The organism is Kaistella haifensis DSM 19056, from assembly GCF_000735695.2.
GTDB lineage: Bacteria > Bacteroidota > Bacteroidia > Flavobacteriales > Weeksellaceae > Kaistella > Kaistella haifensis.
This window is the reverse complement of record NZ_JASZ02000030.1, coordinates 1-55,296: the sequence shown is the minus strand read 5'-3', so window position 1 is coordinate 55,296 and position 55,296 is coordinate 1. Positions and strand designations below refer to the sequence as shown.

The 55,296-nt window shown below is 35.0% G+C and carries 54 protein-coding genes and 1 riboswitch; of the genes, 31 read left to right on the top strand and 23 right to left on the bottom strand.

The window, feature by feature from the left end:
• The 9 genes from AP75_RS11730 to AP75_RS11685 form a co-directional block, all read right to left on the bottom strand.
• A partial coding sequence (locus tag AP75_RS11730) for a transposase (RefSeq protein ID WP_143755876.1) occupies nt 1–375 on the bottom strand: 375 nt, incomplete at its 3' end.
• A 179-nt stretch (nt 376–554) separates the two neighbouring features.
• Nucleotides 555–695 (bottom strand): single-stranded DNA-binding protein, encoded by a 141-nt coding sequence (locus AP75_RS11725; RefSeq protein ID WP_242589808.1) that lies wholly within the window; start codon nt 693–695, stop codon nt 555–557.
• A 533-nt stretch (nt 696–1,228) separates the two neighbouring features.
• Nucleotides 1,229–2,068 carry a toprim domain-containing protein gene (locus AP75_RS11715; RefSeq protein WP_031504003.1) on the bottom strand — a complete coding sequence of 280 codons (840 nt, stop codon included), beginning with the start codon at nt 2,066–2,068 and terminating at the stop codon, nt 1,229–1,231.
• A gap of 59 nt (nt 2,069–2,127) precedes the next feature.
• Nucleotides 2,128–2,421 (bottom strand): hypothetical protein, encoded by a 294-nt coding sequence (locus AP75_RS11710; protein WP_143755874.1) that lies wholly within the window; start codon nt 2,419–2,421, stop codon nt 2,128–2,130.
• A 63-nt stretch (nt 2,422–2,484) separates the two neighbouring features.
• Nucleotides 2,485–3,609, bottom strand: a complete 1,125-nt coding sequence (locus tag AP75_RS11705) for a hypothetical protein (RefSeq protein ID WP_024564044.1) — start codon at nt 3,607–3,609, stop codon at nt 2,485–2,487.
• Between the two features lie 50 nt (nt 3,610–3,659).
• Nucleotides 3,660–3,887 (bottom strand): hypothetical protein, encoded by a 228-nt coding sequence (locus tag AP75_RS11700; RefSeq protein ID WP_024564043.1) that lies wholly within the window; start codon nt 3,885–3,887, stop codon nt 3,660–3,662.
• Between the two features lie 51 nt (nt 3,888–3,938).
• A complete protein-coding gene (locus AP75_RS11695; RefSeq protein ID WP_031504008.1) occupies nt 3,939–4,649 on the bottom strand; it encodes a ribonuclease H family protein in 711 nt (236 codons plus the stop codon).
• A 2-nt stretch (nt 4,650–4,651) separates the two neighbouring features.
• The gene (locus AP75_RS11690) at nt 4,652–4,903 is read right to left on the bottom strand and encodes a DUF3853 family protein (RefSeq protein WP_031504010.1); all 252 of its coding nucleotides are present in this window, start codon (nt 4,901–4,903) and stop codon (nt 4,652–4,654) included.
• Nucleotides 4,903–5,187: a DUF3853 family protein gene (locus tag AP75_RS11685; RefSeq protein ID WP_024564040.1), complete on the bottom strand. Its 285-nt coding sequence runs from the start codon at nt 5,185–5,187 to the stop codon at nt 4,903–4,905. The genes AP75_RS11690 and AP75_RS11685 overlap by 1 nt, the downstream gene beginning before the upstream one ends.
• A gap of 132 nt (nt 5,188–5,319) precedes the next feature.
• Between AP75_RS11685 and AP75_RS11680 the strand changes: the two genes are divergently transcribed.
• From AP75_RS11680 to AP75_RS14315, 13 genes are all read left to right on the top strand, one after another.
• Entirely contained in the window at nt 5,320–5,769 is a 450-nt protein-coding gene (locus AP75_RS11680; RefSeq protein ID WP_088264813.1) for a hypothetical protein, read from the top strand.
• A 2-nt stretch (nt 5,770–5,771) separates the two neighbouring features.
• Nucleotides 5,772–6,461 carry a hypothetical protein gene (locus AP75_RS11675; RefSeq protein WP_088264812.1) on the top strand — a complete coding sequence of 230 codons (690 nt, stop codon included), beginning with the start codon at nt 5,772–5,774 and terminating at the stop codon, nt 6,459–6,461.
• 15 nt (nt 6,462–6,476) lie between these two features.
• The gene (locus tag AP75_RS11670) at nt 6,477–7,742 is read left to right on the top strand and encodes a site-specific integrase (RefSeq protein WP_088264811.1); all 1,266 of its coding nucleotides are present in this window, start codon (nt 6,477–6,479) and stop codon (nt 7,740–7,742) included.
• 375 nt (nt 7,743–8,117) lie between these two features.
• On the top strand, nt 8,118–10,187 hold the full coding sequence (locus AP75_RS11665; protein ID WP_031504015.1) for an N-6 DNA methylase: 2,070 nt from the start codon (nt 8,118–8,120) through the stop codon (nt 10,185–10,187).
• 32 nt (nt 10,188–10,219) lie between these two features.
• Nucleotides 10,220–11,602, top strand: a complete 1,383-nt coding sequence (locus AP75_RS11660; RefSeq protein ID WP_143755872.1) for a restriction endonuclease subunit S domain-containing protein — start codon at nt 10,220–10,222, stop codon at nt 11,600–11,602.
• Entirely contained in the window at nt 11,553–12,434 is an 882-nt protein-coding gene (locus AP75_RS11655) for a hypothetical protein (protein WP_088264809.1), read from the top strand. Before AP75_RS11660 ends, AP75_RS11655 begins: the two co-directional genes overlap by 50 nt.
• 1 nt (nt 12,435) lies before the next feature.
• A complete protein-coding gene (locus AP75_RS11650; protein WP_088264808.1) occupies nt 12,436–13,599 on the top strand; it encodes a putative phage abortive infection protein in 1,164 nt (387 codons plus the stop codon).
• A gap of 26 nt (nt 13,600–13,625) precedes the next feature.
• Nucleotides 13,626–13,964, top strand: coding sequence for a hypothetical protein (locus AP75_RS11645; RefSeq protein WP_031504028.1), 339 nt, complete (start codon nt 13,626–13,628; stop codon nt 13,962–13,964).
• 4 nt (nt 13,965–13,968) lie between these two features.
• Nucleotides 13,969–15,498 (top strand): LA2681 family HEPN domain-containing protein, encoded by a 1,530-nt coding sequence (locus AP75_RS11640; RefSeq protein ID WP_088264807.1) that lies wholly within the window; start codon nt 13,969–13,971, stop codon nt 15,496–15,498.
• 90 nt (nt 15,499–15,588) lie between these two features.
• A complete protein-coding gene (locus AP75_RS11635) occupies nt 15,589–15,927 on the top strand; it encodes a type II toxin-antitoxin system MqsR family toxin (RefSeq protein WP_088264806.1) in 339 nt (112 codons plus the stop codon).
• Nucleotides 15,928–15,934: 7 nt separating this feature from the next.
• Nucleotides 15,935–16,933, top strand: a complete 999-nt coding sequence (locus AP75_RS11630) for a type II TA system antitoxin MqsA family protein (protein WP_076784392.1) — start codon at nt 15,935–15,937, stop codon at nt 16,931–16,933.
• Between the two features lie 26 nt (nt 16,934–16,959).
• Nucleotides 16,960–19,092 carry an NERD domain-containing protein gene (locus AP75_RS11625; RefSeq protein ID WP_088264805.1) on the top strand — a complete coding sequence of 711 codons (2,133 nt, stop codon included), beginning with the start codon at nt 16,960–16,962 and terminating at the stop codon, nt 19,090–19,092.
• Between the two features lie 79 nt (nt 19,093–19,171).
• Complete coding sequence (locus tag AP75_RS14315; protein WP_158212081.1) at nt 19,172–19,345, top strand: hypothetical protein; 174 nt, start codon at nt 19,172–19,174, stop codon at nt 19,343–19,345.
• Between the two features lie 622 nt (nt 19,346–19,967).
• Here the strand turns inward: AP75_RS14315 and AP75_RS11620 are convergent.
• From AP75_RS11620 to AP75_RS11605, 4 genes are read right to left on the bottom strand one after another with little or no spacing between them, the layout of a single operon-like run.
• Nucleotides 19,968–21,032: a DUF3810 domain-containing protein gene (locus AP75_RS11620; protein WP_088264818.1), complete on the bottom strand. Its 1,065-nt coding sequence runs from the start codon at nt 21,030–21,032 to the stop codon at nt 19,968–19,970.
• A complete protein-coding gene (locus AP75_RS11615) occupies nt 21,022–22,791 on the bottom strand; it encodes an MFS transporter (RefSeq protein WP_031502093.1) in 1,770 nt (589 codons plus the stop codon). The genes AP75_RS11620 and AP75_RS11615 overlap by 11 nt, the downstream gene beginning before the upstream one ends.
• Before the next feature lie 44 nt (nt 22,792–22,835).
• A complete protein-coding gene (locus tag AP75_RS11610) occupies nt 22,836–23,561 on the bottom strand; it encodes a lysophospholipid acyltransferase family protein (RefSeq protein WP_088264804.1) in 726 nt (241 codons plus the stop codon).
• A 25-nt stretch (nt 23,562–23,586) separates the two neighbouring features.
• Nucleotides 23,587–24,045 (bottom strand): GtrA family protein, encoded by a 459-nt coding sequence (locus tag AP75_RS11605; protein ID WP_031502094.1) that lies wholly within the window; start codon nt 24,043–24,045, stop codon nt 23,587–23,589.
• Nucleotides 24,046–24,259: 214 nt separating this feature from the next.
• Between AP75_RS11605 and AP75_RS11600 the strand changes: the two genes are divergently transcribed.
• Complete coding sequence (locus AP75_RS11600) at nt 24,260–24,511, top strand: hypothetical protein (RefSeq protein WP_031502095.1); 252 nt, start codon at nt 24,260–24,262, stop codon at nt 24,509–24,511.
• A gap of 73 nt (nt 24,512–24,584) precedes the next feature.
• The gene (locus AP75_RS11595; protein WP_088264817.1) at nt 24,585–26,006 is read left to right on the top strand and encodes a CCA tRNA nucleotidyltransferase; all 1,422 of its coding nucleotides are present in this window, start codon (nt 24,585–24,587) and stop codon (nt 26,004–26,006) included.
• A gap of 221 nt (nt 26,007–26,227) precedes the next feature.
• Here AP75_RS11595 and AP75_RS11590 read toward each other — a convergent pair whose 3' ends face one another.
• Both AP75_RS11590 and ppk1 read right to left on the bottom strand, forming a co-directional pair.
• On the bottom strand, nt 26,228–28,141 hold the full coding sequence (locus AP75_RS11590) for a TonB-dependent receptor (protein WP_088264802.1): 1,914 nt from the start codon (nt 28,139–28,141) through the stop codon (nt 26,228–26,230).
• Between the two features lie 102 nt (nt 28,142–28,243).
• Nucleotides 28,244–28,441, bottom strand: a riboswitch (cobalamin riboswitch).
• A gap of 32 nt (nt 28,442–28,473) precedes the next feature.
• Nucleotides 28,474–30,543 carry a polyphosphate kinase 1 gene (ppk1, locus tag AP75_RS11585; protein ID WP_088264800.1) on the bottom strand — a complete coding sequence of 690 codons (2,070 nt, stop codon included), beginning with the start codon at nt 30,541–30,543 and terminating at the stop codon, nt 28,474–28,476.
• 108 nt (nt 30,544–30,651) lie between these two features.
• On the opposite strand from ppk1, the gene AP75_RS11580 reads away from it, so the two are divergent.
• Nucleotides 30,652–31,248, top strand: coding sequence for a Crp/Fnr family transcriptional regulator (locus AP75_RS11580; RefSeq protein WP_088264798.1), 597 nt, complete (start codon nt 30,652–30,654; stop codon nt 31,246–31,248).
• Nucleotides 31,248–32,462, top strand: a complete 1,215-nt coding sequence (locus tag AP75_RS14510; RefSeq protein ID WP_185116483.1) for a hypothetical protein — start codon at nt 31,248–31,250, stop codon at nt 32,460–32,462. Before AP75_RS11580 ends, AP75_RS14510 begins: the two co-directional genes overlap by 1 nt.
• A gap of 85 nt (nt 32,463–32,547) precedes the next feature.
• Here AP75_RS14510 and AP75_RS11570 read toward each other — a convergent pair whose 3' ends face one another.
• From AP75_RS11570 to AP75_RS11535, 8 genes are all read right to left on the bottom strand, one after another.
• Complete coding sequence (locus tag AP75_RS11570; RefSeq protein WP_031504693.1) at nt 32,548–33,102, bottom strand: fasciclin domain-containing protein; 555 nt, start codon at nt 33,100–33,102, stop codon at nt 32,548–32,550.
• Between the two features lie 121 nt (nt 33,103–33,223).
• On the bottom strand, nt 33,224–33,991 hold the full coding sequence (locus AP75_RS11565; protein ID WP_031504695.1) for an ABC transporter permease subunit: 768 nt from the start codon (nt 33,989–33,991) through the stop codon (nt 33,224–33,226).
• Complete coding sequence (locus AP75_RS11560) at nt 33,988–34,701, bottom strand: ABC transporter ATP-binding protein (protein ID WP_088264796.1); 714 nt, start codon at nt 34,699–34,701, stop codon at nt 33,988–33,990. Before AP75_RS11560 ends, AP75_RS11565 begins: the two co-directional genes overlap by 4 nt.
• A gap of 35 nt (nt 34,702–34,736) precedes the next feature.
• The gene (gene nosD, locus AP75_RS11555) at nt 34,737–35,963 is read right to left on the bottom strand and encodes a nitrous oxide reductase family maturation protein NosD (RefSeq protein ID WP_088264794.1); all 1,227 of its coding nucleotides are present in this window, start codon (nt 35,961–35,963) and stop codon (nt 34,737–34,739) included.
• Between the two features lie 6 nt (nt 35,964–35,969).
• On the bottom strand, nt 35,970–36,380 hold the full coding sequence (locus tag AP75_RS11550) for a nitrous oxide reductase accessory protein NosL (RefSeq protein WP_088264792.1): 411 nt from the start codon (nt 36,378–36,380) through the stop codon (nt 35,970–35,972).
• A 44-nt stretch (nt 36,381–36,424) separates the two neighbouring features.
• Entirely contained in the window at nt 36,425–37,009 is a 585-nt protein-coding gene (locus AP75_RS11545; RefSeq protein ID WP_031503869.1) for a hypothetical protein, read from the bottom strand.
• A 51-nt stretch (nt 37,010–37,060) separates the two neighbouring features.
• Complete coding sequence (nosZ, locus tag AP75_RS11540) at nt 37,061–39,061, bottom strand: Sec-dependent nitrous-oxide reductase (RefSeq protein WP_088264790.1); 2,001 nt, start codon at nt 39,059–39,061, stop codon at nt 37,061–37,063.
• A 32-nt stretch (nt 39,062–39,093) separates the two neighbouring features.
• A complete protein-coding gene (locus AP75_RS11535; protein WP_031503873.1) occupies nt 39,094–39,597 on the bottom strand; it encodes a c-type cytochrome in 504 nt (167 codons plus the stop codon).
• A gap of 148 nt (nt 39,598–39,745) precedes the next feature.
• Here AP75_RS11535 and AP75_RS11530 point away from each other — a divergent pair, with 148 nt between their 5' ends.
• From AP75_RS11530 to AP75_RS14540, 14 genes are all read left to right on the top strand, one after another.
• Nucleotides 39,746–40,132, top strand: coding sequence for a c-type cytochrome (locus AP75_RS11530; protein WP_088264788.1), 387 nt, complete (start codon nt 39,746–39,748; stop codon nt 40,130–40,132).
• Nucleotides 40,133–40,406: 274 nt separating this feature from the next.
• Complete coding sequence (gene dnaK, locus AP75_RS11525) at nt 40,407–42,305, top strand: molecular chaperone DnaK (RefSeq protein WP_088264786.1); 1,899 nt, start codon at nt 40,407–40,409, stop codon at nt 42,303–42,305.
• Nucleotides 42,306–42,543: 238 nt separating this feature from the next.
• A complete protein-coding gene (locus tag AP75_RS11520; RefSeq protein WP_031503877.1) occupies nt 42,544–43,113 on the top strand; it encodes a helix-turn-helix transcriptional regulator in 570 nt (189 codons plus the stop codon).
• The gene (locus tag AP75_RS11515) at nt 43,110–44,357 is read left to right on the top strand and encodes a site-specific integrase (protein ID WP_031503879.1); all 1,248 of its coding nucleotides are present in this window, start codon (nt 43,110–43,112) and stop codon (nt 44,355–44,357) included. Before AP75_RS11520 ends, AP75_RS11515 begins: the two co-directional genes overlap by 4 nt.
• A gap of 5 nt (nt 44,358–44,362) precedes the next feature.
• Nucleotides 44,363–45,190, top strand: coding sequence for a hypothetical protein (locus AP75_RS14545; protein ID WP_088264784.1), 828 nt, complete (start codon nt 44,363–44,365; stop codon nt 45,188–45,190).
• Between the two features lie 462 nt (nt 45,191–45,652).
• Nucleotides 45,653–45,994, top strand: coding sequence for a helix-turn-helix domain-containing protein (locus AP75_RS11505; protein WP_031503886.1), 342 nt, complete (start codon nt 45,653–45,655; stop codon nt 45,992–45,994).
• A 5-nt stretch (nt 45,995–45,999) separates the two neighbouring features.
• A complete protein-coding gene (locus AP75_RS11500) occupies nt 46,000–47,169 on the top strand; it encodes a VapE domain-containing protein (RefSeq protein ID WP_034767499.1) in 1,170 nt (389 codons plus the stop codon).
• Nucleotides 47,170–47,464: 295 nt separating this feature from the next.
• Nucleotides 47,465–48,436 carry a toprim domain-containing protein gene (locus AP75_RS11495; RefSeq protein ID WP_084186134.1) on the top strand — a complete coding sequence of 324 codons (972 nt, stop codon included), beginning with the start codon at nt 47,465–47,467 and terminating at the stop codon, nt 48,434–48,436.
• A 258-nt stretch (nt 48,437–48,694) separates the two neighbouring features.
• Nucleotides 48,695–49,168 (top strand): plasmid mobilization protein, encoded by a 474-nt coding sequence (locus AP75_RS11490; RefSeq protein WP_088264816.1) that lies wholly within the window; start codon nt 48,695–48,697, stop codon nt 49,166–49,168.
• Entirely contained in the window at nt 49,161–50,072 is a 912-nt protein-coding gene (locus AP75_RS11485; RefSeq protein ID WP_088264782.1) for a relaxase/mobilization nuclease domain-containing protein, read from the top strand. Before AP75_RS11490 ends, AP75_RS11485 begins: the two co-directional genes overlap by 8 nt.
• 1 nt (nt 50,073) lies before the next feature.
• Nucleotides 50,074–50,673: a hypothetical protein gene (locus AP75_RS11480; RefSeq protein WP_031503894.1), complete on the top strand. Its 600-nt coding sequence runs from the start codon at nt 50,074–50,076 to the stop codon at nt 50,671–50,673.
• Between the two features lie 160 nt (nt 50,674–50,833).
• Complete coding sequence (locus AP75_RS11475) at nt 50,834–51,040, top strand: helix-turn-helix transcriptional regulator (RefSeq protein ID WP_088264815.1); 207 nt, start codon at nt 50,834–50,836, stop codon at nt 51,038–51,040.
• A gap of 10 nt (nt 51,041–51,050) precedes the next feature.
• The gene (locus AP75_RS11470; protein WP_031503897.1) at nt 51,051–52,055 is read left to right on the top strand and encodes a hypothetical protein; all 1,005 of its coding nucleotides are present in this window, start codon (nt 51,051–51,053) and stop codon (nt 52,053–52,055) included.
• 379 nt (nt 52,056–52,434) lie between these two features.
• On the top strand, nt 52,435–55,191 hold the full coding sequence (locus tag AP75_RS14540) for an Eco57I restriction-modification methylase domain-containing protein (RefSeq protein WP_317043844.1): 2,757 nt from the start codon (nt 52,435–52,437) through the stop codon (nt 55,189–55,191).
• The last annotated feature ends 105 nt before the right edge of the window (nt 55,192–55,296 follow it).

Below are 55,296 nucleotides of genomic sequence, written 5' to 3'. Positions count from 1 at the left end.
GATTTTTTGGAACAGTTTCATAAAGAGTTCCTCCCCGAAAAGCGCCCGCGTCCTGGATATGGTGGAATGCCACGGAAGCTCCTCATCCAGGTCGTAGCCCAGGAAAAGGCGGCTGGAGAGGCCGTCTGAACAGAACCGCAGCAAGGCGCGGCCGCTGTTTAAATTGTTCAGGTAGCCCACTAACAGTATCTTGAAAAAGACCACAGGATCGATGCTGTCCTGCCCGCAACGGCCGTAATAATGAGAGGTTGACTTGTAGAGGAAGCTAAAGGGTACTTCCTGACTGATTTTACGGTAGAAATCATCCTGGGGAACGAGCCCCTCCAGGCTGAGTTCGTAGAAGATTTTCGGTTCAAATGTTTTTCTGCCTTGCATACGCTAATTTACGGAGAATAAACGATATATACAATTGATTTTCAATATTTTAAACCCGTTTATAACCACATTTTCTATTTCTGAAATCTTTTTACCGTATCTTTGAAAAGAGGTTGTGCAACAGGCACATAGTATTTGCAAAATGCGGGATGAAGTCTTGAATTGAAAAGCCTAAATATTTAGCCGCACATGCTTTTCAATTCCACTTTTTTTAGTAATTCACTGTCATTGGTTGCTACCGAAAAGTTTACGACCTGTTTATCGTTTTTCAAGGTGTTGATTTCTGCATTTTTGGTAATTCTACCTACGATTGTGTTCATAATCTTAAATTTTAAAATGTTAATATTTTGTTAATTTTTGTTTTGTCAAAGGTCAAATGTTGAGAGTGAATTGATTTGGTATCGAGGACACTCGGCATTTTTCTTTTTTTATATTAAGTTAGAAAACAGTATTTTTTGCTGGATTTTTATTGTTTTTCCGTTGATTTCAAAGAACGTCTATGGTTGATTTGATTCGTACAACTGAGGTTCCGGCTTTTTCTTTGCCCATGAACATAGGACGGCACCATCCATACAAAACCCGATTCGGTTCCGCTGGATAAAGGCAGAAAATTCCGAATCGGGCTTGAAATCTTTTTGTCCGAAGGATTTAGGAGTGTCTGGAAAAATTGTTGGAGCTTGTGGAAAGAATTTTTTTAGAAACCCAAAAAGATTTTTTTGTGCGGATGGTGCCGTCCTACATTTGCAAATGTAAAAGCCCAACCGCAGTTGGGAAATTACTCAGTGGACGTTGTTGTCAATGGAATACTAAAGGAAATTCATTGGAAAATGGTTTCTCCAATGATTTAAACTGATCAAATATTACAAAACCACTCGTTCAAATCCTTAAAATCATGATAAATTAAAGAGCAATCCTCTACATTTTTGTATTGACTTTTAATTTTTAATTTAACCGATTTCCCATTCTTATCATTGTCTAGAAAAAGTGAAATTTTCTCATATTGTTTCAGTTTTTCTTCCACCTTGAAAAACATTGCGGTTGAATTTAAAGTCAAGTAATCACAGTTTGAGTTATCTGATTTGTCTAAATTTCGGTAGGTCAGATAATCGAAAAAGCCCTCAAATATGAGAATCTCGTTCTTGAGATTATCATCATTAACAATCAACGTCACATCCTTCTTTCCCAAACATATTTTTGACTGTGGATTGCGAATCTCAAAACCTCCGGACTTATTCTGAAATCCAATTCCGAAATATTTTCTTCCTTTCAATTCGTAGTGAATTTCCTTAACCCTATGCTTTTGCTCAAAAACTCTTCGGGACTTCAGATACTGAATTAAGGCAGGATGCTGGATTTCTTTGATTTCTAAAATCTGATTGCATGTTTGACCAGTAGTTTCGTGATATTTTATTTCATTTTGAACTCTAAAATCCAATGTTGAAAGGCATTTCAATGCTTCTGAAACAGAACATTTCTTTATCTGTTGGACAATTGAAATCACATCGTAACTTTTTCCATTTCCAAAATCGAACGCCTTGTTTTTGACAAAATCGACCGCCAGACTTGGAATTTTTTCCTCCCGGTCCAACGCAAAATAAAACGCAGTTTTCGGATTTTCTTTGACCGGAAACAGCCCGAACGACTCCAAAACCGCCCGAATTCCGACGTTTTGCTTGACTTTTTCGCAATTCATTTTTTTTCTTTTAATGCAAATTACTTATCCACATTTCCCTTTTAAATAAAAAAAGACTTTTAATTTACTTTTATAATACTTTTAGCAAACGGCATTCTTCTTTTGCCACAAAGGATTTGATGGTGTTTTTCGGTGAGTTCAATTCCGAAAACTAGTGAGTTCAATTCCGAAATCTGGGTGAGTGCAATTCCGAAATAAAGCCTGTTTTGGGGTGAGTGCAATTCCGAATCGATTTTTCCATTTATTCTGATAACCGTAGTTATCCACAAAACAGCTAGGTTATCCAGAATTTTTGTGTTTTCTAAATCTTCGGGTGAGTGCAATTCCGAATTCGATGCTGTTATTTTGTTCATTTTTAACATTTCTTTAACTTTAGTGAGTGCAATTCCGAATTGGTGGTGAGTGCAATTCCGAAATCAGACAATCATCGGATAGCCATTAGGGAATATTTCTCCCATTTTTGTATTTCTATACAAATGCTTGATGTGTGCCTGAATTTCAATAAGAAATTTTTGACCTTTAAAGTCGGTCGATGCTATCTTTCTCATTCTGCAGTTCCTAATAAATTCCTTGAAGGCTCTTTCAATCAGTTCCCTTGTCTGCGGTATATTTTCGTATTGATGGAAAAACTGGACTGTTTCGGCTTCGTCTAATCTATATCGTTTTTTGAAATAGAGCAATCTTCGGTTAATTTTATGACTTTGGTTAAAATTCTCTTGGTTTGATTCTATAAGTTTTTTTGCTTCTTCAAATGGATGAGAAAATCCTTTGGTTAAGATAGGAACAATAAATATGGAATCCTTTTCATACCTGTATTGGAAAGAAAAACTATTGTATCTGTCGAGATTGATTTTGATGGGCTTTAGAAATTTGAAGCAGAAATCTTTGGTATTTTTATAATTTAACCCAAACTTTTTATTGAAATTACCCAGCTTCAGCATTGTTCCCGATTCGGGAATTTTTGAAAGCCAGATGGAGAAAATAATGTGTTTGTTGTTTCTGATATTATACACCAGATGATAGAGTACATAATTATATTCGGGAATAACCAATAATTTTTTCAGCCAGTAACTGCTAATTAGAAATGTGGTAAAACCTCTTTGGTCATAGGTTGGCGTAGAAATAAGTCCGCCAAATGTTTTGATTTCTTTCCCTTTTGAATTAAGCGATTTGTACCATCCCATCTTAAATTTGGCGAGAAACTCGTATGCATCCACAACCTGCTTTGTGGAACCACTCGGAGAAATTTTACTGTTCCGGATTTTGATGGAGGCGAAAATGTTATTTTCTGTTTCAAATTCTTCATCAAATAGGGAAAGTTGCTTCGGACGGTCTTCGGGACGAAACTGTTCATTGCCGATAATTGCAACGATATTGAAAATGACTCGAAGCGCATTGATTGGGATGTCCGCCGCTTGTTGGTCATCAAAAATAAAGTCGTCCACGAAATGGTTTCCCAGCCGAATCTTGTCGGGAACTTTTTCTCCCTTGTCCTCAAACTTCTTTCGGACATGGCGCAAATCTTTTTCAGATAAAGACATTTTCTATTCTTAATGTTCCTGGTTTCTTATTTCCTGATTTCAGATGGTAATTATTTGGTTCGAACAGTTTTCTTTACTAGTTTTATTTTCTCACTTTTCAGTGTTTTGTCTCCATCAATGAGATTGTAGTGTTTGTAGGAATCAACACCAGTTGCTTTGAACACCCTTTTTTCGGCTTCTCCTATATTGGGGATCCTCACTTTCTGGATACCCAGATATTCGTAAGATATTTTATTGATGGTTACTTTTTGACCAGGTTTTAAGTCAGATATTTTCATTGTTTTAAGTTTTTACGATTTGTTAGAAATGAAATCGACTTTTTATTGATTTCATGATGTTTTCGGTCGTTTGATATTTGGAATGGAATCGACGGAAACTGTATCATCATTTTGACTATTCTTCAAATAGGGCAGGATACTTTTTAATGAGGATTTCCAGTTGGAAATGGGTCTTCCAGAACTATTCCGCCAGTCGTTTTCTATCCACGAATGATATTTTTCTTCAATTACAGAGTCCAAAAGAGGCTGATAATCCTCTAAAGTTGTTGCAAACTGAATAAATTCTTCCAATTCGGGAATAATTTTTGACTTGCTGCTTTTGGAAGTATCAGTAATGGAAACTTTATCACTAGATTTACTGATTTTGGGAACAACTTCCTTGGACGAATCACTTCTCTTTAAAGTTTCATGTTTTTCACCAATCTCCAAACTTGGTACTTTTTCGATTTTTTCCTTCTCTATTTTCTCCAGTATGGGAATATCAGATAAGTAATTTAACAGAATTCTGTAATTACAAGGAAATCCACTTTTGGACTCAAATTCAACAAGACCCAACTCGCGAAGTTTATCTTTGGTCGGTTTTACGGTTTTTCTAGTTATTCCCAATGCATTACCGAGTGCAACATCGGAAATAACGACCTTATAACTATCGTTGTCCTTTCCTAATTTCAAAAGGTACAGATAGAGCGAAATTGCCGAAGAGCCAAGTCTTGCCTTCTGATTGAAGTCCCAAAATCGGTCGATAAGTTCCAAGTAATACATTTCTAACTGCTTGCAAAAAGTTCTATAGCCTTTTTCTTGTCGATAATGATGATGTTTCCTTTCTGAATGATGGCTTCATCCAAAATTCCTGAAGATTTAATCTTGGATGCTTTTGAAACGGAACAGCCCAGAATTTTTGCCAAACCTTTTAAACCGTATTCATACATATTTTCAGAATTTAAATTTTTAGATATCTCTAAAAATTCTTTTACGGTCAGATTGCAAAGAGGTGTTTGTGGGGTTATGTTTTCCATCAGCTGTTATCTTTAAAAAGTTCTAATGCTTTTTCGGAATCAATGATAATTTTTCTCCCATTTTGAATGATGGCTTCATCAAAAATTCCCTTACTTTTCAATTTTCCTGCATGATTTTTAGAGCATCCCAATATTCTTGCTAATCCAGAAAGACCGTAAACATACTTTTCATTAAATACCTTTTCTTGTGTGGGGTTTTCTGATGATTCTTGTTTTCTGGCATCTAAAATTTCCACAAATTCTCCTATGGTCAATTGCCAAATTGGTCTATTATAATCTTCCATTTTGAAATTTTTATTGTAATTTATTCTAAAAAAATACTTATTTGTATATATTTAACTATATTTGTATTGCAAATATAGAATAAATATTGAAATATATCTATATTTTAATCTCAAAAACAAAAAATTTTAAAGATGACTATAACTGAAAGATTGCAAAATTACATGACCTACAAAGGCTTAAACCCCAATAAAATCACTGTTGAAGCTGGTTTGTCTGTTGGTTTAATTGGCAGAGCTATAAAAAACAACTCGGGACTCAACTCAGATACTATTGAAAAAATACTATACACTTATCCCGATTTGAATCCGGAGTGGTTTATTTCGGAATCTGGTGAAATGCTAAAAACAAACAACCAAAACATTAATAATAATGGCTCAGGAAATAATGTAAACAGCAACATTAATGGAAATATTAGTGGAAATGTTACTATTTCGCATAGCGAGTTTTCTAATATGATAGAACTTCAAAAAGGCTATCAAGAAATACAAAAAGAACTAACAGAAAGATTGAAAACCAGTCAAGAGCAACTATCGGACAGCATGAGACAGGTTACTATACTTCTTGAAATTTTAAAAAAATAACTATGAAGAGGATTTTAATAATTAGTGCTATTTTATTTGGGGGAATCGTGATTGCTCAGCAGAAGAAAAATGCTTTTAATAATTGGAAAAGTAGAGATGGAGAAATCGCACAAAAGGTTTTTACAAAATATCAGGAAAAAGAAAATAAGAAAATAGAAGATGAAAAAGCAGATTTGATAAAAACTCAAAGAAAGTTGAAAATTGAGATAGTAAATGCGGGGGACTTTGAGAAATACAATCAAAACATGTGGCTTCGTATTGTAAAAGTGAATAGTGGAAATATAGAACAGATTGTTAGTAAAAGTAATACGGAAATTTCAGTTGTTACAAATACAATGGGAAAGAATACTTGGAAAGATGAAGCGGGAGGCTTTAATTATAAATCTTTCAATGAGTTAATGAAGATTTCCCAAGAGTTTACAAATTATAGAAATGAAGCAGGATTATCAGAAAATTCATTAAAGCCCATTGAATTTATTGAAACCAGCGAGCCTGTTTTATATTTCTCTTTAAAAATCTATACCCATAAAGGCGGTTCAGAACAAACAACTTCTTCAACATTGTCCAAAACAATAAATATTTATGCCGATAACCAACTTATAAAAACTTTAAAATACTCCTTAGATGACTTGATTAAAGCAGAAGGAGTGTCAATACGGGACTTTAAATTGGGTTCTATTGAAAATAGATAATCAATTTTTTCTAATATGAATATAAAATATCACGCTCAATTTCTTCTTGATAGGGAAAAAGACAACCCTACTGCAAAAATGCGATATCGTATTAAGTGGGATGGCAATATTGTGGCTTTCAATTTGGGATATAGAGTAGAAATACAAAAATGGAGCACAGAAACACAACGATGCAAAGCCAATACAACTCACGGGAACAAAAAAGTCTCGGCAAGTGTTATAAATAGAAAGATACAACTATTTGAATCCGCTTGTGAGAAAACATTTCAGAAATATGAAATTGATGATTTGATACCTAACCAAGACCAGTTTAGGGAATGGTTTAATGTTGAGATTGGAAGAACGCCTAAGGAAGAACTGAAATCTGAAAAGAATTTTTTTGAGATATATGATATGTTTGTTAATGAAGAATCAATTAACAGTCAATGGAATTTCAGGACTCTTCAAAAAATGAAAACGCAGAAAAAAGTATTGGAAGAGTTTGACCATGATATTTCATTTGAGAAATTTAATGAGCAATATCTTTCAAATTATCAGCGATATTTAGAAGGGAAGAATCACAAGAATTCAACAATTTCAAAAGAGCTTGCTGCATTGAAGTGGTTTTTGAAATGGGCTATGAAGAAAGGTTATACAAAAAGTGGAGAGTTTGAAAAGTTTAAACCAAAAATTAAAAATGTTCAAAAGAAAATCATTTTTTTGAACAAGTCTGAGTTAAAGAGATTTACTGAATATGAAATACCTACGGATAAAAGCTATCTTGAAAAAATAAGAGATGTTTTTTTATTTCAATGCTTTACGGGATTGAGATATTCGGATGTGTTTAATTTGAAAAGATCTGATGTAAAGGACGGTTACTTAGAGATAACAACACTCAAAACAGCAGATAATTTGATAATAGAATTGAATAGTTATAGCCGAAAACTTCTAAACAAATATATCGATGTAGAATTTGAGCATAATAAAGCTTTGCCTGTAATCAGTAATCAAAAAATGAACGATTATTTAAAAGAACTAGCTGAATTAGCTGAGATAGATGAACTAGTTACCCAAACTTATTTTAAAGGTAATGAAAGGATTGAAGAAGTTTTACCAAAATATTCACTTATGAGTACTCATGCTGGAAGGAGAACCTTTGTTTGCAATGCTTTGTCTTTGGGAATTCCACCTCAAGTGGTTATGAAATGGACAGGACATAGTGATGATAAGGCAATGAAGCCATATATTGATATTGCTGATGAAATAAAAGCAACAGCTATGGAGAAGTTTGATTCTTTTTAACGAAAATCTTTCTCGCCTAATAAGTGAATGAACAAAAATTCCTTGAAAGAAAAGTTTTTTTTAATAAGTTTAAAGTATCTTTGAAGATTGTGTACTAATTGTATGTAGTAATCTGCTCACACGTTACGATCTTTTTAAAGAAAAAGGAATCATAACCCACCTCACCACCGGAGAAATTGAATCCATTTACGGAAATCGTTTGAGATCTAGGATGAGGGAGATGTTTAACCAGTTTGGGTATGACGAGGAGTCAAAAGATAAAAGGAGGTAGCATTTGATTTACTTTTGGCTTTTTTATAAAATAAAATCGCTGTTAGATCAATTTTTTAGTTTGTTTTATCCTATTTTTGTAAGAATACCCAACAACTCAATTTAATGACACTATCAGAATTCCTCAAAGATTCCAACTATAAACTAACCCAGTTTTCAGAAGAAAAAATAAAAAAATTTGAAAACTCAATTTTCACAAAAACGGTAAAAGATAAAGAAGTTCCTTATATCAGTTGCATTGTCCGCAAAAAAGATATAAAACTTACACCGGAAGAAGCAATTAGGCAACTTTACCTCTTAACGCTTACTGAAGACTTGGATTATCCTACAGACCGTATGGAATTGGAATATGCAGTGGCCTTTGGTCGTGAAAAAAAACGTGCTGATATTGTCATTTTCGATAAGGACAAAACCACTTCGCCATACATTATGGTGGAACTTAAAAAACCCAAATTAAAAGACGGTAAAGAGCAGTTAAAATCCTACTGTAATGCAACAGGTGCACCTATTGGTGTTTGGAGTAACGGAGATTCAATTTCTTATTACCACCGTAAAGATCCTAACTATTTTGAGGATTTATCGCAGTTGCCAACAGCGTTGGAAAAACTTTCTGATGTTCTAAAAGAAAGATGGAAAATTGCAGATCTGATCAAAAAAGATAAACTGGTATCCGAAAGAAAATCATTGAAGGATCTTATTCTGGAAATGGAAGACGAAGTATTGGCAAATGCCGGTGTGGATGTTTTTGAAGAATTGTTCAAACTCATTTTCACAAAATTGTTTGATGAAATGCAGAGTGGTAGAAATGCAGACAGAAATTTGGAGTTTAGAAATTACGGCGATACAGAATCTGAATTGAAAGAAAAAATTCAGAAACTGTTTGATAATGCTAAGAAGAAATGGGAAGGCGTATTTACAGATGATGCAAAAATCATGTTAACGCCCTCTCACTTATCAGTTTGTGTGGCTTCCTTGCAGGATGTTAAACTGTTCAATTCAAATTTAGATGTAGTAGATGAAGCCTTTGAATATCTCATTAACAAAAGCAGTAAAGGGGAAAAAGGACAATATTTTACACCGCGATATGTGATTGATATGTGTGTGAAAATGTTGAATCCTCACAGAGAAGAAACAATTATCGACACCGCTGCAGGGAGTTGTGGTTTTCCGGTTCACACGATTTTTCATGTATGGGAAAACATTCTTAAAAGCAAAGGTCTGGATAAAAGCCACCTGTTTACTTTGGAGGAAAAACCGCAGGAATGCACGGATTATGTCAACGATAAAGTATTTGCAATAGATTTTGATGAAAGAGCAGTTCGCGTAGCAAGAACCCTAAATCTGATTGCAGGTGATGGACAAACAAATGTTTTACACCTCAATACTTTAGATTGGGAGCGTTGGGATGAAAAAACAGAAGACGAAGATTGGCAAGACACTTATTTTGAGGGTTGGAAAAAACTTAAAAAATTAAGAGCCAACAAAAACAGTAATCGTGATTTCACTTTTGATATCCTGATGGCAAATCCTCCTTTTGCTGGAGATATCAAAGAAAGCAGAATTCTGGCAAAATACGATTTGGGTAAAAAGCCGGATGGTAAATACCAAACCAAAGTAGGTAGAGATATTCTGTTCATTGAAAGAAATTTAGATTTCCTGAAACCGGGGGGTCGTATGGCAATTGTTTTACCTCAAGGTCGTTTCAACAACAGTTCGGATAAACAGATCCGGGAATACATTGCGGAGCATTGCCGTATTTTAGGTGTTGTTGGCTTGCACGGAAATGTTTTTAAACCACACACAGGCACAAAAACTTCAGTTTTATTGGTTCAGAAATGGGATGATAAATTGTGTCCTAAAGTGGAAGATTACCCAATCTTCTTTGCTACAATGCAGGAGCCAAGCAAAGACAATTCTGGAGAAAAAATTTATGTAAAGAAAAAAGATTATCCGAAGTCCGCCAAAAAAACCAAAAACGAGGATTTGGAGGATGTAGCAGTAGATGTGTATGATGAAGAACCCATGGATCTTGAAGAATTCTTACTGGATACACACGGCCACCTTATTGTAAAACACGATTTGTTCAACCACGAAGGACTCACAAAAGACGGTATAGCAGAAGCATTTATAGAATTTGCCAAAAAAGAAAAACTCTCTTTCGCGGGAAAGAACTAGGCCCTTTCAACCAAGAGAAATACAACAAATTGTTGGAAGGGCTTGAAATTAAAGTGGTTAATTTATTATCCACATTTACATCAACCTTTAGATTAGAATCAGAATATTATACTTCGATATCATTTAATTTAAATGATTATTTTTCTGGTGATGATATAATTGATTTTGTCCAATATGGTACTTCTGAAGAATTGAATGAAAATTACAATGGATATCCAGTATTGAGACTTAACGAGTTTGATAGTTATTTTATTGGAACCCCAGCCAAATATTGCAATAGAATTTCAAAAGAAGTTTACGAATCATTAAAACTAATTAAAGAAGATATTTTGATTTGTAGAACTAATGGCAATCCTAAATTTGTAGGTAAATCTGCAATTGTTATGCGAAATTATGATTTTGCGTATGCTTCCTATTTATTTAAAATTCGTCCAAAGAAAGATTATATAACCTCCGCAACACTTGTTTCCTACCTTAATTCAAAATATGGCAGGTTAGAGATTGAGAAATATTCCATGCAGGGAAATCAATCCAATTTTAGTCCTGCAAAATTTAGAGAAATAAGAATACCAAAAATTTCTTTTAGCATTCAAGAAATTATTACAAATCATTTTGAAAAATCTTTCAAAATTTTAAATCAGTCTAAAGAGCATTATTCTAAAGCAGAAAGCATATTACTAGGAAAATTAGGACTTTATAACTTGACTATTTCAAATAAAAACGTTAATACAAAACCCTTATGTGATTCTTTTCTTAAATCTGGGCGTTTGGATGCTGAATACTATCAGCCAAAATATGATGATTATCTGAATTTTATCAAAAAAAATAAAGATGGATTTTCAGACCTAAATACTGTTTGCACGATTAAAGATTCAAATTATAACCCTAAAGGAAATATTGAATACAAATATATTGAGTTGTCTAATATAGGATCTATGGGTGAAGTCACAGGAGCCATTGTTGATCTGGGTCACAATCTTCCTACTCGTGCAAGAAGAAAAATTGAAAAAGGAGATGTTATTATTTCTTCCATTGAAGGTTCTTTACAAAGTTGTGCAATTGTTCCAGAAGAGTACGACAATGCAATTTGTTCAACAGGTTTTTATGTTATTAATTCACAGAAAATTAATTCAGAAACATTGCTAGTACTTTTCAAATCAGAATTAATGCAGAATATTTTAAAGCAAAATTGCTCAGGAACAATCCTCACCGCAATTAATAAAAATGAATTTTTAAATATTCCTGTACCAATAATTGATGGAACAACTCAAGAAGAAGTCAGAAAATTAGTTCAGGAAAGTTTCACACTAAAAAACGAAAGCGAACGCTTATTGCAGGTGGCAAAGCAGGCAGTAGAAATTGCCATTGAGCAAAACGAGGATAAAGCATTGGAGTTTATTAATAAAAATAGTTAATATGCCGGTAAGTCAGGAAAACATAAATCGATGGATTGATCAGGCGAGTATAGATTATATTGGGCATTACATTAAAGCGTGGATTCCCTTTAATGCTTGGTACAACAATACATTTCCTCAACTAAATACTGATAGAGAGAAAATCAATACAATAAAGAACGATGCAAATACGGTAAGAAATGCAATCAATATGTTATTGGAAACAGATTCTCAACTATCCTTGGAGTTCAAAAGTCATTTGGCAACTTTAATTTTTCAGTTACAAGCACAACAGATCAATGGGCGAGATGGTAGAATATCATTTGATAATATTGTAAAAGAAAGAAATACTATAAATCAAAAAAGTATTGATTTTAACAGAAATCGATATTTTCTTCGTAGAACAGACGGTAGATTTGTTGGTGAGGTAACCTCTGTGCAGATTAATGTCAACAAACTTTCAGATAGTTCAAGTGTTTTCAGTTATCAACATACAGAATATGATTTAGTTCATTTGCAAAATAACGTGCATTATCAAGGCCTTTCTAATCAGGTGAAAGAACAGGTTCGTCTGTGCTTTCAGGAACTTGAACCATCAAATATAATTTCGGTAATGCAGGATGAACCAAGAGAAGCACCAATAAATTATTATGTGTGTGATGCCTACAAATTAAAGCGCGATATACAAAACCCCAATTGTTACGGACATTTGGTAATAAGGGCTCTTATTGAAATTTTATATCAGATGCGGAACGTTCTTTTTCATGGTGAGTTAGTTCCTAATCTTGAAGCCCAAAAAGCATACAATAGTGCCTTTCATTTATTAAGAATAATTCTTGAAAAAATAAGATAGTATGCAGCAAAATTCTACAGATGAAGAAATAATTTCAAAACTTGAAAAAAAGCCTAACAGTATTTTAAAAGTAGGATCGATTTCTTTTGGAATATCAATATTTATAATACTCTTTTTACCTTGGATAGTAACACAGTGTAGCAGCTGTTTGTCATTTAAAATTGACAAGCCTAACGAAATAGGAGATACCATTGGTGGTATTATGGGACCGAGTGTTGCAATCATTGCAGCAATGCTAACTTTTATAGCATTTTGGGCACAATATGATGCGAACATTGAGCAACGGAAACAGTTTCTTTTAAATCAGAAATCACAACAAGATGATGCAAAAATACAGGAAACACGTTTTTTGGATGCCCAAAATCGTATCAGCAAAGAGCAATTCGAGAATAAATATTATAATCTTTTAGAAATTCATCGTGAAAACACAAGAGAAATTTCAATTGGAGATAAATACGCGGGTGTTAAAGTCTTTTATCCTCTTGTTCAGGAGTTGAAATGTGCTTACGAAATATTATATAACAAATATCTCCTTTTTGATTCTTTCGATTCTAACCCCTCTAATTATACTGAGGAAGAACTCTACCAATTAGCCTACTTAATTTTTTTCTTTGGGATCAATAATAGTAATAACCCTTTGTTTAAAGAATTAATGAGTGATAGGTTGTTTTCTATTTATGAGGAGGTAAAAGAAATGTTTTTATTAATTGAAGAAACGGATTACGAATATCTTTCAAATGAAAGACGTACTTTTTGGATAAGGTTTAGGTATCGTGCTTTCATTGGTCATTCTTCAGAATTAAGCCATTATGTTCGCCACCTTTTTCAAATAGTGAAGTTTGTAGATGATCAGCCAACTGAATTACTTTCAGACGATGAAAAATACAATTATATTACCAACTTAAGAGCGCAGTTAACAAGTCACGAACAACTTTTTATATATTATAATGCCCTTAGTGTGTTGGGATATCCGTGGTTGGGCAAAAGCAGTTCTAATTCCGTTAATTATTTAGAAAAATATTGTATTGTTAAATCTTTACCGTTGCCACTGTGCGATTTCTACAAGCACCCACTTGAAAATCAGGTTCTGCCTAAATATAATTCACAAGGAAAACCAATGTTTGAATGGATAGAAATTAAAGAACGATTAAGCAACTTAAATTAATCCAAATGAATAGCGTCTACGACAGTATGTCAAAAGCAGAATTGGAAGTCTGCAATTTCTTAAAAGAACTTAAAATATTTTGGACATTCGAGCAACCTGTATTTCTTACAGATGATGGCAATCGCCCACGCATATTTTGTCCGGATTTTTACCTGCCTGAATTGGGAATTTACATTGAGGTAATCGGTAATCCCGGTCTAAATGACTATGGAAGACGTGAAGAAATCTATTGCAAGAATAATATTCCAATCATTTTTATAAAGCCTTTTAATCATATAGGGTGGCGAGAATATTTAGTCGATGAAATTGTTGCGATTCACCAGGATAGATATCAGAAAATTAAAAGGATACAATCGCATTGGTAACTACATGAAAAAGTTTGAAGACCTTTTGCTAATTACTGATATTTCTAATCTTACAGGTAAAGAACAGGTAGATATTGTTGGAGAATTGTTTGATCTTTCTTTTGATAATAATAGTATCTCAGGTATTAGTAAAGCTTTTGATTTAATTGGTCAGATTCAAATAGAAGAATTATCAGCCCCTTTGCAAACGTTGCTTTATTACGATATTGCAAACGGCTACGGCTATTTGCGTAAATTAAAATATTTCAACACACCCGATTCCTGGAATTTTGAAATGGAAGAAATTTCACATGAGGTATTCCATCTTCGAAAAGCAATTGCATCTCTAGGATTTGAAGAAATAGATGACTTAAGGAAATGTCAGATTTATACTAATCTTGGTAATACTTTTTCTTTTATAGGCAGGTTTATTGAAGCGCAGGAATATTGGCGCAAGGCATTAAATATTTTCCCTAATTTTCCCATGGCATTAGCAAATAGTGGACATGGCTTAATGTTTTATTCAAATCAAATTTTTGACAATTCACATAAGTTATATTTTATTAACTACGGCTACCATAAAATCATAGAAGCATTACACTTTAAGGAATATCTTGAAGGTGATGCTGCAAATCAATTTCACAAGATGAAATCGTATATGGATGCTACTTATGATGTAAAAATCCTTTCAGAACAGTTTAATTTAAACAGTTTTGAATTTGGTGATAATGAAAAACTGAACAATTACCGATATTGGTGTTTAGAAAATTACCTTTACATTAATCCTTTAAACGATTTGGGAGCGTCTAAATTTGCTTCTCACGATTGCTTGAATTTGCCATCTTTAATCTTAGAAACCAAAGCGCCACCAACATATTTCACACTTTACAATCAACTTAAGCAGGAATTTGCAACTGCAAGATATTTCTATTACAAATCAGTCGTTTTTCAAGATTCTCATTTTTCAGACGAAGATGTAGTAATTGTAGATACTATGGAAAGTGCTTTGTTTTCTTACAATCTTGAACTCGCTAAAAGTGCTTTTCGCAACACCTATTCAATTTTAGATAAAATTGCATATTTCCTAAATGATTATTTGAAACTGGGAAACAACTACAATCGCGTAAACTTTAGAAGTGTTTGGTTCAAGAAAGATAACAAAACATTACATGAGCATTTTCAAAACTCTCAAAATTGGGCTTTAAGAGGGTTATTCTGGTTAAGTAAAGATTTTTTCATTAAAGAACATGATGAGGTGTTAGATCCAGATTCAAAACAGATTGCCGAATTACGAAACTCTATTGAGCACAAAGGCCTGAAAATAATGTATGATACTTATTTGTATAGTAATTTCTTTAATGCTGACAAAGAAATTATTTTTATAATAAACCGTGATGATTTTGAAAGTAAAACTTTGCGGTTGTTAAAAACAGTTCGAGCTGCGATAATGTATCTTGCTTTTATTATTAATTATGAAGAAGGTCAAAAAGAAAGTAATGGTCTGCCGACACTTCCAATGAATTTAAGCGAAGTTCCGATTTATATGAAATTCTAACTTTAAAGTTTATAAAATTGTTAAATTAAATGATAAATAAAACTTTGTGGTTTAATTTTTGTTTTATATCTTTGCGCAAAGATTACAACCTTGGCCACCAAAGATGAAGTATCACAGTTTCTTAAAGAACTGAAGTCTGTAAGCGCTGCAGGCGAAATTTTCTTTATCGACAGGCAGGTAAACACCCAAACACTCGCAGAGTTAGAGATTAAAGCACTTGAAAGAAAAGCTTATATCGAAAAGCTTGTTCTGGAAGACTATTCCGAAGGTCCGTTAGATAACGATCAGTATGGCATAGAACCCATGTGGGTTTTCGGAAAGAAAGTCAAAGAAAAGGAAGTATACATTAAAATTACAATTACCGCGCTTAATGTAATATGTATTTCTTTCCATACCTCAAAGTATCCTATGAACTATCCATTTAAGTGAGAACATTATGAAAAGTCCTTTCACGGGAAAAGAAATGAAACTACAAAAAGAATCAAGAAAAGTAAGTTTCAGAAAACAGGAAATCGAATACACAAACCTTAGTTATTATTGTGAAGACACGAAACAAAGTGTGGTAACCACAGAATTAGATGAAGTTAACCTTCGTCAGATTTATAACAAATACCGGGAATTGAATAACATTCCGTTCCCGGAAGAAATTAAAAAACTTCGTCAGAAATATGGCTTGTCTGCTGCAAAAATGAGCGAACTGTTTGGTTTTGGTCCTAATCAGTATGCTCTCTATGAAAATGGAGAAATTCCCAGTATTTCGAATGCAAAGGCAATACGTTTAGCGGACAGTCCTTTTGTTTTCAAAAACATGTTGGAAAGCAATAAAGCAATAATTAAGGAGAAAGACTATAAATCAATAATTACAAAAATCAATGCAAAACTTGTAGGTTTTGAAGATGATTTTTCCTTTGAAGAGTTTTTATTGGGTGGTAAAGAACCAAGCCCCTTTACGGGTTACAAATCGCCGGATTATAACAGGTTAGCAACCATGGTTGCATACTTTGCTAAAAATTTGAAACCACAAAAAACATTATTAAATAAATTACTTTTTTATTCTGATTTTTTGCAATATAAAAATTTTGGTTCTTCAATATCAGGTTGCCGATACGCAGCCATAGCAAGAGGTCCGGTTCCGGATAACTTCAGAAGTCTTTTTGAAAAAATGGAAAAGGATAGTTTTGTAAAAATAAAATACATAGAATATCCGGATGGTAAAGTAGGCGAACAGTTCCTTTTAGGAGACGAGAAGCTTTCAGATTGGCAGTCGTTTTCGGAAGATGAACTAAAAACATTGCAAAATGTTTGTAGATTTTTTAAAGGGAAAACTACCAAAGAAGTGGTGGAGATTAGTCATAAAGAAACAGCGTGGCTTAAAAATCAGGAAGACAATGCCTTGATTGATTATACTTACGCTTTTGATTTAAGTTCATTTTAATTTATCCGTGATTTTTACAGCTTAGAATGGAAGAGCATGAAAAAATTTACGATGAATGGAAAAAAGATCTCCCGGTCAAGCTACAGGAAAATTTTGAAATAATTTGTGATATATCCGGTAAAATCAATTCTTTAGATCTAATTAGCTATTTGGCATTTTATAATGCGTTGCGCAATGGCAATGAATATTCAGATTATAGGGAAGATAAACACTTTTTTGTTGCAGAAGCTGTTGCAATTCACTGCCTGAAAAAACCGATTATTGAACAAACTATCATTTCCGAAGATGAACTACCGTTTGCTTTCGAGAAAATTCAAGAAGCCGCTTTACGCTTCTGTTTTCTTAGTGATGCTATTTCCATGTCTGAAAAACCAATGGATAAAAGTTTATTGTCCGAAATTAATTTGACTTTACAAAGAGAGTCGGCTAATATAAGAAATCCCGGTCATCCTGAACATCATTTATCTTTTTCTAAAATACTTTACAAACCATTTAATGATAAAATAGAAAAAATATTCGGGTTTTCACACGATACAACAATAATTATAAGAAAGAAAATTGTTGAATTTTTACGTAAAAAATATGCCACTGCATCTGATGAAACAATAGAAAAAGGTAAAGTACTTGCAAAGCAATTAATAAAATATAAAAAAGGAGTTGTTGGGGCAGAAAGTATTGGATCAAATATTGTTAACCTCGAAGAAGTAATAAATAAGCGTGAAATCGACATTCGAGATTTGTGCATTAAGCATAGTCTTACGCAACTCTACAAAAATTTTAGTAAATGCTATGTTTTCACAGTTGATGAACTTGCGGAATTCTGCGATATTGATGTAACAGAAGTAAACAATTTTCTAAATACTTATTCTTGTCAATTCCTGGAAATCCCTGAAAATGAAAAGATTTATCAACCTTTGAACTATCTGCATCATAAACCTATTATCAAGCACAATGAAAGTTATTTAATTCCTTCAATCCCCCTTTTTAATTGGGCGGTGGAAGAGGTTTACAAAAAGGAATTCCGCAAACACACAAAATTATTTGATAGGTATACAAAGATTAAACACGATTTTCTATTAGATACTGGTGTAGATTACTTTTCCTCACTTTTACCAGAATCAAAAATCTATAAGAATGTCTTTTATTATGACGGTGAAAATAGATATGAGACTGACGCTATTATTGTTTTTGATAATTATGTATTTGTTATTGAAGCAAAAGCAAATGTTATTTCTGAAAAAGCAAAATCCGGTCATAAAGATAAAACAAAGGATCACTTAAATGATTTAATAAAAAAATCATATGATCAGGCAGTTCGAACAATTGATTTTATTGAAATTGGTGCAGATTTTTATGATAAAAATGGGAAATTAATTGTAATTGAAAAGCCGCGAAATGCTGTTTTTCAATTAGTCAGTTTAACTCTAGAACCTTTAGGCAACATCATTCCTAAAATAAAAACTGATGACGAATTAAATTTTTTTTCTGAGAAATATTTTCCGTGGATCATAAGTTTGTATGATTTAATTTCTATAAATGATTTTTTCGAAACCCCTTCTCTATTATTTCATTATTTAGATTCTAGATCAAGATTTTTGGAGTACAATGATGCACACATATATGAAGAAATGGATTTAGTGGGATATTTTATTAGTAGAGGAGGTTTAGATTTGGATCGATTTATTGAAAAAGCGAAAAATGAAGGAGTCAATTATGTATACTTTGATAATGAAACTGACTTTATAAACAATTATTATATGCATCTTTTTGAAGGTAGACCTATTAAGAAACCTTCATATTTCAAAAATTTAAAATTTAAAGAATTAATATCAAAAATTGATAATTCATCTATTCCATGTAAATCATTGGTTTCATTAAAGCTGTTAAGTTTTAATCGTAATTCAATAAATGACTTGATGCAGAAAATTGAAAAAATTAAGAAAATGTATTACAAAGATGATGAATTGCATGATGCTTCGATTTTTACAATGTCAGATGGAGGATTTGGTTTTACATTCATGATTGGTAATGATTACGAATTACTTGAAAAAAGACTAGATCAATATATTTCGTTTAAGAAAAATCAAATGTTTGCTAAAACATGGGTTGGAATCGCTGAGTATAAAAATGAAATTAGAATTATAAAGATATTAAGTTAATCCCCGCTCTTCCCCAGCAAGTTACATAATGAACATTATACGCACAGTCAGACGCAACGGGGAGTTCGTCCTTTACGGTATGCAGTCCAAAGCAAATTCCAAAACATTCTGCAAACTAGCTGCAACCGCTTGGAACATGAAGAAAATGATGGAACTACTGAAACAGAAAATTATTTTCTTATTTTATAAGATACAAATTATGCTGTTTTCTAATCCTGTTTTTAAATATAAATTAAATAGTGGGTTTTGTTAAGGAAAGACTAACTAATGATAATTAAAATAAATTTTAGGGGGCGTATGTCTCTATATCATTGGGGGACAGAGACAATATCAAAACCTAATAATAATTCAATTTGGGTAATTTTTATTAGTCCCTCCTTCAAAAATCGGGGACTAAATTTGGGATTGTTCATTGGGTTTTAATGTTTTTCATTGTGTTATAAAATATTGTAAAATGTTAAAAAACAATAAAATAAATATTTATGGTTGTTTATTGAAATTAATCTATACTCCCGTCTTCGCTACAAAAAAAGCTCAGCATTTGCTGGGCTTTTTTAGTTTACATCAACCATGTTTCGACTCCAAAAATAGGCATGAAAATTATTCGGTTGTTCAATGGTATTTTCTTCGAACCTGTTATAGAATTTCTAATTTAAGATTATTCGTTATAATTGTTCGACATTCAAATTTTTAGCAGAAAAATTTATTTAACATAATTTGTGATAGTTTTTTGCTCCAATAATTTTGTAAGTTTAAAGATAAGTATTAATTTTACGCCGTCTTAGAGATGATGTCAATTATCAAAAAGACAATAAATTTTTTTTCATCATTTGTGTTTTTAGAATCGTGTCGCAAGATGCGATTCTTTTTTGTTTTTATGACTTGTTCAGTCTCTCGTAACGCACCATCAAATCTACAAAATAGGAGTAGGTGATGCTACCTTGTTGTTGGTTGCTTTTCAGGAATAGATCATTGCTGAGGTCGAAGAAAATTGAAAGAATTCCATCGTGTTTTTGGGCAAACATTTTTTCATGAATTCGATCTCTTTTCATCGCAGGTGAGTAATCTTCAAGTACTTTCTTCACAAATTGAGGATTTTTTTCTACTAATGAGTTCAATAAAGACCTCAAAACAAAATACTCAACACTGTATTTCAATTCCGAATTTTTGGAATTTTTGCCTAAAAGATAACCGATAAAATTGGCTTCTTGCTCTCTGGCAAAACCCAATTGATGCGCACTTTCGTGAGCCAAAGTAAAAGGAATATGAGTGGAGGGCAATTCTGCATTGTACTGCGCTTCTGCGGTAAATGGATTATAGTAACCCAAAATCCCGCTATAACTCATAATTATGCGAAATAAACTGGGTTTGAAATTATTGATTATTGTGCTTTTCTTCCCGATGAGAAACTTGGGAAACTGTTTTTGTTGAGACAGAATTTCGGATTCTATCGTTGATAAATCCTGTATTTTGAAAACCCCGTTTTCGTCTTCTTTTACCAATTCACGGGTCTGTTTACAAAGATTAAGGTATTTTAAGGTTAAAGATTTTGTTTCTTCCAAAGAGATTTCTTCGGGTGGTAATTTTTCGATAAGGGGTTTCTGAAAGTAGAGTTGTCCCCAGAAAATTTGGTAGCTGAAATAAACCAAATTTAAAATGACTAAAAGCTTTACTAAATAAGTGTTTCGGGTTTTCTTCTTTAAAATTTTAAATAGAAATATAAGAATCGTTGCTGCTAAAATAACATAGAAAATATCACCTACAGAAAATGGTATTGGCGCAAATAGTTTTTGATGAGTTGTCTTTTGCCATTCAAAAAAACTCGAGAACACGTTGATGAAAAAAGGTATTTTCGAGAATAAGTAGAACAAAAGAAATTGGGCAAGTAGAATACCCGCCCAAAACCTTTTTCTTTGATAATATGATCGATTAGTGTGCATTTTCATTTTCTAAATCGTCAACGTCGATCCCTTGATTGCTAAGTGCTTTTTTAGCCAAATAGGCAAACAATGTAATATATACGAAGCAGAATACCGGAATAATATAGGAATTGTGAATACCGATAATATCCGATAATTTGCCTTGTAGTGGAGGAATAATCCCACCTCCTAAGATCATCATTACTAAGAATGCCGAACCTTGTGCCGTGTACTTTCCAAGACCGGTAACCGCCAAAGCAAAAATTGAAGGCCACATAATACTACAAGCTAAACCTCCGGAAAGAAACGCATAAATCGCAATATTTCCGGTTGTTAACAAACCAATAATCATTGCCGTTACTCCAAATAGTCCAAATATTATTAAGGTTAATGCTGGCTTGCTCTTGGTGAGCAGAAATAGGCAAATTTGTATGGCAACACAAATTACATAAAGATAAAGATGCGACATATCTTTTTGTGCAACTGTATTAATGCCGATGATCACCAAAAATGCGATGAGAGGTACTACGATGGTTGCGATGATTTGTTGCTGTTTCGATAAATTAAAAACGCTTATTGCTCCTGTCCATCGACCGATCATTAAACTGCCCCAGTACATTGAAATGTACGGTGCCAAATCTGATGATTGATATCCCCCAAATTCTGGTAAACTTAGTAATTCTCCTAAATTACTCCCAATTGCTACTTCTACACCAACATAGGCAAGGATTGCAATCATTCCTAATACAAGTTGTGGATATTTCATTGCTCCCCAACCTTCAGGATTTTTCTTTGCACTGAAATTTGCAAACACAAGCGAAGCAACTACCGCTAATAAAGCACCAATCAAATAAATCATCCTCGTTTTTTCCAGCGGATGTTTTATGGTTTGTAACTCAGTATTTTTTGTTCCAATACTTTGATTTATTAATTCTTTTTTAGCAAAATCTTTTTCTTCTAATAACGCAGTTTTTAGGGTGTTTATATCTTTATTTAACACTTCAATTTTTTTTGCTTCGTCAGAATTGTAAGTCGCAAAAACAGGCACAAAACAAATGAGAACCAATAAGCTCATTATGATTAAATTCGTTCTGGCTTTTCCAGCTTTTTCTATTTGTTCTGATGAGATACCGGCAGGAAGCTTTTTAGAGAAATAGAATATACCAGCCGCAATAATAAATAGAGCACCAACTGCCGTATATAATAAAATAACTTTATCCAGAGTCAAATGTTTTATCTGATCATCATCTACCGTTGCGGTGGTGCCAAAAAGCGCAAGACCCACAATGATAGGGCCAATTGAAGTACCAAAAGAATTTATTCCGCCCGCCAGATTTTGCCTACTTGCGCCAGTTTTGGGATCTCCCAATAAAATAGCAAATGGATTCGCCGCAGTTTGTTGAATCGAAAAACCTAGCGCAACCACGAACAACCCTATCAGCATGCCATAATAAAAATTGCCTTTTACCGCAACAATCATCACTGCTGCGCCTACTGCTGAAAGCAATAGTCCGTAAACTATACTTTTTTTATAGCCCCATTTTCCGATAATGTCATATCCTTTAATCGTACTAAAAATAAATAACAATAATGCTCCAAGAAAATAAGCGGTATAAAATGCAAAGTCGATAAGCTGCGATTGGAACTGATCTAAAGAAAAGTAATTTTTACAGAAAGGAATGAAAATACTATTTCCCGCTGCAATAAAACCCCAGAAAAAAAACACTAAAATTAAAGTGTATAATGCAGGATAATTTGTTGGTTGATTTTTAGATGACATATTTGTTTATAATTTCTTAAAAACAAATATAACTATTTATTTTCTCAAATTGAGTTTTCCAAAGTCTTTTTTATTGCGCTATAAGCCAGCGCTTTTAGGTCACTTGTCGATTTGTCTGGAGGCAAAATATCATTAAAATAGACCTTCACCTTACCCGGAAAACCTTTCGAATAATCAAACGGAAACATTTCCTTTAACCCAACAAACGTGAATACCGCCAAAGGAGAGTGATGTTTTGAAGCCAAAATAAACGCGCCATCTTTGAAATGATCCAAAACCACTGAAGTATCATCCGGAACGCCACCTTCAGGAAAAATAACGATGCTTTGGCCTTCTTCCATACGTTCGGCGCATCTTCGGTAAACATCGGCGCGGCTTTTTGCAGAATTTCTGTCCACTATCACGCAGATCCTTTTGTAAATGGTGCCAAAAATCGGGATCTTCACCAATTCCTTTTTTCCAACATAGCAAAGCGGATGGTTCGGCATTAAAATACAGGGAAGCATCACATCCGTAATCGAGGTGTGGTTTGATATGAAAACGTATTGCGTGTTTTTATCAATTTTTTTATCGGTCAGTTTTTTCAGTTCGTAGCGAAATCCCATTCCGTAAAACATTCCAAAACACCAAAGTCGGATAAATTGGTAAGCATATTTGTAATCTTTTTTCCTTATTGATAGCAACAAAACCGGGATTCCTAGGATGATGGTAAGCACAGTTCCCAAGATAATCATCCAGCCACGCCATATATAATTCAAGATTTTTTTCATTTAATTTTTTCTTTTTCTGAGGAAATTATCCGTTAAAAATCATCTTCTTTTTTACGGTGTAATTCAACATTGAAACCAATAATATTGCCGCAATTTTACTAATCATTTCCTGGCTAAATACAAAAAATCCTAAATTGATAACGTCCGTAAATACAAAACGGAAAAACATTTGAAAAACAATTAAACTCAAAATCGTTGATAAAAAAGAAACCGACATGAAATAAGCAAATTCTTTTCTTTTGGAATGTTTTCCCCGTTCGAAAACAAACCAAATACTAAGAAAATAATTGGTAACAATTCCGCAACATGTCGAAAAAATATTGCTTAAGGGATAGTGAATCCCATGAAAATTATTCTCATGAATAAATATTTTCGGCAAATATAAACTCAGTATTTTGAACGAACCGATTTCTACAACAGCACTCAGTGCACCAGCAATAATGAAAAACAAAACCTGTTTCTGTTTTATTAAAAGTTCTTTCATAAAAAAGAGTATGTGCAAATTTATAACTATATGTTAAACAATAAGAAAACTTGTTAAAATATTTTTTTATTTCGAAAATATGTATAACTTTATTTTTCCAAATAAGAAATATTATCTGATAAAATTTTCATTTTCAATCGTTTGTGAGAATGGTTTTTATCTTAGAACACCAAATTGAACAATTTTTTTTCGATAAAAACTAAACGCAAAACTCATGAACACTCCTAGAAAGTACCGAAAATTTACTCCGCACAAGCAAAAAATTGAAGCTTTGGAAAAGGAAAGTCCGAGATTCAAAAGAATTTATTCCGAGTACGAATTGATGTCCGATGAATTATGGAATCTGGAGAATACGGACATTTCAAATATCCCCGATGATTTTCTGGATGCGATCAAACTCCAGACTTCGTACCTCGAAGAAGAAATCGATGATTGGCTCATCGATGAAAATAAAAAAATACAATAAACGAAGCTGCAGAAATGCAGGTTTTTCTATTTTGTTATCTTTGCAGAAATTTTCCGGGATCGGAATTCCTGCTATGCTTATTAATATTACTCAAAATAAAAATTTCAAGCTTTTCAAACTCATTTCTGAAACTGCAGAAAAAAACAGCCAGTCCGTTTTTATCGTGGGCGGCTATGTGCGAGACCTTCTTATGAAAAGAAAAGCTCCTACAGATATCGATTTTGTTACCGAAGGAAATGGGATGGATCTCGCCAAAGCGGTTGCCAAAGAAATCAATCCAAAATTAAAGGTTTCCGTTTTCAAAAATTACGGGACCGCAATGTTCAAACACGAAGGTTTAGATTTGGAGTTCGTAGGTGCCCGAAAAGAAAGCTATGCCGAAAATTCCCGAAAACCATCGGTTGAAATCGGAACTTTGGAAGATGACCAAAAACGCAGAGATTTCACCATTAATGCATTAGCGATTTCCCTAAACAAGGATAGTTTCGGTGAACTGATCGATCCGTTCAATGGAATTTCAGATATCCAAAATAAAATTATTCGAACTCCATTGGAGCCAAGCCAGACCTATTCCGATGATCCTTTGAGGATGATGAGGGCGATTCGCTTTGCTTCCACTTTAAATTTTAAAATCGAAGAACATTCACTTCGGGCAATCCAGAAGGAAGCGGAAAGAATCAAAATTGTTTCCATGGAAAGAATTATGGTGGAATTTAACAAAATCATGCTTTCCGAAAAACCGTCAACTGGTTTGAAATTGCTCGAAGAAACAGGACTTTTACCCATAATTATTCCTGAATTAACGGCGTTGCGAGGTATTGAGGAAGTAGAAGGACAAACGCATAAAGACAATTTCTGGCATACGCTGGAAGTGGTTGATAATATTTCGAAAAATACCGAAAATCTTTGGCTTCGTTGGGCGGCTTTGCTTCACGATATCGGAAAAGCACCCACCAAAAAATTCGTGGAAGGAACCGGCTGGACTTTTCATGGACACGAATTTTTGGGATCAAAAATGGTGAAAAGTCTTTTCTACCGCCTGAAATTACCGATGGGAAGCGATATGAAATATGTGCAAAAAATGGTGAAGCTATCGTCACGACCGATTGCATTAATTGATGATGGAACTTCGGATTCAGCATTGCGACGATTACTTTTTGATTCTGGTGATGATTTGGAGGATCTTTTCACGCTTTGCAAAGCAGATATTACCACGAAAAATGCATCGAAACAGCAAAAATTCAAGAAAAACTTTGAATATGTTGCTCAGAAAATAAAGGAAGTAGAGGAAAAAGATCAGGTTCGTAATTTCCAACCGCCGATTTCGGGAGAAGAAATCATGGAGCTTTTCAACCTAAAACCCGGAAGAGAAATCGGGATTTTAAAGGAAAAAGTGAAAGAAGCGATCTTGGAAGGTGAAATTGAAAATGATAAAGACCAAGCCCGAAATTTCGTTATCAAAGAAGCGGAAATATTGGGATTGAAGCTTGTTTAAGTAAAGCGAAATTTTTTTACCACAAAAGATTTACAAAAAATAGTGATTTTAGAAAGTCATCCAAAAGAATGAAAAAGTAGAAATTCTTATGTTGAATGGTTTTGCAAACTTTTGAATAACTTAAAAAAGTTTTTGTTGCTTTTGCAATTGTAATTTTAACAAAAAACAAACACGGACGCAGTAAAAGCGCCCGTGTTTTTTTAACAATATAACCTTAAAATTTAGAATTTATAATTCACGCCAACGGTGTAATTTCTTGGTTTTGTGGTAAATCCAACAACATCGACATAAGAAGTATTGAAAAGATTCCCGATATTCAAATAGCCCTCAATTTTGGAATTGATTTTCTGATTAATGTTTAAATTAAATAAATTATAGCTTTCCAATTCTACGCGATCAACAGCAAAAGTTGCCGAATTGTAGTAAGAATCCATTCTTTTGGAAACAAACTGATGGCTCAAATTAATTCTTGTGGAAGCAAAAGGAAGGATTTCGAGGAAAGAATTGACGCGCTGTTTTGGTTGTCTCAGCATGGTCGCTTCTTTGTCTTTTTCCACAAAACTAAAATTCCCACCGAAATTGATCATTTCGTTTAGTTGATATTTCAAACCCAGTTCAAAACCTTTCACTTTATTGTCGCCAACATTTTTATATTGACCTGCAAAAGTGGTGAAATCTACCGTTTCGTAGGCGAAAGCATCTTTTTCTGATCTTTGGAAAAGACTTGCATTGAAAACAATACTTTGGTCTTTTTTACCCAAGCTTAAATCGATTTCATGGGAAGAATTAGTTTCCGGTTTCAGGTCGAAATTAGCTAAAACATAAGGCAACGAACCATAATTTTGATAAAGCGTCGGTGCAATAAACGCGGTGGAATAGGAATATCCAACTTTGAAATACAACGTTTCCAATTCTTTTAAAATATAAGGATTTACGCTATAAACCCAATGATTTCCGAACTTGGAATGATCGGTCATTCTGGCTCCCGCATCCAAATTTAGGAATTGATATTTCAAATTAACGTTGGCAAAAGCATCGAAAGTGTTGGTTTTGGTATCGTTTCTATTTAAATCTTCAACCAAAGAAGTTGCTCCCCAAGGAAGCGATTTGGCTCCCATTTTTTGGTCTTCGAACTGAATTCCGGCGGTGAAACTGATGTTTTCTGAAAACTTATAATGATTAAATAATTCGGTGAAAAAATTACGCCCGGTGTAGGAAAACTGATCTTGGTATTCGTTGCCCACGAAGTTTTGTCCCAATCTTTCATTCCCAGAAAACCTAGTATTCAAAGTGATTTCGCCGTTTTTGTATTTGTAATTTGCGTTACCGCCGATATAGCTTTGTTGGTCATCGGAGCGGTATTTTCCATCCGTGAAAGCGCCTTCGTCATAGCTGAAAAGATGGTGATTCCAACCTCCGTTGATGTTGATATTGAAGTTTTCGGTGGCGTAACCAAAATTGGCATTGATGTTCTGTTTTTCAAAACCATCTTTCTCGAAATTTTCGCCTTCCGCGGACGAAAGTCCTTGCGATTTTTCGTTAAACCCGGAAACTTGATAATTGAATTGATTGATTTTTCCTTTAACCAAAGCATTTTGCGCAAAGGTTGAAAAAGATCCAGCTCTCGCTCCCAAAAGGCCTTCAATCTTTTTATCAGAAGATTTTTTCGTTTTAATATTAATGACAGAAACCGTCGCGTTGCTTCCATAAAGTACCGAAGACGCGCCGTTCAAAATTTCCAGACTTTCAATGTTTTCCAAAGCAATCAGTCGCAAATCGGAAACTACATAATCGTTTCCAGTGACGTCTTTCAACGGAACTCCATCGATAAGAATTAGTACATTGGCACTTTTTCCGCCACGAATTTTCAGTGATTTTGGTTCTTGGTTGTTGTTTTGGTTACCAGTGATTTGAAACCCTGCAATTTGGTTCAACACATTCGGAAGATCCTGGCCTTTGTATTTTTCCAGATCTTTTTCGGTAATCAGCTGTACATTTTTTCCGGTTTTGTAAAGCTGTTGTTTGGTTTTGGAGGCAATAGTGATTTCCTCGATTTGGGTTTCGTTTTCTTGTTGGGCAAAAATACTTGAACTTACGACAAGCATTGCTCCAACAAAAATTAATCTTTTTTTCATTAAAAATTAAATTGAGTTAAAGGTTTACTTATCGGAAAAAAATGTAGGTAAAAGTACTGAACTGAACATTCAGCAATTCACGACTTTTCCTCCGAAAGCGTTTAATAATCGTGCTTTTAGCAAGGTCTCCTGACTTTCACATTGTTTTCACCTTCCCGTTTCCAGTGGTTTTATTCGAAACAATTTTTTGCGTGATTTACAGTTGCGGGGACAGTTTGTGATTTACACACAATTCCCTTTTCTAAAAGTGTTGCAAATGTAGTGTTTTTGTCCTGACATTTCAAGAACCGTGACAAAAAAGAAACCCGAAGAAACTTTCGGGCTTAATTTTTTTATTCTTTCGGAACCTTGTTTTTCAGGTAGTGATAGGTTTCTATCTGCGAACGAATTTCTTTATGATCGTTTTTCACATATTCGTTTCGCAATTTTTTGTCGAGAATTCGGGCTTTCACATTGTCGCTCAACTGAATTTCCAGGATATCTTTCAATTCTTTTTTTAAGTTTTTCTGAGTGATTTTTGCGGCAGCTTCAATTCGGTAATCCAGGTTTCGCGTCATCCAATCGGCGGAAGAAATGTAAAGATCTTCATTTCCTTTATTGTAGAAATACATTACCCGTGCATGTTCCAGATATTCATCAACGATGCTTATCGCTTTTATTTTTTCTTTAAATTCCTTTTGATTGACCGCACAATAAATCCCACGAACAATCAATCTGATATTCACGCCGGTCCTTGCGGCTTCATATAATTTTTCAATTAAAGTTCTGTCGCTCAATGAATTGGTTTTTATAATCATTTCCGATCTGCGGCCAGCTTTGGCTTCTTCGATTTCTCGATCAATGTGAGCGATGATTTTTTCACGCATAAATTGCGGACAAACCAGTAGTTTTTTGCAAGTTTTTAAAGTTGGCAAAATATCTTCTTTGGGTTTCCGCAGTATATTGAATATTTTATTAATGTCTGCCATAATACCTCTGTCTGAGGTCATCAGCAAATGGTCACCATATATCTTCGCAGTTTTTTCGTTGAAGTTTCCGGTGCTTACAAATCCGTATTGAATGGTTTTGTTGTGCGCTCTTTTTTTAATTACGCAGAGCTTCGCATGCACTTTTTTATTGGGAATTCCGACCAGAACTTTCACGCCTTCCTGTTCCAAAATCTCTTTCCAAATCAGGTTGCTTTCTTCATCAAAACGGGCGCGTAGTTCCAGCATAACGGTAACCTCTTTACCGTTTCGGGCAGCGTTGATCAATGCATTGATAATTTTCGAATGACTTGCTAATCGGTAAGCAGTGATTTGAATGGTTTTTACATCTGGATCCATCGCAGATTCCCGCAACAAATCGATAACTGGATTGAATTTGTGATACGGAAAAGTAAGCAAAACATCAGTTTTCTGAATCACGTCAGTTACCCGTTTTCCAACGAATTCCGGGTGGTCGAAAGAGGTTCTTTCTTCCGGTTTTGTATAGGTTTTGAAAACGTCCGGAAAATCCATGAAATGTCTGAAATTATGAATTTTTCCACCAGGAATTATGCTGTCTTTCTTCGTTAAGTTCAGTTTTCGAATCAGGAATTCGATCAAAGATTTATCCATTTCTTTATCGAAAACAAAACGGGTAGGTTTGCCTTTTCTTCGGGATTTGATGCCTTTTTCAATCTTTTCAGCGAGTGTAGTTTTGATGTCATTATCGAGATCAAATTCTGCGTCTTTGGTTACTTTAAAACAATGAGCCGAAAATTCATCATAACCAAAATATGAGAAAATATGCGGCAAATTAAAGGTAATCACATCTTCCAACAGCATTACGTTTTTTTCGTCCTTATTTTCAGATGGAAGCAAAACAAAACGTCCGATTTCCCTGGACGGAATTTCGATAATGGCGAATTTGGTTTCGTATAAGAAATCTTTTTTGCGCATCGCTATGCCGAGATACAGAGATTTGTCCCGTAAATAGGGCATTGGAACATTGTCATGAAGCAAGATCGGGATCACGTTGCTTTCAACCACTTCATCAAAATATTCATTGACAAACCGTTCCTGTGCAGGTGAAAGATTTTTTGCGGTTCGTATAAAAACCTTCTGTTCTGCCATTTCCATCTGGATTTTTTTCCACGTCTTATCGAAATTCTGCTGCTGGTGGATTACAATTTCGTTGATCTGCTGTAGGATTTTGGTAGGTTGCTGGTAGAAAGATTCGGAAATATATTTGCTCTTGAAATCCATCGCACGTTTTAATCCGGCCACGCGTACCCTGAAGAATTCATCAAGATTATTTGAAAAGATTCCCAAAAAGCGGATGCGCAGATGGAGGGGTACGTTTTCGTCCATCGCTTCTTGCAACACACGTTCGTTGAATGATAACCAGGTGATGTCTCGGGGATTAAATTGATTTGCCACGTTTCAGTCTCTTATTTTCCCCAAAAATAGGAAAATTTTACCCACTTTTCGGGGTGAAATCATAGGCAGAACGATAAATTTACGTTAAATTTGTGACAAACTTTGCCTATGTTCACACGAGAAATATTGTTAAAAAACAAGGTTCCTGTAATTTATCTTAAAAAAAAGGATACCCTTTTCCGGGAAGATCAAATGGCTTTAAACCTTTATTACCTTACAGAAGGTGAAATCAGGATCTTTAACTCCGATTCCGATGGTAAAGAATTTTTAATTAATAAGGTGAATGAGCACCAGTTTCTCGGCGAACCGCCATTCCTACTCTCCGAAAGGTATCCTGCCAATGCTGTAATTGCAAGTGAAAGTGCTGAGATTTTCAGTTTCAGTCAAAGTCTTTACAAAAAATTCATGCTTGATAATCCTGAGATTCTTTTTGAATTTACGAACGAGATCGCCAAAAAAGCTTATGATAAGACGCTGAGGTTAAAATCGATTGTTCACCAGTGTCCTCACGAAAGAATTTTAAGTTTTCTCAATCTTCATAAGAGAACTATAGGTTTAGAGCCGAGTGAAAAAACAATTATCGACGTTACGCGTAAAGAAATTGCAAATTCTACAGGACTGGCAATAGAAACCGTGATCCGTAACGTGAAAAAAATGGAACGGGAACAAAAAATACAGCTCATTAATCATAAAATATACTATTGATGCATCGCACGTTCTGGCTAAAATTTTCAGTTTTCAATTTCTTTTTGGTGGCGCTTTTGGGTGTCATCATGCGTTATAAAATCCAATTTTCTTTTCCGTTTCTGGATCAGAAACATCTTCAGGAAGCTCATTCTCATTTTGCGTTTTATGGCTGGATCACCAATGTGCTGTATGTGCTTATCGTGCATTATATAAGCAAAGTGAACCCTTTGGTTAAGCTCAGAAAGTATGAATATTTAATCGTCATTAACCTTGCCGCATCTTTTGCAATGCTCGGTACGTTTATCTACGGCGGTTATTTTTGGGCGTCGATTGTAGCTTCTACAACCGCACTGCTAGCTAGTTTTGTATTCTGTTATTTCTTCGTGGTGGATGCTAGAAAAATTCAGGATACCTCCAAAATCTGGTTTCTTGCCGGATTATTTTTTGCCGTGATTTCTTCGATTGGTGTTTTCAACCTGGCTTATATGATGAGTTCAAAAAACATAAATCAGGATCTTTATCTGGCTTCAGAATATTATTTTCTTCATTTTCAGTATAACGGATTCTTTATATTTTCCTGCATCGGTCTGTTGCTTTATTCAATGAAGGAGGCGGGTTCGCCCATTTCTGAGAAAAAAAATAAACTGCTGTTCTGGCTGATGTTTTTTGGCTGTCTGATAGGCGTAGGTCTTTCGTTCTTATGGATGAAGCTGCCTGCTATGATCTTCGCGGTAATCGTTTTAGGAACACTTGGCCAAACCGCCGGTGCTATTATACTTTATGGTTTTGTAAAAAAAAGCTGGACCAATCTTGTCCTAAAATGGTCGCCAATGCACAGGTTTGTACTGCTATTCGTAGGTTTTGCATTTGCCGTGAAAATTGCGCTGCAGTTGGGGTCAAATATTCCTGCGGTAAACCAGTTTGCTTTTGGGTTCCGTAATGTCGTAATCGCTTATCTGCACTTGGTTCTGCTGATGTGTATCGCTACGTTTCTGGTGAACCAGATTCTGGCAACTAATTTCTTCACTATTTCGAAAACGCTGCTGTTAGGGCTGAAGCTTTTCCTATTAGGGATTTTCCTTAATGAACTTCTTCTGGGACTGATGGGCATTTTTTCGATAAAGTATATTTCGATTCCTTATGCAAACCATTTCCTTCTTTATATTTCTTTACTGATTTTTGTTGCGCTGCTGATTATCTTTATTAATTTAAAGACGAAGAAACAGAATTAATAACTGCAACTTTTCATAAATAAAAAATGGCTCTCAAAATTTTTTTGAGAGCTATTTCTACAATTAAATTTAACAAACTTAGAATTTATTTTTCCGGAAGTAGTACCTCATCGATCGCATAGACAACGCCGTTCGAAGCAGGAACTGTCGCTACAATTTTCGCCTTTCCGTTGATTACCGGCTTACCGTCTACAATCGTAATCGTAATATTTTTACCGTTTACCATTCCTAAACTTTGTCCGTCAGTCATATTTTCTTCTTTAATAACCCCAACGTAAGTATGATATCCCAAAACATCAGATAAAGCATCAGCCTGTTCCGGTTTCAGAAGACCTTCAACAGTGCCTGCAGGAAGTTTTTCGAAAGCAGAATTCAGTGGAGCGAATACCGTAAATGGACCCGCATTGCTGAGGGAGGTGGTGAGGTTTGCCGCTTTCACTGCGGTAACCAGAGTTGATAGATCCGGATTTTTTGCCGCCAGCTGTACAATGTTTGGATTGGAGACATCGTCCTGAACAGCTTCCTGCCCCTGACCTACAGCTTCGGTAGTTGTAGCAGAATCTGTGGTTGCTGTTTCATTTTTCTTGCAAGAAACCAGCGCGAGCCCAACCAAACCTAAAATGATAATCGATTTTTTCATTGCTTAATTTTTATTAAAATTACTCACAACAATTAAGTGTAAGGTATGACTGCGGTCATATACAAGTGTCTGGCATCATGATATTTATCACCACAGCGAAAAAACATTATTTATTTAGTAATTAAAGGTCCTTTTTATTGAATTTTATCAACGAAAGTACAAATGGAACCGTTGCCCAAATCATGAGAATCAGCATCGAAACTCCCATGCCGCCGCCCGATCCGAAAACTTTTTGGAATACAGCTCCCGAGTAACCCAGCATCGCTGAAATATCAAGCTGGAGCAAAACGAAAATGCGCGAAAGCCCCACCGGATTTAGTCCTGCAAGTGTTGCCATAATTCCTTCAATCGGATAATCTGCAAACTGGAACATAAGGACCAGAAGAATCCCATCATATATAATGCTGAAAAACATCCAGATGAAAATAGAAATTCCGATTCCCTTCGCACGGTCGCGGCTGATAATGGCCGAAAGCATCGCAAAAGAAGTGAAGATCACCGAAAGTAAAATACCGATAATAATCAGAGAAAATCCTGTTTCAATGGAGGAATACAGCAGAATCGGAATTCCGCATCCCAACAGAAACGCCAGAATCAGCGCGGTAGAAAGTCCCACGAAAATATTAAACCAGACTTTTACCCGCGGCACCGGCTGGCTCAGGAGCAGTTCGATAAACTGGCTGCTGTTGTAAACATAAATGGTGGAAAAAATAATGCTTACTAAAGGAACTACCAGAAGCACCACATTCAGCAGGCTGAGCGTAGCTTTAGTATAATTGCTTTCCAGGCCCAAAACTGACCATGAAATAATGAAAAGCAGAATCGTATAGAAAATGACAATCTTATTTTTTAAAATATCAAAAAGGATAAAGCGTGCGATCTTGTTCATTTTTTCATTTCTTTTAGGATGCTGATGATGGATTCTGATATTTTTTCCGATTTTCTTTCGGTCATCAAGTCGGTTACCGATTGCTGAACGATGATTTTTCCTTCATTCATAAAAACAATTTCGCTCACAATATCATCAAGTTCACTCAGAAGATGCGAGGTAATGATGATGAGTTTGCCCCTATTTTTTTCTTTGATGATCTTGTTTTTCAGAATTTCTGAAGCCAAAGGATCCAGGCCCGCGGTGGGTTCATCTAGAATGATAACTTTAGGATCGAACATAAATGCCAGTACAGCGCTCACCTTCTGGGTGGTGCCTCCGGAAAGTGTTCCCATTTTCTTGTCGTACATTTTTTCCAGTTCGAAGTTTTCCAGGAGTTCGGTATCGAGATGGGTTTCGGATATTTTCCGCGTATCCTTAATCATTTTGATGGTTTGGCCGATACTCATATTTTCCGGGTAGCGGCCGATCTGTGGCATATAGCCGATGTCTTGGCGGTAGAGATAATCGTCTTTCACACTTTTGCCGTCTACCAGAATATCGCCGGTTTCGATAACATTCAGTCCTAAAATCGATTTGATTAAAGTGGTTTTTCCGCAGCCGTTGGGACCTATAAGGGCTATAGATTTGCCGTTGGTGAAAGTTAAATTCAAATCATCCAGAGCGGTGAATTTGCTGAATTTTTTAGTTAAATTTTTTACCTCTATCATAATTCTAAATTTGGTGGGAAACTCTCACTTCTTTTCTATATTTCAACTTTTTTCATCAAAGGCTGCTCATCCACAAAATTTTCGGGCGTGAGACTGGGGATTATTTTTTCGGTTTTGTCGAGCAGATCTACAAAGAATGTTTTAAAAAGCAGCATGATCGATGGATTGTTCTCTACAAGAACAGAATATAAACTTAGCGGGTGAAAAGGAACGTCGCCCACTTTGTCTTTGTCCATATCGTAGCCTTCGTATTTGTCCCAGAAATTTTTTTTGAAATCGTTCATCGCCATGGTGCCGCTCGTGCTGACATCAAAAGTGTTATTGATGAAATTGTTGTTAATCACACGGTTTTCCATACAGTTGGAATTGATTTTCATTGCCCACCCATTGTCTTCGAAATCATTTTTGAAAAGATCAATTTTCGTGGCGCCATCAAGAAAAATGGCAGTCGTGTTGTTCTGAAATCTGTTCTGTTTTATTTTACTGAAACTGATGTCTTTCAGAAGTAAGCCGTAATTCGCGTCACCCCAGTTATTGATAAAATTGTTGGCGACCATTCCCACGTTATTGCTGTACATTACTGCTACGCCCGCATTATTATTATCGAAGGTATTGCCTACATACACATCGTCGTTAGAGGACATAAAGTGGAGGCCATATCTTAGATTTTTTTTAGAGTAGTTGCGGTAAATGTATGATTTAATAACTTTTTCGAGGTAAATGCCGTCTTTGAGACCCTCAATATAATTGTTTTTGATCCAGATTTCCTCGCTTACCCAGGCGTGGATTCCGTCACCAATTCCTTCCTGTGAAGTGGCCCGCGTAGAAATTATTTTATTATTTCGTATCATGCACCGGTAACCGCGCTGAATGTAAATGCCGAAATAGTTGTTTTCGAAAATATTATTTTCAATGGTTGAGTAATGGCTGTTGTAAAGCCTCACTGCGCCGATGTTTTTTATTTCGTCTTCACCGGAATTGATGATTCGGAATCCTTTCAGCAGGATATTGTTGGCGCGGAAAGAGAGGATTTCATACTTCATTTCCCCATCCAGAACCGGCCTGCCGATACCGATGAGTGATAAAGGATGCGTAATGCTGAGGTTGCCTTCTTTGTAAACCCCGCTTTCCACTAAAATACTGTCGCCACTTTTTGATGCGGCGACAGCTTGTTTAATGGTTTTAAACTGTTCGTTTTTTCCCACTTTCAGAATATTCGAAAAAACAAATACCGGAAAAAACAGCAACATTAATCTGAACATACTTCTTTATTTGGTTAAACTGGCTCCAAGCGTGGCAGCGGCTTTCTGTGCGGCTGCTTTGTCCTGATAAGCCTGTGTGTTTCCGCCCATTGGGGATTTTATGCTGCCGCCTTTGATGAAGGTAGCTTTAGCTTTTTCCAGAAATTTACCGGAAGGGTAATCGATCACATAGGTTTTTGCATTGGTGGCCTTGTCGGGATTCGAACTTTCATACATGTTCATACACATAATGTCATCGAATTTATAAGCCCGGCCTTTCTGGGTAATCAATTGGGTAGCGTATTTCTGTTCAGTGATGGTCATCCGGCAGTTGTCGCACTGGTCTTTACCAAGAGCGAAATCTTGGGGACCGCTCTTCTGGCAAGACATAATTGCTAAAACTGAGACTGCTAGAATAAGTGGTTTTGTAAAATTCATAGGGTTTTGAATTAAATTTTAATATTGATTGCTGACTGGTAATCTCAGACAGATTTTGGTTTTCTGAACTCTATAAATGCTAATATAGCCAAAATTAATGCAACGCCAAACATAATTCCACCGCCAATGTTCGGGTAAGAATATGCGCCAAAATTAAGCAGCTGCTTAAATCCGATTAAAGGAGGTTGATAAGACATTCCCGGTACTACAATAGCAGCGTTAGGATCCAGATTGTGACCGTAATCGTATTCCCAAAGCCAGAAATCTACCATAAATGCAACGCCGAAGATCATGAATAAAACGGCAGTGATATAAAGCCACATCTTTTTATTCAGAAAAGCAGCCAGTAAACAAAGTGCTGCGAAAAATCCTAAAGCATAGGGAAGTACTGTAAACTCCCAGAAATCTTCGGGGTGGATGGTCTTCATACCGATATAGTGATTAAGTCCGTTGATGATTTCGTATTCTCCGGTAATTTTACTTGCCCAGAGATACATGGCCAAACCTTCAGGGTATTGCGGTGCTTCCAGATAAATGGACCAAAGCGGTACAAAGATGGAAATCACAAGTGCAATCCCGCAAACAATCAATAAAACTCTTGTTAAATTATTTAAGGTATGAGTTTTCATTATTTTTAAAAATTAAAAAAGGGCAGAAATATCTGCCCTTTATTTCTGAATTTATTTTGTTTCCCCTTGTTTTACCGGGCTCTGTGCGTTGTCCTTCTTATTATTCAGAGAATAGATAAGCGGAGTATTGCTTCCTGCGGGTGATACTCTTACATATCCCTGCATTTCTTGGTGCAGTGCACTACAGAAGTCGGTACAGTACATTGGGTACATTCCAGGTTTTTTCGGAACCCATTTCAGAGTACAGGTTTCTCCCGGCATAATCAGAAGTTCGGCATTCTGGTTGCCTTTGGTGGCAAAACCGTGAGGTACATCCCAGTCCTGCTCGAGATTGGTTACGTGGAAGTAAACTTCATCACCTACTCTGATTCCTTCAATATTATCAGGTGCAAAATGCGAACGGATTGATGTCATGTAAACGTGAACTTTGTTCCCTTCTCTCACCACTTTACTTTCAGCTTCTCCCTTGGTTGCATAAGGGTGTTTATTATCGGCTATTTTAAAGAATTTAACCTGGTTTTTAGAGATCATATCTCCGGGCAGTGCCTGTGCATAATGCGGCTCGCCAAAGGTTGGGAAATCCAGCAACAGTTTCATTTTATCACCACTGATGTCGTAGAGCTGGGCAGACTGTGCCAGTTCCGGACCTGTAGGTAAATAACGGTCTTTGGTAATTTTGTTGTACGCTACAAGGTATTTCCCGAAAGGTTTCCCGGAATCACCGCCTGGAATCATTAAGTGTCCTACAGAGTAGAAAGTTGGTTGTCTGTCAAGAACCTTAAGGTCTTTAATATTCCATTTCACAACTTCAGAAGAAACGAACATCGAAGTGTAGGCATTTCCTTTTCCGTCAAACTCTGTGTGGAGTGGGCCTAAACCTGGTTTCTGAACCTCACCGTGCAAAGCAGCTTCGTATTTAATAACCTGTACGCCATCGTATTCTCCTGCAAAATTTTTGTCAGCGATTGCTTTAATCATTTTGTCGAAACTGAATACCGGAATAAGTGCAGCCAATTTACCGGAACCGATGATGTATTCACCAGTTGGGTCAACGTCACATCCGTGTGGAGATTTAGGACAAGGAATCATGAACATAGCATCTTTCATATCTTCAACAGAAAGCACAACTACTTCTTTCTTCATGGTAGATGTTGCACTGTGGGTACTCTCATCCCATTTATTGTGCGCGTATTCTGTGGTTACTTTTCTTCCTTTTCCGGCTTTCACCAGTTCAGCAGCTTTTTTCCAGTTCACTGCCATGATGAAGTCTTTGTCATTCTGCGAGGCATTCACTTCAAGTAAAGTATTTGCTTTCTCAGAGTTGTAGCAGGAGAAGAAGAACCAGTCGCCCGATTTTTTCTTACCGGCATGTGAAAGGTCAAAGTTAATCCCCGGAGCTTCAATTTGGAAAGAAAGATCCATACCGCCCGTTTGCTGATCGATTCCAATAAAAGATAGTACTCCTTTGAAGTTTTCTTTGAAAGAATCAATAGGAACATCGCCGTTGGCATCATCTGTAGGAACTGCAAAACGGGTTCCGGCCACCACATACTCCGTATTTTCGGTAAGGAATGGTGAGGAGTGGTTTCCCGCAGAGTTTGGTAACTCCAGAATTTCTACCGTTTTGAATGTTTTTAAATCAATCCTTGCCACGCGCGGAGTGTTGTTTGCGTTGGCAAAAAGCCATCTTCCGTCCACTTCCGCATTAGTTTGTGAAAGGGAAAGGTGATGCTGGTCATCCCATGGAATAAAACCGTGAGAAGTTTCGAGCATTGGTTTGGTTTCTTCACTGTATCCGTATCCGTTTTCAGGATTTACGGAGAAAACAGGAAGGACCTTTAACAATCTTCCGCTTGGCAAGCCATATACGTTTACCTGCCCGTTGAAACCACCACTCACGAAGTTGTAAAACTCATCGTACTTGCCGGGAGCAACGTAAACTTTTTGTGCAGCGTCACCACTTACGGCGGTCTCAGTACCTTTTGGTTTGCAACCTGTCAGCGCTGTTACAGCAACAATGGCAGAGAGCCCCAATAATTTAAGACTTTTCATATATATTTGATTAAAATTTTTCTTTTCAGAATTTATTTTGCGCCGTCAATCTCGCGCATATATTCCAGGATTTCTCGCGCTTCGTTATCAGCAAGTCCCTGATTTGGCATTCTTACCAAGCAAAGCTCCAGTTGCTTTTGTAGTTCAGGATCTACATCAATCATTGGATCAGGATTAGAAATAAAATTCATGATCCATTCCGGAGTATGTCTTGTAGTAATACCTTTCCAACCAGGACCAACCAATTTTTCGTCGGTAGTTTTGTGGCAAGAAGTACATTTTACTTCGGCAATTTTTTTACCTTCTGCCGCCATCGCAGCATCAAACTTACTTACATCAACATTAGAAGCATCCCATTTTCCTAAACCTCTTTTTGGGTCGTACTCATTGGTTCCTGGTGCAGCAGGAGCTTCTGTAGTAGTAGCTGTAGTTTCGGTGGTGGTTGCTGTAGGAATTGAATCTGTTTTTTTATCCCCTCCGCAGGAGAAAAGTGCCAATGTGAGAACTGAAAGTGCCGTTGTTTTAAGGGTGTACATAATTTAATTGTTTTTTGTTTACTCAAAAGTAGAAACATTTGCCCTCATGCGAGTATGATCATAGTCATACGGTTTATATGACTTTTATCGCCAAATTTGTGGTAGATCTTTAAAGAATAAAAAATAATTTTGTTAAAAATTTAGCAATATGAAGAAATACGTAGTGATTTGTGTACTTGTTATGGCTGCTTCCTGCAGTAAAAAGCCGATTGATTCCGCGAAAGAAAGTAATGTAATGCTGGAAGAACCCACACTGAAGGTGGTAGACTCTGCAGCTGCCGGAAAACATGAAGGCCTGGCGCTTATCGAAGGAATGGATTGCCTTACATGCCATAAAACGGATGCCCGACTCGTAGGCCCCTCTTACCAAGAAGTTGCCGATAAATATACTGACGCAGATATCGAGATGCTGGCAAACAAAATAATCGACGGCGGTAAAGGGAACTGGGGTGAAATTCCGATGACTCCGCATGCGGGGATGAGTAAAGAAAATGCAAAAAAAATGGTAGAGTATATTTTGACTTTGAAGAAATAAGTCCTTTCAAATTTTACTTTTCCGTAAAAAAACTCCTTACAGTTATCATCCTTGTGAGGAGTTTTTTTATGATCCGAATCACCATAGCTTTATCACAGTAATCATAAATCCAGATGAGATTAACTGTTATATTAACCGCTGAGCTTTGCTGCTTTAATTGTCAGCTTATGACTACCAATTTTTATGAAAAAAATGTCAATTTGTCACGTTTTTTTATTTTGGTATAAAATTGGAGAAAATCAGTTTGTAAATTTTAAATTAAAAAAATAAAAATATGAGTAAAGTTATTGGAATTGATTTAGGTACAACCAACTCTTGTGTTGCTGTAATGGAGGGAAAAGACCCTGTTGTAATTCCTAATGAAGAAGGTAAAAGAACAACGCCTTCAATTGTTGCTTTCACCGAAGATGGCGAAAGAAAAGTAGGAGATCCTGCAAAAAGACAAGCAGTAACCAATCCTACGAAGACTGTATATTCTATCAAAAGATTTATCGGTGCCCACTTTAAAGATGTTGCTAATGAAGTTTCTAGAGTACCATACAAAGTAGTTGCTGGACCAAACGATATCGTAAAAGTAAAAATCGATGACAGAGAATATACCCCACAAGAAATCTCTGCAATGATCCTTCAGAAAATGAAGAAAACTGCGGAAGATTATTTGGGACAAGAAGTAACCAGAGCGGTAATCACCGTTCCTGCATACTTCAACGATGCACAAAGACAAGCTACTAAAGAAGCTGGGGAAATTGCAGGTTTAACTGTTGAAAGAATTATCAATGAACCTACGGCTGCAGCTTTAGCTTACGGTCTTGATAAAGCACATAAAGACCAAAAAATCGCAGTGTATGACCTTGGTGGTGGTACTTTCGATATCTCCATCCTAGATTTAGGTGATGGTGTATTTGAAGTATTGTCGACAAACGGAGATACCCACCTTGGTGGTGACGATTTCGATGATGTAATCATCAACTGGTTAGCAGACGACTTCAAATCTGAAGAAGGTGTTGATTTAAAAGCTGATCCAATCGCATTACAAAGATTAAAAGAAGCTGCTGAAAAAGCAAAAGTTGAATTATCTTCTTCAATGCAAACAGAAATCAACCTTCCGTATATCACTGCTACGGCTACAGGACCAAAACACTTGGTGAAAACCTTAACAAGAGCGAAGTTCGAGCAATTGTCAGCAGATTTGGTAAAAAGATCAATGGAGCCTTGTAAAAAAGCGCTTTCAGATGCTGGACTTTCAGTTTCAGATATTGATGAGGTAATCTTGGTAGGAGGTTCTACCAGAATCCCAATCATCCAAGAGGAAGTTGAGAAGTTCTTTGGTAAAAAACCTTCAAAAGGAGTAAATCCTGACGAAGTAGTAGCAATTGGTGCTGCAATTCAAGGGGGAGTTTTAACTGGTGATGTGAAAGATGTTCTTTTATTAGACGTAACACCACTTTCTTTAGGTATCGAAACAATGGGTTCTATGTTCACTAAATTAATTGATGCGAATACTACCATCCCAACTAAAAAATCTGAAGTGTTCTCTACAGCGTCTGACAATCAGCCGGCTGTAAGCATCAGAGTAGGACAGGGAGAAAGACCAATGTTCAACGATAACAAAGAAATCGGAAGATTTGATTTGACAGATATTCCACCTGCACCAAGAGGAGTTCCACAAATCGAGGTAACTTTCGATATCGATGCAAACGGAATCCTTTCTGTATCTGCGAAAGACAAAGGAACCGGAAAAGAGCAATCTATTAAAATTCAAGCATCTTCAGGACTTTCTGAAGAAGAAATCCAACGAATGAAGCGTGAAGCAGAAGAAAATGCTTCAGCAGATGCTAAGAAAAAAGAAGAAGTTGAAGTATTCAATAAAGCGGATGGTTTGATTTTCCAAACTGAAAAACAGTTGAAAGAATTTGGCGACAAACTTTCAGCCGACAAAAAAGCAGCCATCGAAACTGCCGTTGCAGAATTGAAAACCGCTTTCGAAGCAAAAGATGCCGATACTACGAAAACCAAAACCGAAGCTTTAGACGCTGCTTGGATGGCCGCTTCCGAAGAAATGTACGCAGCAGGCCAACAAGGTCAGCCAGGTGCAGATCCTTCTCAAGCAAATGCCGGAGCTAATTCAGGTACTGATGATGTACAAGATGCAGACTTCGAAGAAGTCAAGTAAGTAGCAATTATCATCGATTAATATCGATTAAAATAAATTAGCAAATCGCTGTAAACGTAATGTTTACAGCGATTTTTTTTGTTTTTGCATTTTTTAGTAATAGTTGATTTTAATCGATTTTTGTTGTAATTTTGTATCTCATTTGTACCGCGTGTTATTTGGATGTAATGTGCGTCTTATGCGCCTTATTTTATTTTAGAAGCCAAAAAATAGAAAATGTTCAGGATGTTATTTCAGAATGGGATTTAGTAAATTAAAAATACCAAGGGTATGCGAGCAGTGTTCAAAACCCTTTGAAGCAAAGACAGTTACGACTCGTTTTTGTACTGTTTCCTGCGCTAATAAATCGGGAAAAGAGCGCAAAAAGCAGGAAAAAGAACGAGTGGAAAAAGAAACACTATTGAAAAAGTATGTGAATAAAATTGCAGAAGTTCAATCTCGTGAATTTTTATCCGTTGCTGAAGCAACTGTAATGTTTGGAATATCGAGAGATACCATTCACAGATTAATAAAACGTGGAATAATAAAGGGAGTTAATTTTGGAGTAAGATTAACTCGTGTTAAGCGATCAGATTTGGAAGATTTATTTTCAGCAGTTGAAATACCGGAAGAAAAGGAAATAATAATTGAGAAACCCAATTTTGAAGTTGGTAATTGTTATACAATTTCCGAAATTAGTTCAAAATTCTACGCTGATCCAGGAACTGTAACAAACCTGATTAAAAGAAACAAAATTCCGACAAAGAAAGTTGGAAGTTTCGTGTATGTTCCTAAAAATTTAATTGATAAAATTTTTGACGGAAAATGAAAGAGTTATTAAAAACCAAAGTGACAGTACGATTGCGAAAATCCGAATTCCGAAAAGAATGGTTTATTTATTTGGAAAGTTATCCTGTGATGATTCCTGGTAAAGATAAAGTTCAAAGAATCCGGGAATATTTGAACCGAAGCGTCACAACCGTAGATTTTGATAAGAAAAGACCTGCAAGAACAACCCAAGAATCCGTTTCATATAAACCTAAAAGAGATGACAATGGTATTATAGTTTGCAAAAGTGATCTTGATAAGGGAACTATGTTTTATGCAGATTCTGTACGAAAAATAAGACAAAGGGAATATGATAAAAAGAATATTTACAATGAAGTTGATTTGCTGCAAGAGACAATGAATGAAAAAAGGCAGGAGAATTTTGTAGACTACTTCAAATCTCTAATCAAAAGGCGACATAAAAACAGTTCGGATTCCATCAAAGTTAATTGGGAAAGGACGCTTGAGTTTCTTAAATCTTATGGTGATGATTTTATACCGTTTGGAAAGATTGATATGAAATTTTGTGAAAATTATAAAACCTTTCTTTTGAGCGCACCACTTGGCGGAAACAAAAAAGGAACATTGTCGCAAAACAGTGCTGCAACATATTTCTCGATCTTCAAAGCAGCATTGAAACAAGCTTTTATCGACGATTATTTCTTAACTGATATTTCCGCAAAATTGAAAGGAATTTCTGAAATAGAATCCCGAAGAGAATATTTAACTATTGATGAACTGAACACATTGGTGGAAACTCCGTGCGACTATGAGGTTTTAAAGCGTGCAGCACTTTTTTCAGCATTAACAGGGTTGCGACTTTCTGATATTCAGAAATTGAAGTGGGAAGAAATAAGCATGGAAAATGATGCACCGCGTATTCATTTTACCCAGCAAAAGACTAAAGGTGTGGAATATATGCCCATCTCTGCGCAAGCGCTGCAACTTTGTGGCAAAAGGAAATCATCAACAACGTTAGTTTTTAGTGGACTTCCTGATTCAGCATGGATCTCCCGACCTTTAAAAAAATGGATTACATCCGCAGGAATTACCAAGAAAATTACATTTCACAATTTTCGACACACTTTTGCGACCTTGCAACTTTCTAGCGGAACCGATATTTACACAGTTTCGAAAATGCTTGGACACACCAATGTGAGAACAACACAGGTTTACGCGATAGTGGTGGATGAGAAGAAAAATCAGGCAGCAGAAGCGATACAATTGAAAACACTAAAAAATTAGTATTTATGAACCGTAAAAATCGCGATTATGTTCTGCAGTATTTTTTAGTAATTATCGCCTGTGTAATAGTAGGATTCATTTCCAGATACTTTTATCGGAAAGAATCTAATGATGATTTCGGCGGAACTATTATTTTTTGGGGAGCTGCCGGATTTGCATTTGTGATATATTTACTGATTATTGTTTTACTTGATGAATTTTTGGAGAAAACTAATTTTGTAGAATGGGTTAGAAAAAAGTTGGTTAAAGAAAATGTATTTGATTCAGAAGAGTTGATAGATTGTAATAATCTATCTAAAAATGAAATTACTGAAGTTTCTAAAGCGGAATCTCAGACAAAAGAAAAAGAAATCGTCGAATCTGTTCCATCCAAAGAACCAGAGATTTCATCGAAAGTTAAATCTAAAGATGGAAATGAATCGATAAAGGATTTAAAAGAAATCAGAACCCAACAACAAATTTTGCTCGATAAAAAGAAACAAGATAAACTCGACGTCGCCTTAGATTATACAAGGAAGAAATTTGCTTTGTACACGAATGACCAAGACCTTGTAATTTTGTGTGATGCTGTAAAAAGTTATTCCGACCAAAAGGATATTTCTAATGATGTTTCAGTTACAACAACAGAACTTTCCAATTTGGATCTTTATCATTTCGGATGGAATATTTGGAATTATTTCAAAGTGACCAATCAGGATTCGATTGCAAAATTTTTGAAATCGGTTTTTGCCTCTTTGAAGGATGTTGAGCAAGGCAGCATCAAATCGCATCTTCGGGATGATGAAAAAAAGGGAATTATTAAGATTGAGGAGATTGCTTATCTTGTTGATTGATTTGTCTTTTTTATTAAGCGTTTAATCGAAAAAAAAATTCTAAAAAAGCGAAGAGGGGTTCGTATTTTTAGTTTTTGAAATTAACTTGAAATCAGTTATTTACAAAAATATTTTCGTGAAATCTGTCGCAAATTTATCCAATATTTGCGACATTTTTTTTGTGTCTGCTTTAATTGATGATTTCTTCCGCAGTATGAAAATACTAGACGGTGTCTCCTAAATTCTCTGGTTGAAAAACCTATCGAAATTCGGATTTTTCATCAGATCATTAATTGCGAATACACTGCGTTCGCAATTGTGTTTACTTTATTTCGATCTTATATTTCCTTCCAAGTTCTTTTTTACTAATAAAAATTAAAAACAAAAGTGTTTCATAAGTGATTTCTCTGTGATTGCGTGTTTATCGGCATCACAGAGAAATCACTTTTTTTCTTTGCACCATAACAATTAAAATCAATCATTATGGAACACAACGAAATTTCATTTGAAAACCTACCAAGTGCAGTCGCACATTTGAACAATCAAGTCGAAGAACTTAAAGAATTGATTCTGAGAAAAGAATCGGTTTCTATTCCTCAAAAGAAAACACCCATCGACATCGAAAAGGCGTGCGAAATTATTGGAAAAGCAAAACCGACGGTTTATACATTGGTAAGAACGCGCCAAATTCCGTGTTACAAAAGCGGAAAGAAACTATACTTTTTCGAAGATGAATTGCTTGAATGGATTCGCAACGGAAGAAGAAAAACGATGGTTGAAATTGAAGCAGAGGCTGCGAAAAATTTCAGACGAAATAGAGGTTAAAGGCTATGGATACTGAAGAAGAACTCTATAAAAGCAGTAAAGGTTCGGTCACGGTTTTCGACAAAATAATAAAATATATCGGAAAGAAATACCAACTCCGCTTCAACGAAATCGCCTTGGAATTCGAGATAAAGACAGAGAATGGCGATTGGACTGAGTTGAACTTGAACTCGCTGTATATCGAACTTACTCAGGCGGGAATCAACATTGCGTTCAACAAACTTGAAATATTGATGCGAAGCCATTTGATTTCCATTTTCAATCCATTCGAGAACTATTTTCAAAACCTCGAAAAATGGGATGGCGAAAACCATATCCAAAGATTGACAAGTTTTGTGAAGACAACCGATACAGAACCTTTCCAAATCCATTTTGAAAAATGGTTGACAAAATCTGTCTTGTGTGCATTGAAAAGAGGATACATCAACAAACAATGCTTCGTCCTTTACAATACGAAGCAAAACAGTGGAAAGACAAGTTTTTTGAGGTTTCTGCTTCCACCAAGTTTGGAGAAATATTATACCGAAGATATTGGCGTTGACAAGGATGGACTCATTGCGCTCTGCAAAAACTTAATCATCAATATCGATGAACTTTCGGTGATGTCCAAAACGGATGTCAATATTTTGAAGGCATTTATTTCGAAGAATACTGTGAATGCAAGATTACCCTACGATAGAAAATCGTCGTTGATGTACAGAACTTCGTCATTTTGTGGTTCGACCAATCGTTCCGATTTCTTGACAGATGAGACAGGAAGTGTAAGATGGATCATTTTTGAGGTTTTGGAAATTGATTTTGGATATTCAAAGAAAATCAACATCAACCAAGTTTGGGCGCAAGCGTATCACAATGCTTTTGAAAGGAAAAATTACAATCCCGAACTCACTGCAGAAGAACTTATCGAAAATGAAAAAAGAAACGAAAAATTCAAACAGGTCAGTTTGGAACAGGAAATCCTTATCACCCATTTTGAAAAATCAGAAAACAAAAGGGACTTCCTCACCGCAACCGAAATAATGCTCGCAATGAGCAACGCTTTGGGAGTAAGAATGAACAACGTGAAAATCGGAAAAGTATTAACCGCCTTAAACTTTGAAAGGATCAAGCATTCCAAAAAGCAGGTTTATGGCTATTTAATCAAAAGGAAAATTGAGGACGAAAAAAATGATTAGAAATTATTTAAAATTCCTCCTACCTAATTACCTGCTTACCTAAAGTCCTTTGCAACCATTATGAATAAACACTTTTATAATAGGTAACAATAGATGATAAGACTTACCTAAAGTTACCTAAGTATAAAAGAATAATAATTAGAAAATATTTAAAAAAAAGCAGGTAGAAAGGTAAGTCAAGGTAAGTCAAGAAAATCACTCTCAACACTTTCTGCTAAAGGCTTAGGTAAGAAGGTAGGTGAAAACACCAAAAAACTTTATAAAACAAAACACAAAAACACAAAAAACCAACATTATGAATTGCAAACAAGCCAACGAAAATATCAGCATCAGGGAAATATTGGAGAGTTTTTCTCTTTTCCCAAGCAAAGACAACAGAAGAACCGCTTTTTATCTCGCATTTGATCGTGAAGAAAAAACGCCGAGTCTTTCGGTTAATTTTGAAAAAAACACTGCATTTGATTTTGGAACAGGAATGAAATATGACAATGTTTCCTTGGTTCAGGGAATTAAAAAATGCTCAGTTTCCGAAGCATTGGAATATCTGATAAGATTTGATTATTCAATTTCGACAAATCAAAAAATTGAAACAGATAATTTCAAACCAAAATCAGGATATCAAATTTTGGATATCAAAGAATTGGAACATCCAAGTTTGATGGAATACTTAAAATCAAGAAAACTCGATTCCCTGAAATCTGAACTCAAAGAAATCCATTACGAACTCAACGGAAAGAATTATTTCGGTTTGGGATTCAAAAATGATTCGGACGGATATGAAATCAGGAATCCTTACATCAAACTTTGCTTAGGTAAAAAAGACCTCACTTCCATAAAAAATCAATCGAAAACTTTAAGAGTTTTTGAAGGATTTGCAGATTATCTGTCGTTCAAAATCTTGGAAAAATCACTCGAAAAGGAAACTTCGAATTACATCATTTTAAATTCCGTCACCATGATTTCAAAGGTCAAAAATCAACTCGAAAATTATAAAAATGTTGAACTCTTTTTGGACAATGACAGGACAGGAGATTCTGTCACCGAAATTCTCAAAAAGCAAAATTCTAATATATCAGATGAGAGATTTTTATTCAAAAATCACAAAGACTTAAATGAGTTTTTAATCAGTGGGAACCTGCGTAAAACAGATACAGGTACCATGCTCAATATAGATACAGGTATAAAAGAAACAGACCTGCGTAAAATAGATACAGGTGTCGAAAATGAAGAACCGCGTAAAATAACTGCACGCAAAATCGGCAGATAGTTAGTGCAAAAAGTACCCAATGTTTACAAAAAGCGTGTCCGCTGATTGTAAAATTGGAACATTTTGGTTTTCTCCTATCGTCGAAAACTATAAAACTGAACGCAGATTTTGGAAAAAATCAGTCAAAATTTGATTCGAAATTCAGGGAAATTTTCAATCGAAATTCGAAAAAATTTCAAAGAAAAATCAGACAAAATTCAAAAAAAATTAATTGTAAAAAATAGAAATTTTTGCTTCAGAAAAGAAAAAATATATCAAATGGAAAATGATCAATTAAGACAATTTTTACAGCAAATTTCAAGAGAACAGGAAAAGAAAATTGCACAAGAAAAGCGGAGGAATTTCTTCAAAGAAATCGGCAGAAAAGGTGGTTTAAAAAAGAAGACTTCTAACCAATTTACGAGAGTCGTTTCGACGAGAATTACTGAAAAGGAATATGAAGAAATTGAAAAAATAGCAAAACGATTTAAACTTTCAGTTTCAAAATATTTGCGATTTCTGATTACCGAAAAAGAACTGAGAATTAATGAATTTAAAGAAGATGAAACTTTGCTCGACTACGGAAATAATTTCATCAGAATCAAAAATATGTTTCGGCGCAGTGAGTTTTCACAACTTGACCATACAAAGGTTATTCTAAGAGAGATTGAAATTGTGACAAAACTAATCTACGATTATCTATACAATAAGATGAATGCGAGATCACAGGAGAATCTTCAAGAAGATGAATAACAGTGCCACGACAAGACGAATTTCCAAAATCGCGGTGGAATATAATGGAAACGATAGAGGAACTGCGGAAATGGTTTATAGCAATAATCTTTTGAGCGAGGATGCCGAACTGCAGTTCAGGGAAATGAAAGCCGTCGCCAACAGAAATAAGAATGTGAAGAATTGGACATTGACAGGTTATATCTCTCCAGAAAAATCCATTGGCGATAAGCTGACAAATGAAGAACTGGCTGAATTAGCATTAAAAGCATTAAGAAAAGTTGGAGTTACGGATGACAACCAAATTCGATTGGATATTCATTCTTCCACGAAGCAAAAACACATTCACTTTATCGTGAACCGAGTAAACACTTTTGGCGAAAACACGATTACAGCACATAAAATTGGAGAAAATTTTGGAAAAGCCGTGCGTGAAGTCTGTCAGGAACTGAATCTGAAAACCGACATCGAGATTGGAAACGAGAAAAAAAAGATGATGTATTATACTTTAACGAACTCGCTGAAATACGCAAAAAATTTCGATGATCTTGTAATGAAAATGCATTTGAAAGGTTATCTGGTAACACTTTCTCAAAATGTGAAAGACGGAATTTCAGGAATGCGGATTGTGCGATATGAGGACATCAACCACCAAACCGAGCGACAATACAAACCAGGCTACAAACTTTCAGAAATAACCAACAAACTGAAAATCGCAGACATCAAATCGATTTTGGAATCGAATTATCAGATAAACGAAATCATTCAGGAAAAATTGAATCAGATGCAAACAGAAAATGAACTTGAAACCTTGCAAAACACGGTAACAAAGGAAATCGGAAAAACCATCGATGAATTCTTGAAACCAACTTACACAGCTCCCGACGACGAATTATTAAAACGCAAAAAAAGAAAATTTAGATAAAATGGAAAATCAAAACACAACGCCAAACGAACCACAAAACGATATTTATGAACTGCTTAGAAAGGTGGTTGAAACGAATGAAGAAAACATCAAATCCACGAAACAAACTGAATCAGTCCATTTAGAAGCTCGAAATTTTTATCAATCCGCACAGAATGCGATTATCGGTTCGACCAATATGATGCAAAAAGCGATGCAGCTTGTTAGAACAGAACTTGAATCTATCATAGGTTTCAAATCCTCAATTCCTGAAAGCATTCCTGCAGATTTGTCTGAAAAAACGATCAACTTTTTTGAAAGAATTGAAAAACACATCAAATTTATTTTTCCAGGAAGTATCGGTATTTTGTCCTTGGCAGCAATCATTACATTTGGTTCAGGACATTTTGCTTTCAAATGGTACTCCGAAAGCATCCGAGCCAAAAGTGAAATTCGGCAGGGAATTTTGGATGAAATCAAGAAAGATGGAAAAGCTATTTTCGAAATCAAAGACTATGACCAATTGAAGTACAATACGGATTTGATAAACAAATGGATGAAGAAAAATCAGAAAGATGGCGAGAAATTTTTGAGGTTTAAAGAAGGGTATGAAAGTAAATAACTTCGCAAATTTTATTATCTTTACAAAACATTGGGTCACTGGTACGCCAACTATGGATATTGAATGAGAACAAAAGTTCTCATTCTTTTTTTATTTTTAATACAAAGACTTAATATTCATGATTCTTTTTTAAATATCTTTACACAAAATGTATATTTCTATGCAGGAAATTCCAATTAATAGACTTAAAGCTGTACTTGCTGAAAAACAGAAAACGGGTAAATGGCTTGCAGATCAATTAAATAAATCAGAAACAACCGTTTCCAGATGGTGTCGAAATGAAATACAGCCATCTATGGAAACTTTCGTTGTGATTGCAAGACTTCTTGATTTGGACGTTAAAGAATTGTTGAATTCAACAAAGTAAGAAAAGGAAAATGATTAATGCTGTTGATATTTTAGAAAATGAAATAATAGAACTTTCAGAAGAAATTCTTGAAATACTTCTTCGTGACCATACTTCTAAGAAAAATATTTTTTGGGGTACTGATAATTATGAAAACCTTGGTAAAGGCTATGAATTTAACTCTGAGATAAAACCCGAACTAATTACAGGTGATAATGGAAATGTAATAATGCCGAGAGTGAAAAAAGATTTGCAATTGCAACTTTTTAGAATAAAAGATAAAGCGGAAGTTTTTACACCATCATGGGTTTGTAATGCTCAAAATAATTTGATTGACAATGCATGGTTTGGAAGAGAAAATGTATTTAACAGCGAGGTTTATGAATCAAGAGGATCAAAAAGATGGATTACTAATCCTGAAAAAGTAGAATTTCCTAAGGGGAAAACTTGGAAACATTATGTGCGAGATAAAAGATTAGAAATTGCATGTGGAGAAGCTCCATACATTACAAGCAGATACGATACTACAACTGGGGAGTTTATTCCTATTAAAGAAAGAATTGGCTTGTTAGATAGAAAATTAAGAGTTATTTGTGAAAACGTGCATTCTTCTGGAGACTGGTTAAAGGCATCTCAAATTGCGTTTAAGAATACTTATGCTTTTGAATGGCAAGGTGACAGTCTGTTGCTGGCGAGAGAAGCAATGTTATATACATTTATTGATTTTTACAGAGAAAAATTTGAGAAAGAACCATTATTAAAGTCAATCAAATACATCGCCTATATCATATCATGGAATGTTTGGCAAATGGACGGGTTGAAGGGAGTTTTGCCAAACTCTTGCGAATCGAAGGAACATGAAGTAGAAAACTTATTCGGTGAGAAAACCACGACTGAAATCCCATGTGAAGGTTGCGATAAAAATGAAATTAAAAAACATAACGGAAAATATTGTCTTATTAAAGATTGGGAAAGTGTCGATAAGTTGACTGGTAAAAAGGGGAAAAAAATAAGATTTGTTGATTTATTAAAATAGCTATTGAGAAATTATGCCAGAAGACTACATTAATTCAGATATTCTTGAAGGTATCATTTATGGAAGAGTTGAACCTCATATTTATGCTTTTTCGACGGAAACAATTCCAAATTACATGAAGGTTGGAGATACTTATTGACCTATAGAGAAAAGATTAAATGAATGGCGAAAATACTATCCAAATTTAGAAAGAAAATACTCTGATGTTGCAAAAGCAGATGATCAAACTTTTTATAGAGACTTATCAGTTCATTATTTTTTAGAAAGCGAAAAGAAGCGAAAAAGATTACAAACTGATTCTATTCCAGATATTCCATATTATTCAAAAGAATTTTTTGAAAATACATCTATTGAAGATATTCAGTAAGCAGTAAATGACATTAGATCGGGATTTACTGACAATAACGGCAAGTATCAATTTTACAAATTTGATAGCAGTAGGATTCCTGTAGCATTTGTTTATGATAGAGTTCTTTGTTTTCTCCCAAGACCAAATCAGGACAAAACAATCAAGAAATTTAAGATTGCTGTAGATAATGGCAGAACAAATTTGCTAATGTATGCCGTTATGCGTTTTGGAAAATCCTTTACCTCATTGTGTTGTGCAACTGAAATTGACGCAAGGATTGTGGTAGTGGTTTCAGCGAAAGCCGATGTTAAAAGTGAATGGAAAAAAACTACTGAAAGTCATAAAAGGTTTAAAGATTATGAGTTTCTTGATAGCGACAGTCTACTTGCAAGTGATATAGTTATCTCTGATAATTTAGCAGAAAATAAGAAATTGGTGATATTCTTAACACTTCAAGATTTGCAAGGAGATGATATCAAAGCAAAACATCAAGAACTTTTCGACAATGAAATTGATTTATTAATTGTAGACGAAACTCATTTTGGGGCAAGAGCAAGTGAATATGGAAAAGTTCTACAATCAAAAACTGATATTAATAGAGAATTGAAAGGTGGAGATGAAACACTTGAAGAGTTAGAAAATTCACTAAAGGTTTTTATTGCGAAGATCCGCCTTCATCTTTCTGGAACACCTTATCGAATTCTGATGGGTAGTGAGTTCACTGATGAAGATATTATCGCTTTCTACCAGTTTACTGACATTGCGGACGATCAACAAAAATGGGATGAAGAGAATTTAAACAAAGATGATGTTAAAGAATGGGAGAATCCGTATTATGGATTTCCGCAGATGATTCGTTTTGCATTCAACCCGAACGAATCTTCCAGAAAGAAAATGGAAGATTTGAAGAATAATGGGATCACTTATGCTTTTTCAGCATTATTTAGACCCAAATCAATCAGAAAAGATACTGTACAAAATCTCCATAAAAAATTTGAACACGAATCGGAAATTCTTGATCTACTAGAAGTAATTGATGGATCAAAAAATGACGAAAATCTTTTGGGGTTTTTGGATTATGATAAAATTAAGAAAGGAAATATGTGCAGACATATTGTTTGTGTTCTGCCGTTTCGTGCATCTTGTGATGCTTTGGAGAATTTAATTATTGAAAATAAAGAAAGGTTCAAGAATCTTTGTGGATATGAAATTATCAATATTGCTGGAGTAGAGAATGAAACTGAATTTCGAAATACTCAGGATGTAAAAAGAAAAATAAAAGCTTGCGAGGCAGAGAATAAAAAAACGATTACTTTAACCGTAAATAGGATGTTAACTGGTAGTACGGTTGAAGAATGGGATACAATGATATATTTCAAAGATACTGCGTCGCCACAGGAATATGACCAAGCAATATTTAGATTGCAAAATCAGTATATCAGAGAATTTGTTGATGAAAATAATGATGTCATTAAATTCAATATGAAGCCACAAACCTTGTTGGTTGATTTTGATCCCAACAGAATGTTTGTGATGCAAGAGCAGAAATCACAAATATACAACGTAAACACAGATGCTAACGGAAATTCAAAATTAGAGAAAAGATTGAGTCGAGAGTTGGAAATATCACCCATTATTACACTTAATCACAATAAGTTAGTTGAAGTAAAAGCTGCAGATGTTTTAGATGCAGTTAGAAAATATTCAAACGAGAGAAGTGTCTTAGATGAAGCAACTGCTTTACCTGTTGATCTTTCAATCTTAAATAATCCTTTATTGAAGGAAGAAATTGAAAAACAGGGTGAAATTGGATCTAAACAAGGGTTAGAAATAAAAGCAGTTGAAACAGATGGCGAGGGAGATGATTTCGATATAGATGAATCTAATAAAGGGGAGGAGAACATTAATGAGCAAGAACCATCTTACGGTAGTTCTGAAGAAACAAAAAATGATGAAACCTCCATCAAAAAGAAATTTGCAACGTATTATTCTAAGATTTTATTTTTTGCATTCTTAACTGATTCAAAGGTGATATCATTACAAGCAATTCTTGATGAGATTAATGAAAATCTGAATAATCAAAGATTAGCTAAAAACCTTGGTCTGAAGATAGAAATTTTGAATATTTTTCAAGCTGCTTTGAATCCATTTATTTTAAGTGAATTAGATTATAAGATTCAGAATATTAATACATTGACAAATGATCTTGCATTGCGACCAATTGAAAGAGCGGAGATTGCGATGCGAAAATTTACAAGATTATCCGAATCGGAAATTGTTACTCCAGAAAAGGTCACAGAGCGAATGATTAATGTTTTTCCAGAGGGTGCAATAACAGAAGGAACAAAATTACTTGATATTGCTTCCAAACAGGGTGAATTTGCCTTTGCCTGCTATAAAAAATTTGGAAAAAACATTGCCAAGAATTTTTATTCTATTCCAACTTCAAAAATAGCTTATGAATTTACTAGGAAGGTATATGAATTATTGGAACTTGATGTTTCGCATATAGAAAGTGAATTTACTTCCTACGATCTTATCAAAGAGGACAATGAAATAATAAAAGATAACCAAGTAAAAATTAATAATGACGATATGAAATTTGATGTAGTTATTGGAAATCCACCTTATCAGGAAAAGAAAATAGGAACCAGTGATAATCCAATATATCACCTTTTTATGGATGTTTCCTACAAAATCGCAGATAGAGTATCATTGATTACACCTGCAAGATTCTTTTGTTTAATGTTGGGAAAACTCCAAAAGTATGGAATGATAAGATTTTGAACGATGAACATTTTTTAGTTAGTCTCTCCTTAAACCACCTATAATTTACTGATTATTAGTATTTTGGGTTTAAAATAGCTTGTTTTTTATTGCAAGAATTTGTAT

Coding starts and splice junctions, on each gene's coding strand:
- AP75_RS11630 (WP_076784392.1), top strand. CDS start 15,935: ATGAAAAGTCCTTTCACGGGAAAAGAAATGAAACTACAAAAAGAATCA.
- AP75_RS11580 (WP_088264798.1), top strand. CDS start 30,652: ATGTTCACACGAGAAATATTGTTAAAAAACAAGGTTCCTGTAATTTAT.
- AP75_RS11595 (WP_088264817.1), top strand. CDS start 24,585: ATGCTTATTAATATTACTCAAAATAAAAATTTCAAGCTTTTCAAACTC.
- AP75_RS11645 (WP_031504028.1), top strand. CDS start 13,626: ATGTCAAAAGCAGAATTGGAAGTCTGCAATTTCTTAAAAGAACTTAAA.
- AP75_RS11480 (WP_031503894.1), top strand. CDS start 50,074: ATGGAAAATCAAAACACAACGCCAAACGAACCACAAAACGATATTTAT.
- AP75_RS11610 (WP_088264804.1), bottom strand. CDS start 23,561: ATGAAAAAAATCTTGAATTATATATGGCGTGGCTGGATGATTATCTTG.
- AP75_RS11690 (WP_031504010.1), bottom strand. CDS start 4,903: ATGGAAAACATAACCCCACAAACACCTCTTTGCAATCTGACCGTAAAA.
- AP75_RS11495 (WP_084186134.1), top strand. CDS start 47,465: ATGAATTGCAAACAAGCCAACGAAAATATCAGCATCAGGGAAATATTG.
- AP75_RS11705 (WP_024564044.1), bottom strand. CDS start 3,609: ATGTCTTTATCTGAAAAAGATTTGCGCCATGTCCGAAAGAAGTTTGAG.
- AP75_RS11500 (WP_034767499.1), top strand. CDS start 46,000: ATGGATACTGAAGAAGAACTCTATAAAAGCAGTAAAGGTTCGGTCACG.
- AP75_RS11470 (WP_031503897.1), top strand. CDS start 51,051: ATGATTAATGCTGTTGATATTTTAGAAAATGAAATAATAGAACTTTCA.
- AP75_RS11675 (WP_088264812.1), top strand. CDS start 5,772: ATGAAGAGGATTTTAATAATTAGTGCTATTTTATTTGGGGGAATCGTG.
- AP75_RS11670 (WP_088264811.1), top strand. CDS start 6,477: ATGAATATAAAATATCACGCTCAATTTCTTCTTGATAGGGAAAAAGAC.
- dnaK (WP_088264786.1), top strand. CDS start 40,407: ATGAGTAAAGTTATTGGAATTGATTTAGGTACAACCAACTCTTGTGTT.
- nosD (WP_088264794.1), bottom strand. CDS start 35,963: ATGTTCAGATTAATGTTGCTGTTTTTTCCGGTATTTGTTTTTTCGAAT.
- AP75_RS11545 (WP_031503869.1), bottom strand. CDS start 37,009: ATGAAAACTCATACCTTAAATAATTTAACAAGAGTTTTATTGATTGTT.
- AP75_RS11600 (WP_031502095.1), top strand. CDS start 24,260: ATGAACACTCCTAGAAAGTACCGAAAATTTACTCCGCACAAGCAAAAA.
- AP75_RS11685 (WP_024564040.1), bottom strand. CDS start 5,187: ATGGAAGATTATAATAGACCAATTTGGCAATTGACCATAGGAGAATTT.
- AP75_RS14510 (WP_185116483.1), top strand. CDS start 31,248: ATGCATCGCACGTTCTGGCTAAAATTTTCAGTTTTCAATTTCTTTTTG.
- nosZ (WP_088264790.1), bottom strand. CDS start 39,061: ATGAAAAGTCTTAAATTATTGGGGCTCTCTGCCATTGTTGCTGTAACA.
- AP75_RS11650 (WP_088264808.1), top strand. CDS start 12,436: ATGCAGCAAAATTCTACAGATGAAGAAATAATTTCAAAACTTGAAAAA.
- AP75_RS11520 (WP_031503877.1), top strand. CDS start 42,544: ATGGGATTTAGTAAATTAAAAATACCAAGGGTATGCGAGCAGTGTTCA.
- AP75_RS14545 (WP_088264784.1), top strand. CDS start 44,363: ATGAACCGTAAAAATCGCGATTATGTTCTGCAGTATTTTTTAGTAATT.
- AP75_RS11680 (WP_088264813.1), top strand. CDS start 5,320: ATGACTATAACTGAAAGATTGCAAAATTACATGACCTACAAAGGCTTA.
- AP75_RS11665 (WP_031504015.1), top strand. CDS start 8,118: ATGACACTATCAGAATTCCTCAAAGATTCCAACTATAAACTAACCCAG.
- AP75_RS11625 (WP_088264805.1), top strand. CDS start 16,960: ATGGAAGAGCATGAAAAAATTTACGATGAATGGAAAAAAGATCTCCCG.
- AP75_RS11715 (WP_031504003.1), bottom strand. CDS start 2,068: ATGAATTGCGAAAAAGTCAAGCAAAACGTCGGAATTCGGGCGGTTTTG.
- AP75_RS11560 (WP_088264796.1), bottom strand. CDS start 34,701: ATGATAGAGGTAAAAAATTTAACTAAAAAATTCAGCAAATTCACCGCT.
- AP75_RS11695 (WP_031504008.1), bottom strand. CDS start 4,649: ATGTATTACTTGGAACTTATCGACCGATTTTGGGACTTCAATCAGAAG.
- AP75_RS11725 (WP_242589808.1), bottom strand. CDS start 695: ATGAACACAATCGTAGGTAGAATTACCAAAAATGCAGAAATCAACACC.
- AP75_RS11565 (WP_031504695.1), bottom strand. CDS start 33,991: ATGAACAAGATCGCACGCTTTATCCTTTTTGATATTTTAAAAAATAAG.
- AP75_RS11710 (WP_143755874.1), bottom strand. CDS start 2,421: ATGAACAAAATAACAGCATCGAATTCGGAATTGCACTCACCCGAAGAT.
- AP75_RS11535 (WP_031503873.1), bottom strand. CDS start 39,597: ATGTACACCCTTAAAACAACGGCACTTTCAGTTCTCACATTGGCACTT.
- AP75_RS11570 (WP_031504693.1), bottom strand. CDS start 33,102: ATGAAAAAATCGATTATCATTTTAGGTTTGGTTGGGCTCGCGCTGGTT.
- AP75_RS11530 (WP_088264788.1), top strand. CDS start 39,746: ATGAAGAAATACGTAGTGATTTGTGTACTTGTTATGGCTGCTTCCTGC.
- AP75_RS11590 (WP_088264802.1), bottom strand. CDS start 28,141: ATGAAAAAAAGATTAATTTTTGTTGGAGCAATGCTTGTCGTAAGTTCA.
- AP75_RS11550 (WP_088264792.1), bottom strand. CDS start 36,380: ATGAATTTTACAAAACCACTTATTCTAGCAGTCTCAGTTTTAGCAATT.
- AP75_RS11515 (WP_031503879.1), top strand. CDS start 43,110: ATGAAAGAGTTATTAAAAACCAAAGTGACAGTACGATTGCGAAAATCC.
- AP75_RS11475 (WP_088264815.1), top strand. CDS start 50,834: ATGCAGGAAATTCCAATTAATAGACTTAAAGCTGTACTTGCTGAAAAA.
- AP75_RS14315 (WP_158212081.1), top strand. CDS start 19,172: ATGCAGTCCAAAGCAAATTCCAAAACATTCTGCAAACTAGCTGCAACC.
- AP75_RS11490 (WP_088264816.1), top strand. CDS start 48,695: ATGGAAAATGATCAATTAAGACAATTTTTACAGCAAATTTCAAGAGAA.
- AP75_RS11505 (WP_031503886.1), top strand. CDS start 45,653: ATGGAACACAACGAAATTTCATTTGAAAACCTACCAAGTGCAGTCGCA.
- AP75_RS11615 (WP_031502093.1), bottom strand. CDS start 22,791: ATGTCATCTAAAAATCAACCAACAAATTATCCTGCATTATACACTTTA.
- AP75_RS11700 (WP_024564043.1), bottom strand. CDS start 3,887: ATGAAAATATCTGACTTAAAACCTGGTCAAAAAGTAACCATCAATAAA.
- AP75_RS11485 (WP_088264782.1), top strand. CDS start 49,161: ATGAATAACAGTGCCACGACAAGACGAATTTCCAAAATCGCGGTGGAA.
- AP75_RS11640 (WP_088264807.1), top strand. CDS start 13,969: ATGAAAAAGTTTGAAGACCTTTTGCTAATTACTGATATTTCTAATCTT.
- AP75_RS11620 (WP_088264818.1), bottom strand. CDS start 21,032: ATGCACACTAATCGATCATATTATCAAAGAAAAAGGTTTTGGGCGGGT.
- AP75_RS11605 (WP_031502094.1), bottom strand. CDS start 24,045: ATGAAAGAACTTTTAATAAAACAGAAACAGGTTTTGTTTTTCATTATT.